The sequence below is a fragment of the Bradyrhizobium sp. BR 1432 genome (genome assembly GCF_051547705.1).
GTDB classification, from domain to species: domain Bacteria; phylum Pseudomonadota; class Alphaproteobacteria; order Rhizobiales; family Xanthobacteraceae; genus Bradyrhizobium; species Bradyrhizobium zhanjiangense.
Genome location: NZ_JBPUGF010000003.1, coordinates 2,472,094 through 2,528,177 on the forward strand (window position 1 = coordinate 2,472,094; position 56,084 = coordinate 2,528,177).

51 protein-coding genes and 4 pseudogenes (2 of these 55 only partly in view) are annotated in these 56,084 nt (G+C 64.6%); 31 read left to right on the forward strand and 24 right to left on the reverse strand.

The window, feature by feature from the left end; genetic code table 11:
• On the forward strand, positions 1–1,281 hold the 3' portion of the coding sequence (locus ACSKB8_RS11790) for a phosphoenolpyruvate carboxykinase (protein WP_370990988.1). 336 nt of this gene lie to the left of the window's left edge; 1,281 of the gene's 1,617 nt are visible here — the last part of the coding sequence; its start codon lies beyond the left edge, outside the window; its stop codon occupies positions 1,279–1,281.
• A gap of 168 nt (positions 1,282–1,449) precedes the next feature.
• Here the strand turns inward: ACSKB8_RS11790 and ACSKB8_RS11795 are convergent, their stop codons facing one another.
• Both ACSKB8_RS11795 and ACSKB8_RS11800 read right to left on the reverse strand, forming a co-directional pair.
• On the reverse strand, positions 1,450–2,265 hold the full coding sequence (locus ACSKB8_RS11795) for an acyl-CoA thioesterase (RefSeq protein ID WP_438104231.1): 816 nt from the start codon (positions 2,263–2,265) through the stop codon (positions 1,450–1,452).
• A gap of 226 nt (positions 2,266–2,491) precedes the next feature.
• Positions 2,492–5,007, reverse strand: a pseudogene (locus ACSKB8_RS11800) (glycogen/starch/alpha-glucan phosphorylase).
• Between the two features lie 203 nt (positions 5,008–5,210).
• On the opposite strand from ACSKB8_RS11800, the gene ACSKB8_RS11805 reads away from it, so the two are divergent.
• A complete protein-coding gene (locus ACSKB8_RS11805) occupies positions 5,211–5,456 on the forward strand; it encodes a hypothetical protein (protein ID WP_128955863.1) in 246 nt (81 codons plus the stop codon).
• 91 nt (positions 5,457–5,547) lie between these two features.
• Here ACSKB8_RS11805 and ACSKB8_RS11810 read toward each other — a convergent pair whose 3' ends face one another.
• The gene (locus ACSKB8_RS11810) at positions 5,548–5,829 is read right to left on the reverse strand and encodes a GIY-YIG nuclease family protein (protein ID WP_438104233.1); all 282 of its coding nucleotides are present in this window, start codon (positions 5,827–5,829) and stop codon (positions 5,548–5,550) included.
• A gap of 182 nt (positions 5,830–6,011) precedes the next feature.
• Between ACSKB8_RS11810 and ACSKB8_RS11815 the strand changes: the two genes are divergently transcribed.
• The gene (locus tag ACSKB8_RS11815) at positions 6,012–6,443 is read left to right on the forward strand and encodes a hypothetical protein (RefSeq protein ID WP_438104234.1); all 432 of its coding nucleotides are present in this window, start codon (positions 6,012–6,014) and stop codon (positions 6,441–6,443) included.
• A 122-nt stretch (positions 6,444–6,565) separates the two neighbouring features.
• On the opposite strand, the gene ACSKB8_RS11820 is transcribed toward ACSKB8_RS11815, so the two are convergent.
• Together ACSKB8_RS11820 and pyrE are read right to left on the reverse strand one after the other, a co-directional pair.
• A complete protein-coding gene (locus ACSKB8_RS11820) occupies positions 6,566–7,339 on the reverse strand; it encodes a DUF2865 domain-containing protein (RefSeq protein ID WP_370991139.1) in 774 nt (257 codons plus the stop codon).
• 248 nt (positions 7,340–7,587) lie between these two features.
• On the reverse strand, positions 7,588–8,151 hold the full coding sequence (gene pyrE, locus ACSKB8_RS11825; protein WP_091885388.1) for an orotate phosphoribosyltransferase: 564 nt from the start codon (positions 8,149–8,151) through the stop codon (positions 7,588–7,590).
• Positions 8,152–8,322: 171 nt separating this feature from the next.
• On the opposite strand from pyrE, the gene ACSKB8_RS11830 reads away from it, so the two are divergent.
• Positions 8,323–8,949: a glutathione S-transferase family protein gene (locus tag ACSKB8_RS11830; RefSeq protein ID WP_438104235.1), complete on the forward strand. Its 627-nt coding sequence runs from the start codon at positions 8,323–8,325 to the stop codon at positions 8,947–8,949.
• A gap of 257 nt (positions 8,950–9,206) precedes the next feature.
• Here ACSKB8_RS11830 and ACSKB8_RS11835 read toward each other — a convergent pair whose 3' ends face one another.
• Positions 9,207–9,713 carry a MarR family winged helix-turn-helix transcriptional regulator gene (locus ACSKB8_RS11835; RefSeq protein WP_128936925.1) on the reverse strand — a complete coding sequence of 169 codons (507 nt, stop codon included), beginning with the start codon at positions 9,711–9,713 and terminating at the stop codon, positions 9,207–9,209.
• 83 nt (positions 9,714–9,796) lie between these two features.
• On the opposite strand from ACSKB8_RS11835, the gene ACSKB8_RS11840 reads away from it, so the two are divergent.
• From ACSKB8_RS11840 to ACSKB8_RS11850, 3 genes are read left to right on the forward strand one after another with little or no spacing between them, the layout of a single operon-like run.
• Entirely contained in the window at positions 9,797–11,017 is a 1,221-nt protein-coding gene (locus tag ACSKB8_RS11840) for a cytochrome P450 (protein WP_438104237.1), read from the forward strand.
• 11 nt (positions 11,018–11,028) lie between these two features.
• A complete protein-coding gene (locus ACSKB8_RS11845) occupies positions 11,029–11,352 on the forward strand; it encodes a 2Fe-2S iron-sulfur cluster-binding protein (RefSeq protein ID WP_438104239.1) in 324 nt (107 codons plus the stop codon).
• A gap of 59 nt (positions 11,353–11,411) precedes the next feature.
• Positions 11,412–12,623, forward strand: a complete 1,212-nt coding sequence (locus tag ACSKB8_RS11850; RefSeq protein ID WP_438104241.1) for an ABC transporter substrate-binding protein — start codon at positions 11,412–11,414, stop codon at positions 12,621–12,623.
• Positions 12,624–12,922: 299 nt separating this feature from the next.
• Here the strand turns inward: ACSKB8_RS11850 and ACSKB8_RS11855 are convergent, their stop codons facing one another.
• A complete protein-coding gene (locus tag ACSKB8_RS11855; protein WP_438104243.1) occupies positions 12,923–14,188 on the reverse strand; it encodes an NAD(P)/FAD-dependent oxidoreductase in 1,266 nt (421 codons plus the stop codon).
• 312 nt (positions 14,189–14,500) lie between these two features.
• Here ACSKB8_RS11855 and ACSKB8_RS11860 point away from each other — a divergent pair, with 312 nt between their 5' ends.
• Positions 14,501–15,673 carry an ABC transporter substrate-binding protein gene (locus ACSKB8_RS11860; RefSeq protein ID WP_128936920.1) on the forward strand — a complete coding sequence of 391 codons (1,173 nt, stop codon included), beginning with the start codon at positions 14,501–14,503 and terminating at the stop codon, positions 15,671–15,673.
• A gap of 349 nt (positions 15,674–16,022) precedes the next feature.
• Here the strand turns inward: ACSKB8_RS11860 and ACSKB8_RS11865 are convergent, their stop codons facing one another.
• The 10 genes and pseudogenes from ACSKB8_RS11865 to ACSKB8_RS11910 form a co-directional block, all read right to left on the reverse strand.
• Positions 16,023–17,894, reverse strand: a complete 1,872-nt coding sequence (locus ACSKB8_RS11865) for a bifunctional sugar phosphate isomerase/epimerase/4-hydroxyphenylpyruvate dioxygenase family protein (RefSeq protein ID WP_438104245.1) — start codon at positions 17,892–17,894, stop codon at positions 16,023–16,025.
• Positions 17,891–18,949 (reverse strand): Gfo/Idh/MocA family protein, encoded by a 1,059-nt coding sequence (locus tag ACSKB8_RS11870; RefSeq protein WP_438104246.1) that lies wholly within the window; start codon positions 18,947–18,949, stop codon positions 17,891–17,893. Before ACSKB8_RS11870 ends, ACSKB8_RS11865 begins: the two co-directional genes overlap by 4 nt.
• On the reverse strand, positions 18,946–19,683 hold the full coding sequence (locus ACSKB8_RS11875; protein WP_438104247.1) for an ABC transporter ATP-binding protein: 738 nt from the start codon (positions 19,681–19,683) through the stop codon (positions 18,946–18,948). The genes ACSKB8_RS11870 and ACSKB8_RS11875 overlap by 4 nt, the downstream gene beginning before the upstream one ends.
• 10 nt (positions 19,684–19,693) lie before the next feature.
• The gene (locus tag ACSKB8_RS11880) at positions 19,694–20,437 is read right to left on the reverse strand and encodes an ABC transporter ATP-binding protein (protein WP_091884839.1); all 744 of its coding nucleotides are present in this window, start codon (positions 20,435–20,437) and stop codon (positions 19,694–19,696) included.
• Positions 20,434–21,432 carry a branched-chain amino acid ABC transporter permease gene (locus ACSKB8_RS11885; RefSeq protein ID WP_438104249.1) on the reverse strand — a complete coding sequence of 333 codons (999 nt, stop codon included), beginning with the start codon at positions 21,430–21,432 and terminating at the stop codon, positions 20,434–20,436. The genes ACSKB8_RS11880 and ACSKB8_RS11885 overlap by 4 nt, the downstream gene beginning before the upstream one ends.
• Positions 21,429–22,304 carry a branched-chain amino acid ABC transporter permease gene (locus ACSKB8_RS11890; RefSeq protein WP_438104251.1) on the reverse strand — a complete coding sequence of 292 codons (876 nt, stop codon included), beginning with the start codon at positions 22,302–22,304 and terminating at the stop codon, positions 21,429–21,431. Before ACSKB8_RS11890 ends, ACSKB8_RS11885 begins: the two co-directional genes overlap by 4 nt.
• A 232-nt stretch (positions 22,305–22,536) precedes the next feature.
• Positions 22,537–23,667 (reverse strand): ABC transporter substrate-binding protein, encoded by a 1,131-nt coding sequence (locus tag ACSKB8_RS11895; RefSeq protein WP_128936913.1) that lies wholly within the window; start codon positions 23,665–23,667, stop codon positions 22,537–22,539.
• A gap of 56 nt (positions 23,668–23,723) precedes the next feature.
• Positions 23,724–24,602 (reverse strand): annotated as a pseudogene (locus ACSKB8_RS11900) (shikimate dehydrogenase).
• Between the two features lie 132 nt (positions 24,603–24,734).
• Positions 24,735–25,673, reverse strand: a complete 939-nt coding sequence (locus ACSKB8_RS11905) for a LysR family transcriptional regulator (protein WP_438104253.1) — start codon at positions 25,671–25,673, stop codon at positions 24,735–24,737.
• 280 nt (positions 25,674–25,953) lie between these two features.
• Entirely contained in the window at positions 25,954–26,130 is a 177-nt protein-coding gene (locus ACSKB8_RS11910; RefSeq protein WP_091884862.1) for a hypothetical protein, read from the reverse strand.
• Between the two features lie 168 nt (positions 26,131–26,298).
• Between ACSKB8_RS11910 and ACSKB8_RS11915 the strand changes: the two genes are divergently transcribed.
• The 7 genes and pseudogenes from ACSKB8_RS11915 (at position 26,299) to ACSKB8_RS11945 (ending at position 31,618) form a co-directional block, all read left to right on the forward strand.
• Positions 26,299–27,027, forward strand: coding sequence for a helix-turn-helix transcriptional regulator (locus ACSKB8_RS11915; protein WP_128940226.1), 729 nt, complete (start codon positions 26,299–26,301; stop codon positions 27,025–27,027).
• An 86-nt stretch (positions 27,028–27,113) separates the two neighbouring features.
• The gene (locus tag ACSKB8_RS11920; protein WP_164934754.1) at positions 27,114–27,770 is read left to right on the forward strand and encodes an acyl-homoserine-lactone synthase; all 657 of its coding nucleotides are present in this window, start codon (positions 27,114–27,116) and stop codon (positions 27,768–27,770) included.
• A 1-nt stretch (position 27,771) separates the two neighbouring features.
• The gene (locus ACSKB8_RS11925) at positions 27,772–27,990 is read left to right on the forward strand and encodes a hypothetical protein (RefSeq protein WP_091884873.1); all 219 of its coding nucleotides are present in this window, start codon (positions 27,772–27,774) and stop codon (positions 27,988–27,990) included.
• Between the two features lie 302 nt (positions 27,991–28,292).
• Positions 28,293–29,198, forward strand: a pseudogene (locus tag ACSKB8_RS11930) (branched-chain amino acid ABC transporter permease); the annotation flags it as partial.
• Between the two features lie 9 nt (positions 29,199–29,207).
• Positions 29,208–30,152, forward strand: a complete 945-nt coding sequence (locus tag ACSKB8_RS11935; RefSeq protein ID WP_438110502.1) for a branched-chain amino acid ABC transporter permease — start codon at positions 29,208–29,210, stop codon at positions 30,150–30,152.
• Positions 30,145–30,912 (forward strand): ABC transporter ATP-binding protein, encoded by a 768-nt coding sequence (locus ACSKB8_RS11940; protein ID WP_438104256.1) that lies wholly within the window; start codon positions 30,145–30,147, stop codon positions 30,910–30,912. The genes ACSKB8_RS11935 and ACSKB8_RS11940 overlap by 8 nt, the downstream gene beginning before the upstream one ends.
• Complete coding sequence (locus ACSKB8_RS11945) at positions 30,905–31,618, forward strand: ABC transporter ATP-binding protein (protein WP_438104258.1); 714 nt, start codon at positions 30,905–30,907, stop codon at positions 31,616–31,618. Before ACSKB8_RS11940 ends, ACSKB8_RS11945 begins: the two co-directional genes overlap by 8 nt.
• Positions 31,619–31,741: 123 nt before the next feature.
• Here the strand turns inward: ACSKB8_RS11945 and ACSKB8_RS11950 are convergent, their stop codons facing one another.
• From ACSKB8_RS11950 to ACSKB8_RS11960, 3 genes are all read right to left on the reverse strand, one after another.
• On the reverse strand, positions 31,742–32,101 hold the full coding sequence (locus ACSKB8_RS11950) for a hypothetical protein (protein ID WP_438104260.1): 360 nt from the start codon (positions 32,099–32,101) through the stop codon (positions 31,742–31,744).
• A gap of 389 nt (positions 32,102–32,490) precedes the next feature.
• Positions 32,491–33,951 (reverse strand): glutamine synthetase family protein, encoded by a 1,461-nt coding sequence (locus ACSKB8_RS11955; RefSeq protein WP_438104262.1) that lies wholly within the window; start codon positions 33,949–33,951, stop codon positions 32,491–32,493.
• 272 nt (positions 33,952–34,223) lie between these two features.
• Positions 34,224–35,582, reverse strand: a complete 1,359-nt coding sequence (locus ACSKB8_RS11960) for an aromatic ring-hydroxylating dioxygenase subunit alpha (RefSeq protein WP_438104263.1) — start codon at positions 35,580–35,582, stop codon at positions 34,224–34,226.
• Between the two features lie 105 nt (positions 35,583–35,687).
• Between ACSKB8_RS11960 and ACSKB8_RS11965 the strand changes: the two genes are divergently transcribed.
• Together ACSKB8_RS11965 and ACSKB8_RS11970 are read left to right on the forward strand one after the other, a co-directional pair.
• A complete protein-coding gene (locus ACSKB8_RS11965) occupies positions 35,688–36,473 on the forward strand; it encodes an IclR family transcriptional regulator domain-containing protein (RefSeq protein ID WP_438104265.1) in 786 nt (261 codons plus the stop codon).
• Positions 36,474–36,573: 100 nt separating this feature from the next.
• A complete protein-coding gene (locus ACSKB8_RS11970) occupies positions 36,574–36,906 on the forward strand; it encodes a PRC-barrel domain-containing protein (RefSeq protein WP_128936903.1) in 333 nt (110 codons plus the stop codon).
• Positions 36,907–37,013: 107 nt separating this feature from the next.
• Here the strand turns inward: ACSKB8_RS11970 and ACSKB8_RS11975 are convergent, their stop codons facing one another.
• Positions 37,014–37,406 (reverse strand): group II truncated hemoglobin, encoded by a 393-nt coding sequence (locus ACSKB8_RS11975; protein ID WP_438104267.1) that lies wholly within the window; start codon positions 37,404–37,406, stop codon positions 37,014–37,016.
• Positions 37,407–37,408: 2 nt separating this feature from the next.
• The gene (locus ACSKB8_RS11980; RefSeq protein ID WP_438104269.1) at positions 37,409–38,317 is read right to left on the reverse strand and encodes a helix-turn-helix transcriptional regulator; all 909 of its coding nucleotides are present in this window, start codon (positions 38,315–38,317) and stop codon (positions 37,409–37,411) included.
• A gap of 121 nt (positions 38,318–38,438) precedes the next feature.
• On the opposite strand from ACSKB8_RS11980, the gene ACSKB8_RS11985 reads away from it, so the two are divergent.
• The 4 genes from ACSKB8_RS11985 to boxB all read left to right on the forward strand — a co-directional run bounded on the left by ACSKB8_RS11985 (position 38,439) and on the right by boxB (position 44,528).
• Positions 38,439–39,980: a benzoate-CoA ligase family protein gene (locus ACSKB8_RS11985; protein WP_370990951.1), complete on the forward strand. Its 1,542-nt coding sequence runs from the start codon at positions 38,439–38,441 to the stop codon at positions 39,978–39,980.
• A 242-nt stretch (positions 39,981–40,222) separates the two neighbouring features.
• Positions 40,223–41,041, forward strand: coding sequence for an alpha/beta fold hydrolase (locus ACSKB8_RS11990; protein WP_438104271.1), 819 nt, complete (start codon positions 40,223–40,225; stop codon positions 41,039–41,041).
• A 194-nt stretch (positions 41,042–41,235) separates the two neighbouring features.
• Positions 41,236–42,924, forward strand: coding sequence for a 2,3-epoxybenzoyl-CoA dihydrolase (gene boxC / locus ACSKB8_RS11995; RefSeq protein WP_438104273.1), 1,689 nt, complete (start codon positions 41,236–41,238; stop codon positions 42,922–42,924).
• 152 nt (positions 42,925–43,076) lie between these two features.
• Complete coding sequence (boxB, locus tag ACSKB8_RS12000; RefSeq protein WP_091884914.1) at positions 43,077–44,528, forward strand: benzoyl-CoA 2,3-epoxidase subunit BoxB; 1,452 nt, start codon at positions 43,077–43,079, stop codon at positions 44,526–44,528.
• A gap of 213 nt (positions 44,529–44,741) precedes the next feature.
• Here the strand turns inward: boxB and ACSKB8_RS12005 are convergent, their stop codons facing one another.
• Together ACSKB8_RS12005 and ACSKB8_RS12010 are read right to left on the reverse strand one after the other, a co-directional pair.
• A complete protein-coding gene (locus tag ACSKB8_RS12005) occupies positions 44,742–45,554 on the reverse strand; it encodes an SDR family oxidoreductase (RefSeq protein WP_091884917.1) in 813 nt (270 codons plus the stop codon).
• A gap of 222 nt (positions 45,555–45,776) precedes the next feature.
• Positions 45,777–46,835 carry a polysaccharide deacetylase family protein gene (locus ACSKB8_RS12010; protein WP_091884922.1) on the reverse strand — a complete coding sequence of 353 codons (1,059 nt, stop codon included), beginning with the start codon at positions 46,833–46,835 and terminating at the stop codon, positions 45,777–45,779.
• Between the two features lie 166 nt (positions 46,836–47,001).
• Between ACSKB8_RS12010 and ACSKB8_RS12015 the strand changes: the two genes are divergently transcribed.
• From ACSKB8_RS12015 to phoU, 10 genes and pseudogenes are all read left to right on the forward strand, one after another.
• Entirely contained in the window at positions 47,002–48,396 is a 1,395-nt protein-coding gene (locus ACSKB8_RS12015) for an OmpA family protein (RefSeq protein ID WP_438104274.1), read from the forward strand.
• 2 nt (positions 48,397–48,398) lie between these two features.
• Positions 48,399–48,701 carry a hypothetical protein gene (locus tag ACSKB8_RS12020; RefSeq protein ID WP_438104276.1) on the forward strand — a complete coding sequence of 101 codons (303 nt, stop codon included), beginning with the start codon at positions 48,399–48,401 and terminating at the stop codon, positions 48,699–48,701.
• 140 nt (positions 48,702–48,841) lie between these two features.
• Positions 48,842–49,153: a hypothetical protein gene (locus ACSKB8_RS12025; RefSeq protein WP_128955835.1), complete on the forward strand. Its 312-nt coding sequence runs from the start codon at positions 48,842–48,844 to the stop codon at positions 49,151–49,153.
• Positions 49,154–50,209 carry a lysylphosphatidylglycerol synthase domain-containing protein gene (locus ACSKB8_RS12030; RefSeq protein WP_091884934.1) on the forward strand — a complete coding sequence of 352 codons (1,056 nt, stop codon included), beginning with the start codon at positions 49,154–49,156 and terminating at the stop codon, positions 50,207–50,209. It abuts the gene before it with no gap.
• A gap of 33 nt (positions 50,210–50,242) precedes the next feature.
• A complete protein-coding gene (locus ACSKB8_RS12035) occupies positions 50,243–51,541 on the forward strand; it encodes an ATP-binding protein (protein ID WP_438104277.1) in 1,299 nt (432 codons plus the stop codon).
• A 144-nt stretch (positions 51,542–51,685) separates the two neighbouring features.
• On the forward strand, positions 51,686–52,699 hold the full coding sequence (gene pstS / locus ACSKB8_RS12040) for a phosphate ABC transporter substrate-binding protein PstS (RefSeq protein WP_091885397.1): 1,014 nt from the start codon (positions 51,686–51,688) through the stop codon (positions 52,697–52,699).
• A 171-nt stretch (positions 52,700–52,870) separates the two neighbouring features.
• On the forward strand, positions 52,871–53,860 hold the full coding sequence (gene pstC, locus ACSKB8_RS12045) for a phosphate ABC transporter permease subunit PstC (protein ID WP_164934782.1): 990 nt from the start codon (positions 52,871–52,873) through the stop codon (positions 53,858–53,860).
• 1 nt (position 53,861) lies between these two features.
• Complete coding sequence (gene pstA / locus ACSKB8_RS12050; RefSeq protein ID WP_128955834.1) at positions 53,862–54,707, forward strand: phosphate ABC transporter permease PstA; 846 nt, start codon at positions 53,862–53,864, stop codon at positions 54,705–54,707.
• Positions 54,704–55,522 carry a phosphate ABC transporter ATP-binding protein PstB gene (gene pstB / locus ACSKB8_RS12055; protein WP_091884952.1) on the forward strand — a complete coding sequence of 273 codons (819 nt, stop codon included), beginning with the start codon at positions 54,704–54,706 and terminating at the stop codon, positions 55,520–55,522. Before pstA ends, pstB begins: the two co-directional genes overlap by 4 nt.
• Positions 55,523–55,533: 11 nt before the next feature.
• Positions 55,534–56,084, forward strand: a pseudogene (gene phoU / locus ACSKB8_RS12060) (phosphate signaling complex protein PhoU) (it continues 167 nt past the right edge of the window).

Sequence of the window (56,084 nt, forward strand, 5' to 3'; positions counted from 1 at the left end):
TATGGCGGCGCCGATCCGGCCTACCGGATCAAAACGCGCGTCTTCACCGAGCTCGCCTGGCACTCGCTGTTCATCCGCACGCTGCTGATCCGCCCCGAGGCCGTCGAGCTGTCGAGCTTCACGCCCGAGCTCACCATCATCGACATGCCGAGCTTCCGCGCCGATCCGAAGCGCCATGGCGTGCGCTCGGAGAACGTCGTCGCGATTGATTTCGCCCGCAAGATCGTCCTGATCGGCGGCTCCTACTACGCAGGCGAGATGAAGAAGTCGGTGTTCACCACGCTGAACTACTATCTGCCCGAGCGCGGCGTGATGCCGATGCACTGCTCCGCCAATGTCGGCGCCAACGACGACACCGCGATCTTCTTCGGGCTATCAGGCACCGGCAAGACCACGCTGTCGGCCGATCCCAACCGCACCCTGATCGGTGACGACGAGCACGGCTGGGGCCCGAACGGCGTGTTCAATTTCGAAGGCGGCTGCTATGCCAAGTGCATCAAGCTGTCGAAGGAAGCCGAGCCCGAGATCTTTGCTGCATCGACGCGCTTCGGCGCGGTGCTCGAGAATTGCGTGCTCGACAAGGACACCCGCGTCGTCGATTTCGACGACGGCTCCAAGACCGAGAACACGCGCTCGGCGTACCCGCTCGACTTCATTCCGAACGCCTCGCGCACCGGCCGTGCGCCGCAGCCGAAGAACGTGGTGATGCTTGCCGCCGACGCGTTCGGCGTGCTGCCGCCGATCGCAAAGCTCTCGCCGGCGCAGGCGATGTACCACTTCCTGTCCGGCTACACCGCCAAGGTCGCCGGCACCGAGCGCGGTCTCGGCAACGAGCCGCAGCCGGAATTCTCGACCTGCTTCGGCTCGCCCTTCCTGCCGCTCGACCCCAGCGTCTACGGCAACATGCTGCGTGAGCTCATCGCCCGGCACAATGTCGACTGCTGGCTGGTCAACACCGGCTGGACCGGCGGCAAGTATGGTGTCGGCTCCCGCATGCCGATCAAGGTGACGCGCGCGCTGCTCACCGCCGCGCTCGACGGCTCGCTTCGCAACGTCGAATTCCGCACCGACAAATATTTCGGCTTCGCGGTCCCGACCGCCCTGCCGGGCGTACCGAGCGAAATCCTCAACCCGGTCAACACCTGGAAGGACAAGGACGAGTTCGACAAGACCGCGCGCGCGCTGATCGGCATGTTCCAGAAGAACTTCGCCAAGTTCGAAGCCCAGGTCGACGCCGAAGTGCGCGCAGCCGCGCCGGACGTGAAGCTCGCGGCGGAGTAGAGCTTGCGCTGTTTGAATTGCGAAAGGGCGGCCGCGAGGCCGCCCTTTTTCTTTGCGCGAGCTCTCTCCACCGTCATTGCGAGCGCAGCGAAGCAATCCAGAATCCCTCCGCGGAGACAGTCTGGATTGTTTCGCTCCGCTCGCAATGACGTGCCCTGCGGGAGCAGCTCACGCCTTGAAATACGCGATCTGCGTCGTCGTCGCGAGCAGTCGTCCGTTCGGTGACCACAGCTCGCCGTTCTGGTCGCCATAGCTCTTGTGGAAGATCTTCGCGTCGGCCGTCGCCAGCACGCGCGTGATGTCTTCAGCCGCCAGCTCTTCGGCATCGGTGTGGAAATACGTCGTCAGCGACACCGTGCCGAATGGCACCAGCTCGCGCCGCGCATGGAAGATGCGGCCGAAGAAGGCATCCGACATCGACATCAGCGACAGCATGTCGAGCTTGCGCGGCGTGCGGTCGCTGATCCAGATCTTCGAATAGGTGCTGGTGGGCTCGGTTTGCGGCGGGCCGATCCGCATCTCGCCCTCGACGAAGCGGAATTCATACTGGTTGGCCCAGGACGCCGCGATCTTCGGGAATGGCAGCGTCTGTTCGAACGGCTTGGCGTCCGGGCACTTCGCCACCCCGTGCTCCCAGGACGGCCGGCGCTCGGCGAACACGGCGGTGGCGAGCGTTGCGACCTCGCCGCCGCCTTGGCTGAGCTCGACGCTCCAATGCTGGCTGGAGCGGTTGGTCTTCACCAGCCGTACGTCGAGATCGAACGGCCCCTTGGCGATCGGTGCGCAGTAATTGACTGTGAGCGCGAGCGGATCGCCGGCGCGTTCGGGATGATCAATCAGCGCGCGCAAAATGGTCGCGGCGGTGGCGCCGCCGAACGGACCGACAAAGGCCCAGTAATCGTCGCTGGTGTGCCCCTGCCAGCTGGAGTCACCGGCGGTGATGCGGGTGGCGTCGTCGAAAGGATGCGGGAGCTTGGCGTGCATTGTGTTCCTCGGTGTCTCCCCGACGGTCATTGCGAGCGCAGCGAAGCAGTCCAGACCGTCCCCGCGGAAAGAATCTGGATTGCTTCGCTGCGCACGCAATGACGGTGTTTGAAGCTAGGGTGTCCGTATCACTGACGCCAGCTTGGGGATGACGACAATCATATCATCATCCGCCTTGCAAGGTGCAATAACCTCGCAGGTAAGGCCGATTTCACGCTGCGGAAAATCAGCCTGCGACGTCGCGCAGATCTGGCAGCAGCGGCGTGGTCGGATTGACCGGCACGTTCCAGATCTCCTCGGCGTATTCGCGGATGGTGCGGTCGGACGAGAACCACGCCATGCGCGCGACGTTGAGGATGGACGCGCGCGTCCAGGCCGGCGCCACCTGCCAGCGCGCATCGATCGCGCGCTGCGCCTCGTAATAGGAATCGAAATCGGCGCTGACCATGTAATGGTCGAGATAGCGCAGCGCATGCGCGATGGATTCGAAGCGGCCGGGATCGCCGTTCGAGAATTCGCCGGTCCCGATCGCATTGATGGCACGCTGGAGCTTCGGCGAATTACGGATGACGTCGGACGCATCCAGACCCTGCTTGCGCCGGATCATCACGTCGCCGGCCTCCAGGCCGAAGATCGCGATGTTCTCGGCGCCGACATGGTCGCGGATCTCGATATTGGCGCCGTCGAGCGTGCCGATGGTGATGGCGCCGTTCAGCGCCAGCTTCATGTTGCCGGTGCCGGAGGCTTCCATGCCGGCGGTCGAGATCTGCTCGGACAGGTCGGCTGCGGGAATGATCACTTCGGCCAGGCTGACATTGTAGTCGGGCAGGAAGGCGACCTTGAGCTTGCCGCCGATCGCAGGATCATTGTTGACGGCCTCGGCGACGTCGTTGATCAGCTTGATGATCAGCTTGGCGTAGCGGTAGCTCGCCGCGGCCTTGCCCGCGAAAATCTTCACCCGCGGCACCCAATTGCCGTTGGGATCGTCCTTGATCGCCTGGTACAGCGCGACCGTCTCGATGATGTTGAGGAGCTGGCGCTTGTACTCGTGGATGCGCTTGATCTGCACGTCGAACAGTGCGCCAGGATCGACCTTGATGCCGAGCCGCTCGCCGATCAGCCGCGCCAGCGCCGCCTTGTTGGCGTGCTTGACGGCGCGGAATTTCTTCTGGAATTCGACGTCGCTGGCGCGGGCTTCGATCAGGCTGAGCTGGGAGGGATCGTCGAGCACGGCATCGCCGCAGGTCTCGCGCAACAGATCGGTCAGCTTCGGGTTCGCCAGCATCAGCCAGCGGCGGAAGGTGATGCCGTTGGTCTTGTTGGTGATGCGGCCGGGATAGAGATGGTTGAGATCGTGGAACACGGTCTCGCGCATCAGGTCGGAATGCATCGCCGAGACGCCGTTGATGCGGTGCGAGCCGACGAAGGCGAGCTGGCCCATGCGCACGCGGCGGCCGCTCCTCTCGTCGATCAGCGAGACCGAAGCGCGGAAGTCGATGTCCCCGGGGCAGCGCGCCTCCGCCAGCGCCAGATGCTGCACGTTGATGCGGTAGATGATCTCCAGATGCCGCGGCAACAGCTGCTCGAACAGCTCGACCGGCCAGGTCTCGAGCGCTTCGGGCAGCAGCGTGTGATTGGTGTAGGAGAGCGTGGCGACCGTGATCTTCCAGGCCTCGTCCCAGCGGAAATTGTGGAGGTCGACGAGGATGCGCATCAGTTCGGTGACGGCGAGGCTCGGATGGGTATCGTTGAGCTGCACCGCGACCTTGCCGGCGAGGCTGCGGAGCTGGCCGTCAGAGGCGAGATGCCGTTTCACCAGATCCTGGAGCGAGGCGGAGACGAAGAAATATTCCTGGCGCAGCCGCAGCTCGCGGCCCGCCGGGCTCTCGTCGTTCGGATAGAGGAATTTGCAGATCGCTTCCGCGCGCGCCTGCTCGGCACTGGCGCTGACATAGTCGCCCTTGTTGAAGGCATCGAGCCTGAGCGGATCGGGCGAGCGCGCCGACCACAGGCGGAGCGCGTTGACGTGCTGGCCGCGCCAGCCGACGATCGGCGTGTCATAGGCGATCGCCTGCACGGTCTCGCCCGGGTGCCAGATGGCGCGGTCGCGGCCCTTGTCGTCGACATGCTCGACGCCGCCGCCGAAATTGACGTCGTAGATCACCTCTGGCCGCTGCAATTCCCAGGGGTTGCCGAAGCTCAGCCATTCGTCCGGATATTCCTGCTGCCAGCCCTGATTGATGATCTGGCGGAACAGGCCGTAATCGTACCGGATGCCATAGCCGATCGCGGGGATCGACAGCGTCGCCATGCTCTCCATGAAGCAGGCGGCGAGCCGCCCAAGCCGCCATTGCCGAGCGCCGCGTCCGGCTCGCATTTGCGCAGCTCGGGCAGCGACACGCCGAGATCGCCGAGCGCGAGCTCGAAGATCTTCAGGAGCCCCATGTTGTTGAGCGCGTCGGTGAAGAGGCGGCCGATCAGGAATTCGAGCGAGAGATAATAGACGCGCTTGCGCCCGGCGTCGTAGCTGCGCTTCTCGGCTGTGAGCCAGCGATGCACGATGCGGTCGCGCAGCGCGAGCGCGGCGGCCTGGTACCAGTCGTGCCTAGTCGCCATGCCCGCGTCTTTGCCGATCGCAAGGCGCAGCTTCGCCAGGATCGCACCCTTGATCTCAGCCAGCGCGAGCTCGTCGATGGGCTGGCCGGGGGCGGGAAAATTTGGCTGGAACGATTGATCTTGCAAGGCCGTCACTTCCTGGTCGAACGAACACCACTCACCCTACGCGTCATGCCCCTGCACCGGAACCATCACTGGCGCGGTCGTGCACTGCGTTGATGCAAATTTATGCAAGGAACGGGCCGATTTTGGAACCCGGACCAGCACGGAGAAACATGGATTTGCTGCTACAATGGCGGCCAATTCAGCCATCACTGTGGAGGAGACCCATGAGACCTCTGATGAGACTGCTGATCGAAATCGCCACTGCGACCCTGCTCATTGTCTGCATCAGCGTCTCCACCGCCGCCTCCGCCGCCGGAAAAATCGGCCGCAGCGCCGACGGCCTCAGCTGCGCCGTCTCGCTCCCGCAAAACGCAACGCCAGCAGCCCGCTGTGCCGCCATCAAGCGCCAATGCGGCGGCAAGTTTTATGCGAGCGCGTGCGGAGACAGGCTGATGTCGGCGGTGAATTGAGGGGATCGTGCGGCGGAAACAGCGCTCGTTTGGCCGAAGGCTTTCACTGGGTTGTCGTCCCGGCGAAGGCCGGGACCCATAACCACCGTTGTCAAATGAGATGCGATAGGTCGCGCCAATCCGGATTTTCCTGCTCGATCAAGCGAATCTTCCAGTCGCGGCGCCATTCCTTTAGCGCCTTCTCACGTGCGATCGCTTCGGATGGCGAAGTGTAGGTTTCGACGTAGACGAGCCGCGTCACGCCATATTTCGTGACGAACTTCGAACCGCGTCCAGAACGATGCAATGTCAGCCGATTGCTGAGATCGTTGCAAACGCCGATGTACAACGTGCCGTAGCGGCGGCTGACGTAGTACGCGGCTGGCGCATTCATTGGCGGCACCCATGTCCGAAAACGTCTGACAGCGGTGTTTATGGGTCCCGGCCTTCGCCGGGACGACATTGTGGAAGCAACAGAACAAATTAAGAACACTTTAGCAAGTCTTTGATATATCATTGTGATTCGGCATCTCGCCGACACAATATCTAGCGTCCTTCAGACTTCGCGAGGACTACATGTCCACCATTGCCTTCGATCAATTTGCCCTCACCCGGATCGCCGATTTCGCGCGGTCGCTGTCGCGACTGCATCGGGCGGCGCGGCGCCAGAGGATCGATGACGACCAGTTCGACCGCGAGTTCAACGCGGTGTGCCAGTCGATCTGGGGCTACACCATCGACGACATCAGCGACGAGCTGTTTTCGACCGACGACCATCTGTTCCTCGATACGCTGGATGAAGCGCATGCGCGCATCTTCGCCGCCGAGCAGGGTTATGACCTCGTCGATGACCAGGGCATGCTGACCGATTGGTGGGGCTTTTGCTGGATGATCCTGGCCGAGAAGCGCGGCCTCCTGACGCCGGAAAACCGTGCCGCTGCGCGCGCGGCGATCGAGGAGAAATATCTGGCAGCGCCGAACGTGATCGGGGTGATCATCGGACGGTAGACTCGTACCCCGGGCGCAGCGCAGCACGTCAGTGATGCGCTGCTGAACCGGGGCCCAGAAATTGCTGGGTCCCGGCTCAGCGTCGCATCGCTTTCGCGCTGCGCCGCGTCCGGGACACGAGATCAGTCCAATCCCGCCCGCTTCGCCGGCTTCTGCGTCTTCGGCACCGTCACATCGGGCAGTGCCTCGCGCACGATCTCCGCGGCCGGCGCATCCGCCGCCACGGTCTCGGCGCGCACCGGGGCCACCTTCATCTCGCCAAGACGCGCGCGGACCTGCGCGGTGAGGCCGGGATAGGAGGCAACCGGAGTGAAGTCCGCAGCTTGGTCGTTGCCGACACGGATGCCGGTATAGGCAACGAGGCCGTCGGCGGTCGCAATCACGTCGCCGGCCTTCAGCGATGAATCCAGCGCGAGGTCGACCGGGGCGAGGCCCACGGGTTCGCGCCCGTTACAGGTGCAGTCGGCGCGCAGCGCCTTGCGGTAGGCGAACGCGTTCTCACTGTCGGCGTAGCGCTCGCCGGTCTGCGACGCGGCGCCCTCGATCGAGGAGCCGAAATAGACCTTCGTCGCGCTGGCAGGGCAGAACGCCTGACACATCTGCGCCGGCGAGACGAGCCCGCGCATCAGCGGAAAATATTTGCCGTCGCAGCTGCGCACGCAGAAGGCCGGACCGGAGCCGCCGGCCGCCGCCGAACGGGTCGGCGGCGCATATTGCGGGGTTGCGGCATTCTGCTGGCCGGTGAAGGGATCGGTGTAGGAGCTCGCCTGCTGCGGCACCTCGCGCTGCGGGCGCTGCTGCTGCAGGCCACCGAAGAAGAAGTCGAACAGGCCTTCGGCCGAGACCGGAGCCGGGGCCACGAGCAGCGGTGCCGCAAGGATCGCGGCCACAAGCATCGCGCGACGCTGCCGGCGCGCATGGGACGAGATTGTACGCAACGCTCACTCCACGGACGCTACTGAACCTGGCCGAGACCAGCGAGGTCTTGGCACATGATTCACCATAAAGCGGGATGGTAAATGAGCAGTTGAGCGGAGGCGGTTTCAAGTCGGGGCCGTGACCTCTTTGAGGCCGGGCACAGCTTCCGACAGATCGTTGCTTCCGGGCCACGCCCGAATGTAACGGCCAGGGCTGTTTCGCGGCCTCAAGCCTTCAAGAACTCCGACGCCTTGTAGAGGGAGCGGAACGGCAGGCCGGCCGCGCCGAAAGTGTCCGTGGCGCCTTCCTCGCGGTCGACCATGGTCAGCACCAGCACCACATTGGCGCCGGTCTCGCGCACGGATTCTACCGCCTTCATCGCCGAGCCGCCTGTGGTGGTGACATCCTCGACGATCACGACGCGCTTGCCCGCCAAGGTCTCGCCCTTGGGCAAGCCCTCGATCGCGAGCTTGGCGCCGTGCTCCTTCGGTTTCTTGCGCACGAAGAACGCCGCGATCGGATGGCCCTTGATCCAGGAGATCTGCGCCAGCGCGCCGGCGAGCGGCACCGCGCCCATCTCGAGCCCGCCGATGAAATCGAGCTTGTCGTCTTTCAGCGCCTCGTAAGTGAGCTCGGCGAGCAGCGTCGCGCCCTCGGGGTCGAGCATGGTCGGCTTGAGGTTGAAGTAGAAATCGCTCTTGCGGCCCGACGCGAGCGTCACCTCGCCGCGGCCAAAGGAGCGCCGGCGGATGATTTCGAACAGGCGGGCGCGGGAGGCTGATTTCGACACGACGGTCCCTCGAACAGCGTTTTTGAAGGAGGCGGAATTTATCCGCGACCGCCGCGACATTCCAGAGGGGGCGTCTCCCGTCAACAGGGATCGGCCATTCCGCCCCGCCGGTTGTGGGGGTGCAACCTTCTGGAGTAGGTGAGGGCCGAACCTGGGGAAGGGAAGCAAGGCATGACCATCGAACTGCACACCTGGAACACGCCGAACGGCCGCAAGATCTCGGTCGCGCTGGAGGAGATGGGGCTGCCGTACAAGGTGATCCCGGTGAACATCACCAAGGGCGAGCAGATGGCCCCGGAGTTCCTCAAGCTTTCCCCCAATAACAAGATCCCCGCGATCGTCGACCCCGAGGGTCCCGACGGCAAGCCCGTCAGCATCTTCGAATCCGGCGCGATCCTGCTCTATCTCGGCGAAAAGACCGGCAAATTCCTGCCGAGATCGCTTGCCGCGCGCATCCCCGTCTATGAATGGCTGATGTGGCAGATGGGCGGCTTCGGCCCGATGCCCGGCCAGGTGCATCATTTCATCGCGCTCGAGAACGAGCACGACCGCGCTTACGGCCTGAAGCGCTTCATGGCGGAGACGCGCCGGCTCTATGGCGTGCTCGACCGCCGGCTGGAGGGCCGCGACTTCGTCGCCGGCGAGCTCTCGGTTGCCGATTTCGCCATCCTGGGTTGGGCCTGGCGCCATCCGCGCCACAAGGTCGATCTCGCCGACTTCCCCAACGTCAAGCGCTGGTACGAGGCGCTGATGGCGCGGCCCGCGGTGAAGCGGGGGATGGAGGCGAAGCTGGATTGAGGTTGCTCTTTAGCCTCTCCCATAAGGGAAACAGGAGATACCTCGCCCAATAGGCCAGCCGTCCTGCCGCATTATCCTGCCGATTCTTTTGTTGCCTAAGCAACTAATTTGTGCGAACCGTTTCCCAGACAAGGACGACGGCGGAGGAACCGCCGCGTCCGATCTCGGAGGAAACAATGCGCGGCCGGACTGGCGCCGTCGGCAAATGCTGGCGCACGTCTAGACATGAGGGGAGCGGACAGCCGGCGCGCGGCCTGTCAGGGCTCGGTGCCGCCGGTCACCGCGCCGAGATTTTCGTGCAGCCGGCGGAGCAGGTCGATCAGCACCTCGCGCTCGTCCTTGCTGAGGCAGGACAACAGGCGCCGCTCGCGTTCGAGCGCGGCGACGATGACCTTGTCGTGGGTGGCGCGGCCCTTCGCCGTGAGCGAGATCGAATGGGTGCGGCCATCGTTCGGGTCGGTGCGGATCGACACCAGCCCGCGCTTTTCGAGCCCGGCGAGCGTCCGGCTCACCGGCCCCTTGTCGAAGCCGATGACGTGGCAGATGCGCGAGGCTGGAATACCGGGCTCGATCGCCAGCAGCGACATGATCCGCCATTCCGTGACGTTGACGCCGAACTGGCGCTGATAGAACGCGGTCGCGCTGTTCGAGAGCTTGTTGGCGATGAAGGTGACGAACGCCGGGACGTAACGATCGAGATCGAGCGTCGGTCCCGCATCATTGGGCGCAGGCTTTTGGCGGACTCTGGTCGAAGACGGCGGCATATCGGGGTTCTGACTCGCGGCGGGCCGAGAGACCTAAGGGCATGCGCCGCCCTTTCACAAGATCAAAATGAGGGAGGTCTCCCATGACCGCATCCGGCTCCCAGGTATCACCGGGATCTGCGGCGGTGCCGCATCTCGACGTCGATCCCTTCGCGACGAATTTTTTCGCCGATCCCTATCCCACGCATGAATTGCTGCGGGAGGCAGGTCCGGTCGTCTATCTAGACAAATGGAGTGTGTACGGCGTGGCGCGCTATGCCGAGGTCCATGCCGTGCTGAACGATCCTGCGACCTTCTGCTCCAGCCGTGGCGTCGGCCTCAGTGATTTCAAGAAGGAGACGCCGTGGCGGCCGCCGAGCCTGATCCTGGAGGCCGATCCGCCCGCGCACACCCGGACCCGGGCCGTGCTGTCAAAAGTGCTGTCGCCGACCGTGATGAAGCAGGTGCGCGACCGCTTCGCCGCGGCGGCCGAGGCGCGGGTCGATGCGCTGCTGGAGAAGCGCAGCTTCGATGCGATCGCGGATCTTGCCGAGGCCTATCCGCTCTCGATCTTTCCGGATGCGCTCGGGCTGAAGCCGGAAGGACGCGAGCATCTGATCCCCTATGCGAGCGTGGTGTTCAATGCCTTCGGCCCGCCCAACCAGTTGCGCCAGGAGGCGATTCAACGCTCGGCGCCGCATCAGGCCTATGTCGCCGAGCAGTGCCAGCGCGAAAATCTGTCGCCCGGCGGATTCGGCGCATGCATCCATGCCCGCGTCGACGACGGCGAGATCACCGCGACCGAAGCGCCACTCTTGGTGCGTTCGCTGCTGTCGGCCGGCCTCGACACTACCGTCAACGGCATCGGCGCCGCGGTCTATTGCCTCGCGCGCTTCCCGGATCAATGGCAGCGCCTGCGCGAGGATCTCACGCTCGCGCGCGGCGCTTTCGAGGAGGCCGTGCGCTTCGAAAGCCCGGTGCAGACCTTCTTCCGCACCACGACGCGGGAGGTCGAGCTCTCCGGCGCGAAGATCGGCGAGGGTGAGAAAGTGCTGATGTTCCTCGCCGCCGCCAACCGCGATCCGCGGCGTTGGGACAAGCCCGACAGCTACGACATCACCCGCCGTACTTCCGGCCATGTCGGCTTTGGCTCCGGCATCCACATGTGCGTCGGTCAGCTCGTCGCCCGCCTCGAAGGCGAGGTGATGCTGACGGCGCTGGCCCGACGCATCGCGAAGATCGAGATCACGGGCGAACCAAAACGCCGCTTCAACAACACGCTGCGCGGGCTCGATAGCCTGCCTGTCACCATCACCCCGGCCTGACGAGGAGTTTTATGCCCGCCATCACCTTCATTCATCCGGACGGCAAGTCTGACCGCGTCGAGACCGGCGATGGCGAGAGCGCCATGCAGGCCGCGACCCGCCACGGCCTCGACGGCATTCTGGCCGAATGCGGCGGCAACGCCATGTGTGCGACCTGTCACGTCTATGTCGACGAGAGCTGGCTCGCGCGCCTGCCAGCAATCGCCGCCGACGAGGATGCGCTGCTCGACGGCACCGCGAGCGCGCGGCTGCCGAACAGCCGGCTGTCCTGCCAGATCCATGTCACGCCCGCGCTTGACGGGCTCATCGTGAAGCTGCCGGAGCGGCAGGTCTGAAATCTGAACCGCGCCGGCAACGATCGGCGTGGCACCAAATCCAACAGGGGAGGGAAACGATGAAGCATCTGAAGTGGGCACTCGCACTGGCTGCGAGCCTGGTGGCCGGCGCGGCAAGCGCCGAGATATCCGACAATGTCGTGCGCGTCGGCGTGCTCAACGACATCTCCGGCATCTTCCAGGACACCAACGGCATGGGCTCGGTCGAGGCCGCGCGCATGGCGGCGGAAGACTTCAACGGCGGCGGCAAAGGCATCAAGGTCGAGATCGTCTATGCCGATCATCAGAACAAGGCCGATGTCGGCAGCGCCATCGCGCGCAAATGGCTCGATGTCGAAGGCGTCGACGCCATTGTCGACGTGCCCAACTCGGCCGTCGGCCTCTCCATCAACACGCTCTTGCGCGACAGCCGCATGACGTTCCTGGCGTCCTCGACCGCAAGCTCCGATCTCACCGGCAAGGCCTGCTCGCCCAACACTATCCAGTGGGTCAACGACACCTGGGCGACCGGTAACACCACGGCAGCGGCGATGGTGTCGCGCGGCGGCAAGGAGTGGTATTTCCTCACGGTCGATTTCGCGCTGGGCAAGGGCATCGAGTCGGAAGCGCAGAAATACATCGATGCGCATGGCGGCAAGGTGATCGGCTCATCCAAGCATCCGCTCGGCACCTCCGATTTTGCGTCCTTCCTGTTGCAGGCGCAAAGCTCGAAAGCGCAGGTGATCGGCCTTGCTAATGCCGGTGGCGACACCATCAACGCTGTGAAGCAGGCCGCCGAGTTCGGCATCCAGCAGAGCGGCCAGAAGCTGGTCGCCTTCCTGCTCTTCATCAACGACGTTCACGGCATGGGCATCAAGGTCGCGCAAGGGCTCCAGCTCATGGAAGCTTTTTACTGGGACATGAACGATGACACCCGCGCGTTTGCAAAACGCTTCGCCGCGCGTCCGGGCATGAACGGCAAGATGCCGAGCGGCAACCAGGCCGGCGTTTATGCCTCCACGCTCGCTTATCTCAATGCGGTCGCAGCGACCGGCAGCGACAATGCGAAGAACGTCGTGCCCGAGATGAAGAAGTTCAGGGGCAAGGACAAGCTGTTCGGCGATACCATCATCCGCCAGGACGGCCGCGTGGTGCACCCGATGTACCTGTTCGAGGTGAAGAAGCCGGAGGAGTCGAAATATCCCTACGACTATTACAAGCTGGTCTCGACCATCCCAGCGGACCAGGCGTTCCGCCCGTTGGCGGAGGGCGGCTGCGAGCTGGTGAAGTAAATTGTTGCGGCGAGCGCGGTCTCCTTCGCCTCTCCCCGCGTGCGGGGAGAGGCCGACGCGCGCAGCGCGGCGGGTGAGGGGAGCCTCCGCGAGCCAGGTGCCTCTGGGAACGACGATCTTTCAGCACGTCATTGCGAGCGGAGCGAAGCAATCCAGAGTCTTCCCGCGGAGGGATGCTGGATTGCTTCGCTGCGCTCGCAATGACGATGGGGGAACATCGAAGGATTCGACTCTCACCGTCCCCGCGGAGACTCCCCCTCACCCCGACCCTCTCCCCGCAAGCGGGGAGAGGGAGAAGATCACCCAACGACCTTGCTACTTCCCTGCGTGATCAGCCGCGCCGCCCGCTGGTCGCGGGAGTAGATCCAGAGCCAGCTGAGCGCGACGCTGAGGCGGTGGCGGAGGCCGATCAGGAAGTAGATGTGGGCGATGCCCCAGATCCACCACGCGATGGTGCCGCGCAGCTTGATGCGACCGAAATCGATCACCGCGAGCCGCTTGCCGATCTGCGCGAGGCTGCCGGCGTGCTTGTAGCGGAAGGCGCCCTTCGTCTCGCCACGCAGCCGCGCTCTGATGGTCTCAGCGACATGGCGGCCTTGCTGCTTGGCCGCGGGCGCGATGCCGGGCACCGGCTTGCCCTCCCAGGCGTTGATGTTGACGGTGTCGCCGATCGCAAAGATCTCGGGATGGCCCGGAATCGTCAGGTCGCCCTCGACCTGCACGCGGCCGGCGCGATCGCTTGGTGCGCCCAGCCATTCGGCAGCGGGCGAAGCGCGCACGCCGGCGGCCCAGATCCTGGTCTTGGCGTTGAGCCGCGTGCCGCCGAACACCACGCCGTCGCGGTCGATCTCGGTCACGGGTTGCCCCAGCACCACCTCGACGCCGATTTTCTCCAGCGAGGCCTGCGCGTAAGCCGAGAGGTCGTCGGCAAAGCCCGCGAGCACGCGCGGGCCGGCCTCGATCAGCACGACGCGCGCCTTCGTCGTGTCGATGTTGCGGAAATCGCCGGGCAGAGTGTGGTGCGCCATCTCGGCGATGGTGCCGGCGAGCTCGACGCCGGTCGGGCCGGCGCCGACGATGACGAAGGTCAGCCGCGCCGCGCGCCTCTCCGGATCCGTCTCACGCTCGGCGCGCTCGAATGCCACCAGGATGTGCCGGCGCAGCGTGGTGGCGTCCTCCAGCGTCTTCAGGCCGGGCGCGAACTGCTCCCATTCGTCATGGCCGAAATAGGCGTGCCGTGCGCCGGTGGCGAGCACGAGGGTGTCGTAAGGCACCTCGCTGCCGTCGTCGATCAGCACGCAGCGCCTGTCGGTATCGACGCCGCTCACCGTCGCAAACAGCGTCGTCACCTCGCGCCGGCCCCGCATGAGATGACGGACTGGCCAGGCGATCTCGCTGGTCGCGAGCGAAGCGGTCGCGACCTGGTAGAGCAGCGGCTGGAACAGATGATGGTTGCGGCGGTCGATCAGCGTGATCTCGACCGGCGCGCCCGCGAGCCGGTAGGTCGTCTCCAGCCCGCCAAAGCCGGCTCCGACGATGACGACGCGGTGCGGTGTCGTGGTCATGATGTGCCCCTCGAATCTCGCTGCTCTACCTTCTCATTTAAGTGCGGATTGGCCGTCGCGGTCCAATAGCCGTCATCAATCGTCGCATAGGCCTGGTGTATCGATCCGCCGCGAAAAAGTGCCGCAGCCTTGACCATGCCTTGGCCGAAGTGAGTAGAATTATATTTCTTGCCATCCCCAATTCGGGCGAAATATGGTGCAGGGACGGGCGCTGAGCCGTTGGCGGCTCGACAGATTTTGCGTTCAATAAAGACTGACCCGGGCCGGCGATCACCCCGTTTCCGGGATCGATAATCAAGGAGGGGAGTGGTTATGAGGACGGCATTCTGGCTGGCGGGCGCAGCGGCGCTGGTGCTGGCAAATCCGGCATTCGCCGGCGACACCATCAAGATCGGCTTCGTCTCGACCTTCAGCGGCCCGACCGCCGTAATCGGCAATGACATGCGCAATTCCTTCGAGCTCGCGCTCGACCATCTCGGCCGCAAGATGGGCGGCAAGCCGGTCGAGGTGATCTACGAGGACGACGGGCAGAAGCCGGATGTCGGCAAGCAGAAGACCGAGAAGCTGGTGCAATCCGACAAGGTCGATTTCATCGTCGGCTACATCTGGTCGAACGTGCTGCTGGCCTCGCTCAAGACCGCGGTGGACTCACAGACCTTCCTGATCTCGGCCAATGCCGGTCCCTCGCAGCTCGCGGGCGAGCTGTGCTCGCCTTACGTGTTCTCGACCTCCTGGCAGAACGACCAGACCCCGCAGGCGGTCGGCACCTATATGAACCAGAAGGGCGTCAAGTCGGTGTTCCTGATCGGCCCGAACTACGCCGCCGGCAAGGACATGCTGGCCGGCGTGAAGAGCACCTTCAAGGGTCAGGTCGTGGGTGAGGAATACACGGTGTGGCCGAGCCAGCTCGACTTCTCCGCCGAGCTCACCAAGGCCAAGAACTCCAAGGCCGAATCGATCTTCGTGTTCTATCCGGGCGCGGCCGGCGTCCAGTTCCTCAATCAATACGCCCAGGCCGGCATCAAAGCGCAGATTCCGCTCTACACCGCCTTCACGATCGACGAATTGTCGCTGCCGCTGCAGAAGGACAACGCGCTCGGCGTGCCCGGCGCTCAGCAATGGGTCAACGATCTGCCCAACGACGAGAACAAGAAATTCGTCGCCGACTACCGCAAGAAGTATACCGGCCTGCGCCCGACCTTCTACGGCGCGCAGTCCTATGATGCCGCGAACCTGATCAACAGCGCGGTCGTCGCCGTGAAGGGCGACACCTCGAAGAAGGACGCGATGAAGGCCGAAATGGAGAAGGTGAACTTCAAATCGGTGCGCGGCCCGTTCAAATACGGCAACAACCACATCCCGATCCAGAACTTCTACCTGCAGGACGTGGTCAAGGACGCCGACGGCCAGCTCGCACTGAAGACCGTCGCCACCATCGTCGAGCACGACCAGGATCGTTTCCACGACAAGTGCAAGATGAAGTGAGCTGATCTGTTTCCTCTCCCCATCCCCGCTGCTTCTTTCCCTCTCCCCGCTTGCGGGGAGAGGGTAGGGTGAGGGGAGCCTCCGCGGGGACGGAGACAGTCGAATTCCCCGATGCTCCCCACACTGTCATTGCGAGCCAACGGTTCCGCGCGAAGCGCGGCCCGATGACAGGCTCCGCGAAGCAATCCAGAATCCCTCCGCGGAAAATCTCTGGATTGCTTCGCTGCGCTTGCAATGACGTGTTGGAAGAGCGCTGCCCCCGATTGTCAGGTGACTCGCGGAGAGTGCCCCTCACCCGCCGCGCTACGCGCGTCGGCTTCTCCCCGCAGGCGGGGAGAGGCGAAGACACCTACGCTCTTGGCACGCTCGCGGGGCGCACTTCGCGGGCCTGCGCTGCGAGCCTGATGCCGGCATTGGCCGCGCCAAAGCCCGGATAGTTCCGCCGCTCGACGATCTCGAAGAAGAAGCGCTCGTCGAAGATGTGGGTGTAGACCTGGAAGAATTCGCCGTCACCCTCACGGTCGTAGAGGATGTGGTTGGCGCGCAGTTGCGCCATCAGCTCGGGCGCGAGGTCGTACTTGGCTTCGATGTCGTCGTAGTAATTATCCGGAATGTCCAGGAAATCCGCGCCGCGCTTGCGCATCTCCGCGACCGTCGCAAAAATGTCCCGGCATGCGAACGCGACGTGCTGCACGCCGGAGCCGAAGAACTCCGAGATGAAGCGCGATGGCAGCGTGCGGTTGGCGGAGGAACCGTTGAGGACGAAGCGCAGGCTCTGGTCTGCGTTGATGATGGCCTGGCTCTGCACCAGGCCTCTGGGGTCGGCGATCTCCATCTGCGGCAGCCGCGTCAGGTCGAGAATGCCGGTGTAGAACAGCAGCCAGGACAGCATCTCGTCATAGGGCATCGATTGCGCGATGTGATCGACCGCCAAAAGTGCATCGGCGCTCGTCTCGCTCGCGACCGGTTCGAAATCGGTGTCCCAGTTCTTGCCGGCCTGATCCAGGAAATAGAGCAGGCTGCCTCCGACGCCGTGGATCGCCGGGATCTCCAGCTCGCCCGGTCCGACCGGCTGATAGAAGGTGCGCGCCTTCAGCGCTTCGGCGCGCTGCATGGCAAGGCCCGCATTGTCGACGTTGAGCGCGATCGCACAGACGCCGGGACCGTGGGTGACGTAATGCGAATGCGCGAAGCCGTCGGTCTCGCAATTGATCACGAGCTCGACCTTGCCCTGCGACCAGCGCTCCACCGCCTTGCTGCGGTGCTTGCCGGTCTTGCGGAAACCGAGCTGCGCGAACAGGCGGGCAAGCTCGCCCGCCTTGGTCTCGTTGACGGCGAATTCGACGAAGCCGGTACCGTAGCTCCTGGCCTTCGGCGCCAGCGGCTCGTGGACGAGCTTTGGCCAGTCCGCTGCGAGCTGGTCCTCGAGCAGGATCAGCGAGCGCAGTCCGTCGATCGCGGTCTGCGCCGCCGACCCGGCGCGGAACTGGTCGTTGAAGATCTCCAGCGACAGCGGCCCGGCATAGCCGGTCGCAGCGACCGCCGCCATGAACTCGCCGACCGGCAGGTCGCCCTGGCCGGGGAAGGAGCGGAAGTGCCGGCTCCAGGAGAGGATATCGAGCTCGAGCCTTGGCGCGTCCGCAAGCTGCACCAGAAAAATCTTGTCACCGGGGATCGAGGCCATCGCGCGCGTCGGAAATCCCGGAGCCAGCGCATGAAAACTGTCGAGGATGATGCCGATCGCGGCATGATCGGCGCGGCGCACGATCTCCCAGGCATCGCGATAGTCGTTGACATGGCGTCCCCAGGCCAGCGCCTCGTAGCCGACGCGCAAGCCACGCTTCGCCGCACGCTCGCCGAGCTCGCGAAAATCGTCGGCGGCGCGGTCGATGCCGCCGAGCGAGGCGGGCGAAATGTTGGAGCAGATCAGCAAGAGATCGGTGCCGAGCTCCTGCATCAGGTCGAACTTGCGCTCCGCGCGGGCAAAGTTGCGCGAACGCTGCGGCTCGGGCATGCCCTCGAAATCGCGGAACGGTTGGAACGCGCAGATCTCGAGATTGAGATCCTTGCAGAGGCGCGCGACCTCGCGCGGGCTGGCGCCGAACGACAGTAGATCGTTCTCGAAGATCTCGACCGCGTCGAACCCGGCGGCTGCGATGGCGCGGAGCTTCTCGTCCAGTGCGCCGGAGAGGGAAACCGTTGCGATCGAGCGCTTGTTCATGCTGCCTGCTCCATGATCCGGCCCGGCGATACCGTGCGTCCCGTGCGCGCGGCTTCGCTTACGGCTTCCACCACCGCGAGCGTGCCCATCGCATCTTCGACCGAGATCAGCGGCTGCTCGCGGCCCGCGATCACGGCTTGGAAATGCCGCAGCTGCTCGGCGAGCGGATCGTAAGCGGAGAGTGCGACGGGCTTGCGAACCAGGGGCGCGTGCCAGCCGGGATTTTCTGAATACGACCACAGCTCCATGGTCGGCACCGACAGCGAGCCGTTGGTGCCGGCGAAGACGTAACAGGGCTGGTCCTGCTTGGGATAGACGACGTTCTCTCCCGAAGTCAGCTCCCAGCTCCAGGGTGCCGGCGTTGCATCGGAGACCGTCACCGTTCCGAGCGCACCATTGGCAAAGCGCAGCAGCAGCGCGGCGGTATCCTCGACGGCAAAGCCGCGCACCTTGTTCGAGGTCAGCGCCTGCACTTCGGCGATCTCGCCGCAGACGAAGCGGAGATTGTCGATGTCGTGGATCAGGTTGATCAGCAGCGGCCCGCCGCCCTGTTCGCGCCGCCAGGCGACCTCGAAGTAATCGTCGGGTTTCTTCAGCAGCCACAGCCCGGCCACGGCGGTGAGCTGGCCGAGCTTGCCGGTCGCGACAGCCTCGCGTGCGGCCTTGATGATCGGATTGTGGCGGCGGTGATGACCGACCAGCATCGGCACGCCGCTGCACTTGACCGCCTCACGGAGGCGACGTGCCGCTGCGACGCTGTCGGTCACCGGCTTTTCGATCAGCGCCGGCACGCCCGCCGCGGCGCAGTCGAGCGCCATGGGCAGATGCAGCGTGTTCGGCGAGGCGATGATCAGCCCGTCCGGCTTCTCCTGCTCCAGCAATGCGCGATGATCGGCATAGCAGGGCGTGTTGCGCGCCCGCGCAAAATCGCCAGCGGCCGGCGAAGGATCGGCAATGCCGGCCAGCACGCAATCCGGCGATGCCTCGATCAGCTCGATATGGCGGCGGCCGATCAGGCCCGCGCCGGCAACGGCGATGCGCATCTTGGCGCTCATGCCGCGCTCTCCTCCATGGCACCGCCCAGGAAGAGCTGGCCGATGCGGGGATCGTTCAAAATGCGCTTGGCGTCGTCGACCATGCGGGTCTGGCCGAGCTCGAGCACGATGCCGATGTCGGAAATCTCCAGCGCCGAGCGTGCGTTCTGCTCGATCATCAGGATCGTGACGCCGCGGTCGCGCAAGCTCTTGAGGATGTCGAAGGTCTGTTGCACCATCAGCGGCGACAGGCCGATCGAGGGCTCGTCGATCAGCACCAGCTTCGGTTCGAGCAGCAGCGAGCGGGCGATCTCGAGCTGCTTCTGCTCGCCGCCGGACAGCGTGGAGGCCTGCTGCGTCGATTTCCGCCGCAGTGCCGGGAACAGGTCGAGTGCTGCCTCGATCCGCCTCTGCAGGTCGAGGCCCTTCCCGGCCGCGACGCCGCCGAGCTCGATATTGTGGCGCACGGACAGCTCGGGAAAGATGTTGCGGCCCTGCGGCACGTAGCAGATGCCGGCATTGAGCAGCGCACGCTGGCTCAAGTTCGTGACGTCGCTGCCAGCAAAGCTGATCTTGCCCTCGCGCAGCTTGAGCAGGCCGAAGATGGCCTTGAACACGGTCGACTTGCCGGCGCCGTTCGGGCCGATGATCGTCGTGATCGTGGCTTGAGGTACGGCGAAGGTCGTGCCGTTCAAAATCGTCATCTTGCCGTAGCCGCCGACGAGATTGTGAACCGAGAGGATCGGGTCGCTCATGGTCACCTCCTCAATGTCCGAGATAGGCTTCGATCACGGCGGGGTTTTTCCGCACCTCGTCCGGCCGTCCCATCGCCAGCACCTTGCCTTCTGCCATCACCATGACGCGCGAGCACAGCGACATCACGAATTCCATATTGTGCTCGATCACGACGAAGGTGGCGTTCTTCTCGCGGTTGATCGCGACCAGGCGGTCCTTGAGGTCCGCCAGCATCGACGGGTTGACGCCGCCGGCGGGCTCGTCGAGCAGCACGAGGCGCGGGCCGCCCATGAAGGCCATGGCGGCATCGAGCAGCTTCTGCTGGCCGTAGGAGAGACCACCGGCCGGCTCGTCGGCGAGATGGTCGAGCTTGAAAAAGCCGATCATCTGGTTGGCGCTATCAGTCAGCCCGGCATCGGAGCGGCCGACCAGGCGCGAGGCCATGTTGCCCTGGTGTTCCTGGCCGGCGAGGATCAGGTTCTCGCGCACCGAGAGCTTTGGGAAGACCTGCAGGAGCTGGAAGGTGCGGCTGACCCCAAGCTTGTTGAGCTCGGCGGGCCGCAGGCCCGTGACGAGCTTGCCGTCGAGCTTGACCTCGCCGCCTGATGGCGTGAGCTGGCCGAGGATGCAATTGAACAGGGTCGACTTGCCGCAGCCATTCGGCCCGATCAGGCCGAGGATCTCGCCCTCGCGCACGTCGAACGAGACGCCGTCGACGGCGCTGATGCCGCCAAAGTTCTTCTTGATATTGGTAACCTCGAGGACCGCGCTCATTGCACCGTCTCCAGGCGCGATTTGGCGACGGCGCGCAGCGCGGACGCTGCCTTGGTCCGCCGTGCCGCCATGGCGCGATCGAGGATCCCCAAAATGCCGGTCGGCGACCAGATCAGCAGCAGCATGACGGCGATTGCGTAGAGCATGAGATAATAGCCCTCCGTGAAGCGCAGCCATTCCGGCAGCAGCACCGCGATCATGGCGCCGAGGAAGGGGCCGAAATAGAAGCCGGCGCCGCCGACGATCACCATCATCAACAGATCAAGTGAGAGCGACAGGTCGAACGGCACGGGATCGATATATTGCGTCAGCGGCGCGTAGAGCGCGCCGGCGACGCCGCCAAGCGCCGAGCCGATCGCAAACGCCATCAGCGTGTAGCGGCGGGTGTCGACGCCGAGCGATTGCGCGCGCAGCGGGTTTTCGCGCAGCGCCATGAAGGCGCGGCCCCAGGGCGAGCGGATCAGCCACCACACTGCGAGCGACACGATCGCGAGCGAGCCGAGGCAGACATAGTAGAACGGCAGCGGCTTGTTGGTCGCTAGCCCGAAGACGTGCGGCCGCGGGATGTTGGAGATGCCGTAGATGCCGCCGGTGAGCCAGCTCTCGTTGCGGAACACCAGGAAGGCGAGGGTGGAGAAGGCGAGCGTGACGAAGGCGAGGTAGTGGTGCTGCACGCGCAACGCGGGATAGCCGAGCACCCAGCCGACCGCGAAGCTTAAGGTAATCGCGACCAGTATTGCCGCCGGCAGCGGCCAGCCATGGGTGGCCATGATCGCCGCCGCGTAGGCGCCGATGCCGACGAAGGCGCCCTGGGCGAGCGAGACCTGGCCGGCATAGCCGAGCGTGAGGTTGAGCCCCATCGCGGCGATGCTCATCACCGCCCATTGGCTCAGGATGAACAGGCCGTAGCGGTTGAAGTTCATGGGAACGATGATCAGCGCAGCGATGACAGCAAGGCCGAGCGCGATCTTCAGGGGTTTGGCGAAGCCGCTCATACGGTGCGCTCCTCGGCGCGGCCGAGCAAGCCCTGCGGCCGGAACAGGATGACGGCGATCAGGAAAATCATCGGAACGGCGGCGCGGTACTGCGTCGAGACATAGGCGGCCGCGAGATTGTCGAGCACGCCGATCAAAAGACCGCCGGCGATCGCGCCGCGCACCTGGTTGAAGCCGCCGACGATCGCGGCGATGAAGGCGGCCTGGCCCAGCACCTCGCCAGAGGAGAATTTGGCGAGATAGATCGGTGTGATCAACAGCGAGGCCAGCGCCACCAGGAAGGCGTTGATCAGGAAGGTCAGCAGGATCATGCGCTCGACCGGCACGCCGATGATGCGCGCCACCGTCGGGTTTTGGGCAGCCGCCTGCATCTGGTGGCCGAGTGAGGTGCGGTTGAGCAGCGTGGTCAGGCCGACCACGGCAAGGATCGCGACGGCGAGGACGCCGATGCTTTGTAGCGATACCGCATGGCCGAGAACGGAGATATCGCCGGTCGGCACGATCGACGGAAAGGGCGAGGCCTCGGCGCTGAAGAACTGCTTGACGGATTCCTTGATGCCGATGGCCAGCGCCATGGTCGCGATCGCCAGCGGCAGCACGCCATGGCGCATCATCGGATCGACCAGCAGCATCTTGAAGGCGAGGCCGAGCAGGATCATCGATAAGAGGATGCCGAGGATGATCGCGAGCCAGAACGGCGCGCCGGCATGCATCGCCGCCAGCATCAGGAATGCCGGCAGCATCACGAACTCTCCTTGCGCGAAATTGATGGTCTGCGAGGTCTGCCACAGCAGCGTGAAGCCGACCGCGACCAGCGCATAGATCGCGCCGGTGGCAAGTCCCGCGACCAGAAGATCGAACAGATTGGACATGGGTTCTCTTTGATCGTTAGAGCCCGAGGGAACTGGATCGACGCGAGTTCAGGTCTATCACTCCCTCTCCCCGTCCTTACGGGGAGAGGGTGGGGGTGAGGGCGCTTTCCGCGCGTCCAATCTTCACCGTTGGCGCAGAAGCACCCCTCACCCCAACCCTCTCCCCGCGAAGAGCGGGGCGAGGGAGAAGAAGAACTCCCCGCTTGCGGGGAGAAGTGAAGGACCGCGTCCCTCACTTCACTTTCGGCAGCACCTGCTTCACCACCTGCTTGCCTTCGACCACCTCGACCAGGAAGCTCTGGCGGTCGATGTCGCCGGTGTCGCTGAAGGTGACGTCCATCAGGATGCCCGGCTCGTCCGCGGCCTTGATGGTCAGGCCGTGCAGCGTGTCGGCAAACTTCTTCGGGTCGACCTTGCCCATCTTCTCGGTGGTGGCCTTCACCATGTAGACGGCGAGATAGCCCTTCAGGCCGTTGTGGTCGGGTACGTAATTGTACTTCTTGGAAAACTTCTCGCGGAACGCCTTGATGAGGTCGACCGGCGCGTCGGTGGTGAGGCCGACATGGCCGCGCGCGCCATTGGCGGCATCGCCGGCGAGTTCGATCACCTTCTGGCCGATCAGTGTGGTCTCGCCCATCAGCGGCGCGGTGACACCCTGGCGCTTCAGTTCTTTCAGGATGCGCGCGCTCTCTTCTTCGTTCAGGTAGACGAACACGGCATCGGGATTGGCAGCCTTGATCTTGCCGACGTCGGCGGCGAAATCGGCCTGGCCCGCTTCGGTCGAGAGGTCGGCGACCACCTTGGAGCCGAGCCGATCGAGCTCTTTCACGATGACGTCGCGGCCGCCGCGGCCGAAATCATTATTGACCCAGACCACCGCGACCGACTTCGCCTTCATCTCGTCGTGGATGTATTTGGCGACCTTCGGCATCGAGGATTGCTGGCCGAACGAGGTGCGGAACAGGAACTTGTTGCCTGCTTGCGTCAGCTCGGCGGCCTCGCCGCCCATGATCTGCGCGATGCCGGCTTCGGCGGCGAGCGGCGCGGTGACCTTGACCGAACCGGAATAGCCGGGCCCCAGCAGCACATAGGGCTCGGCGTCGAGCGCCTTCTGCACCTGGGCGCGCGCGACGCCCGGGTTGGATTGCGAGTCGGCGTGGGTGACCTCCAGCTTGCGGCCGAGCACGCCGCCCTTGGCGTTGATCTCCTCGATCGCGAGATCGATGCCGTTCTTCCAGTTGGTGCCGACGGTCGCGCCGCCGCCCGAGAGCTCGGCGACATCGGCGAGCTTGATCGCCTGGGCAAAGGCGCTCGTTGCCGTCATGGCGGTGAGCAGCGCGCCCACCAGTAGCGTTGATTTCATCGTCCTCTCCTCCCGTTTCAAATCTTGCAAGCGGCCTTGTCCCCGGCCGCTTCGTCTCAAGCTGCCCGATAGGCGGCGCTGCGCGCGGCCATCACGGTATCAAAAGCCTCTCCCATGATCTCGGTCGATGGGGCAAGGCCCGTGAACAGTTCGAAGGCGTCGGCGGCCTGGAAGATCGCGAGCTCGCGGCCGGTCATGATCCGAGCGCCTTCTCTCGCGCTGCGGCAAGCAGCGGCGTGATCAGCGGCGAATAGACGGCATCGGCGACCCACAGGTCTGCCCTGAGCAGCGCCGCCGGCACTGGCGTGTCGCGGTTCGGCAGCATGCCGACCGGCGTGCCGTTGACGAGGCCGGTTGCGCCATCGAGCGCATCCTCGACGCTTCCGGCCATCTTCGCGCCGCCCTGCCTGGCAAGCAGCGAGGCGAGTTTCTCGGCGCGCGCAGGTTCGCTGTCAAAAATGCGGATGTCGGTCACGTCCAGGCTCGCCAGCGCAAACGCGATCGCCTTGCCGACACCGCCGGCGCCGATCACGGCAACGGCGTTGGCGGACGGGGCCAGCAGCGGGGCCACCGCGCGCGCAAAGCCCGTGGTGTCGGTGTTGTGGCCGGTCAGCCGGCCGTCCCTGACGACGACGGTGTTGACCGCACCCATGGCGGCAGCGCCTGGCGCCAGCGCGTTCGAGCAGCGGGACCACGGCTTCCTTGTAAGGGTAAGTGACGTTGACGCCGGCAAAGCCGAGCCGTCGCACGCCTTCGAGCATCAAACTGAGCCCGGCCGCATCGGCGCCGGCCACTTCGATGAGCTGGTAGTGGCCGCGCAGGCCAAGCGCCTCGGCGGCGCGCTCATGCATGGCGGGGGACGCGGAATGCGCGATCGGCGCGCCGATCAGGCCGGTGAGAAGCTTCTTGCTGGCGGCGTATCCGCGCTTCGACATGGTTCGCTAACATCTCGTTGGGAGCGTCCGGTCCCGGCCATTAGCGGGGAAATCCGCGCAATTCCAGCTGCGACGATAGTCTTTCCCCTGCCTAACACAATTACCCTTTTATCCGGCAAACCTAACATAATGTTATTTCTTCCGCCCGCGTGCCGAGCCGGCCTTGCTGTTGCCGCGGGACGGCTCGACCGCGCGCATCTCGGCGCGCAGGGCCTCGATGAAGTACTCGGCATGGAGCGACAACGGCGCGCCGCGCTTCACGGCGATGTAGGTGTCGAACCGCGTCGGCTCGGTGATCTTCAAGAGCTCGATTCCGGGATAACCACCATGGGCCACCGTGAACTGGTCGATGATGGCGATGCCGAGCCCGGCCTTCACCAGCGCGCAGACCGTGGTGCCGAAGCGCGCGCGGATGGTGATGTTGTAGTCGAGCCGGTTGCGCGCGAAGATCTCGGCCATGATCCGCCCGTAGGGATCGTTGGGATCGATCCCGATCAGCGGATAGCGGGTGATCTCGGCGGCGGAGACCTGCTTGCGGCCGGCGAGCTCGTGACCCGGCGGCACGATGCAATAGAGCTCGCCCGAGGCGAGCGGCATGAAGTCGAGCCCGGAATGCTCCAGCCGGTAGCTCATCGCCACGCACTCGCCGCGGCCGAGCATCAGATAGTCGATGGCTTCCTCGAGCTTGAGGATGTTGATGTCGATGCCGAGATCGGGATAGCGGCGACGCACGCGCTCGATCGCGCGCGGCACCATCACCTGCGAGATGCTCGGCACCGAGCCGATGCGCAGCTCCGACAATCCACCGCGGCCGATCTTGGAGATGATCTCGGAGAGGTCGTCGACCTTCTTGTAGACGCCGTTGATCTGCTCGAAGATGTTCTCGGCTTCCGGCGTCGGGAAGTAGCGCCCGTTTTGGCGCTGGAAGAAGCGGATGCCGAGCGAGCGCTCGGTGTATTTGACGAGGCGGCTGATCCCCGGCGCCGAGACGTTGAGCAGCTTCGCCGCGCCGCCGATGGTGCCCGTCACCATCACGGCACGGATCACTTCAACCTGGCGCAGCGTCATCATGTCCTGGGCATCCGAAGCATGATCGTGGTGGCGGGGGGCCTTCCCTCTCCCCTTGTGGGAGAGGGTGGCTCGCCGCGAAGCGGCGAGACGGGTGAGGGGTTCTCTCCGCCTTGCGAGCTCTCGCATTTGAACGCGCGGAGACAACCCCTCATCCGGCGCTTCGCGCCACCTTCTCCCACAAGGGGAGAAGGGAAGGCAATGGTCAAACTGTTTCGACGAAAATCGGCACGTTCAAGGGCGTCGCTCGCGCTGGGCGTGTCGTTTGCTGCGGCTGCGTTGGCTAGCTCGCCGGGCCCTCGGGTAGGAGGCTGTCCGCCAGCTCCGCGCGCTCGCTTTGCAGCACCTCGCGCGCGAACTCGATGATCTTCTGTTTGTTTGCCGTTTGGCGGACGGCGAAAAACACGCGGTTCAATTCCAGGCCGAGCACGCTGTTGAGGGCGATGTCCTCGTCTTGCATCGTGGTTTTCCCGCTACGGACGCGTTCAGGTGTATCTTGACCTCACTTCTTCCACAAGTAGATTAAATCTTCGGTGCGGACGGAACACCGGCAAACTACGGGAGCAGCGAATTGAGGCAGCCCCCAAATACGTGCTATACGGCAGGGCGAGAGTCAGGAAATGCACTGATGTCCGCCGTAGACTATGGCCGGGAGGCGCTCGACTTCATCGAAGGCCTGGGAGCCTATACCAAGGTTCCGGACGCCATGGATGCGCTTGCTACCGCGTTCGGCCGATACGGTTTCGAACATATCATCGTAACGGGCTTGCCGAATCCCGATCAGCGCTTTTCCCAGATGGTGCTCGCCAAGAAGTGGCCGGCGGAGTGGTTCGACCTCTACATCCAAAAGAGCTACGACCGTGTCGACCCCGTGATCCGCAAATGCCGGCAGACGGTGAACCCTTTCGAGTGGTCTGAGGCGCCGTACGATCCGGAGCTGGAGCCGGGTGCGGTGGAGGTGATGCGGCGCGCCGCCGATTTCCGCATGTCGCGCGGCTTCGTCGTGCCGATCCACGGCTTGACCGGCTACGAGGCCGGCGTCTCGCTCGGTGGCGTCCACCTCGACCTCAATGCGCGCAGCAAGCCGGCGCTGCACCTGATCGGGATGTACGGCTTCGATCACATTCGCCGTCTGCTCGATCCGGCGCCGCATCCGTCGATGCGCCTGACCCCGCGCGAGCGCGAGGTGCTTGCCTGGGCGTCGCAAGGCAAGTCCGCCTGGGAGATCGGCGAGATCCTGCACATCACGCAACGCACGGCGGAAGAGCATCTTGCAACTGCCGCGCGCAAGCTCGGTGCCGTCAACCGGACGCATGCGGTCGCGATCGCGATCCGCCACAGAATCATCAATCCCTGAAATCCTCGCCTACTGGGAAATTTCCCAATAGTCGACTTTGCCTTTTTCGCTGAGGCTCCCCCTCATTTCGAGCCATGGGGGAGTTCATGATTCATGTGATTTCTGCCGTCAATCGGCACCTCTACGAGGACGTTCTCGAACAGTATTTTCGGGTTCGTCACGAGATTTTTGTCGAGGAGCGGAAATGGGAGGCGCTACGCAAGCCCGACGGCCGCGAGATCGATAGCTACGACAATGAGGACGCGGTCTACCTGCTGGCTCTCGAAAACCGCCGGGTGCTCGGCGGCTCCCGCCTGTATCCCACCACCAGACCGACGATGATGAGCGAAGTCTTTCCGCATCTCGCGGCGGTGCGTGGTTGCCCGTCGGACCCGCTGGTCTGGGAGTGGTCGCGCTTCTTCGTGTCGCGCGAGCGCCGCGACGGCGCGTTCAATCTACAATTGATGGCGGCTGCGCAGGAGTTCTGTCTCGATCAGGGCATCGAGCGTCTCTGCCTCGTCATGGAGACGTGGTGGTTGCCGCGCTTCAACGACATCGGATTCATCGTGACGCCGCTGGGATTGCCGGCGCTGGTGGAAAATTCCTGGACCATGGCGGCAACGATCGAGGTCCGTCAGGAGTCGCTCGATGTCGTGCGTGACCGTATCGGAATGACGAGCGTCGTCCAGCAGGACGGTCCCCGGATCGACTGCATTGCCCGTGCCAACCTCCGCGGCCTTGCCGCGCAACGAAAGAGCGCCTGAGATGTCGAACCTGATGCGGGACAGCCAGATCATGGCGCAGACCAAGGACGAGAACCTCGGCTACATGTCCGACATGGCGCTCGAGTTGGCGCAGATGGCGGACGATTCCGGATTGGCGACGCTGGCCTACCTGTTCCGGATGGCCGCGCTGGAGGCCTCGACGGCCAACAGCGTGCTCGCCGAACCGGACGACTTTCCCCAGCAGATGACGTCGCACTAAACGCATCTCTCGCCGAATTTCGACGACATTCGCACCCTCCCTCGGCCTGCCGGGGGAGGGTGATCGTTTGGGTGCGGCAGGTTGCCCCATGCCGCGCGGCAACCTTTTTGCATTGCCGAGCAGGTTTCGGCCGCGCACGCCGAGATGCAACAAAGTGCATGTTTGGTGTCAAATCGCTCTTGCCTCGGAACGATACTGCCATTACCCATTTTTCGGCCTTGAACAGGCAGGGGGAGCTCTTTCACTGATGGCGACTGTGTTCGAACATCGGCGCGACACCGCGTGCGCCTGAAAGAGTCTTGATGCTGCTCGTCGTCGAACAGTTCTTGAACGGATTGCAGTTCGGCCTGCTGCTGTTTCTGCTCGCCGCCGGCCTGACGCTGGTGTTCGGGATCATGGATCTCGTCAACCTCGCGCACGGCTCGCTCTACATGATGGGCGCCTATTTCGCCGCGACCTTCGCGGCCTGGACCGGCAGCTTCCTGCTCGGTGCGCTGCTGGCGCTGGGCGCGACGCTGGTGCTCGGCATCGTGCTCGAGATGAGCGCGCTGCGACATCTCTACGGGCGAGACCATCTCGACCACGTGCTCGCAACCTTCGGCCTGATCCTCTTCTTCAATGAAGCCGTGCGGCTGATCTGGGGCCCGGCCGGCCTTGCGCTGCCGCTGCCGGCCTGGCTCACCGTGCCGGTGCCGATCCTGCCCGGCATCCACTACCCCGCCTACCGCCTCGCCATCATCGTCGTCGCGCTGCTGGTGGCGCTGTTGCTCTATCTCGGCGTGATGCGCACCCGCATCGGCATGCTGATCCGGGCCGGCGCCTCCAACCGCGAGATGATCGGCGCGCTCGGCATCAACATCAAGCTGCTCTACACGCTGGTGTTCGGCTTAGGTGCCGCGCTCGCGGGCCTTGCCGGATTGATGCAAGCGCCGATCCTCACCGTGCAGATCGGCATGGGTGAGAACATCCTGATCCTCGCTTTCGTCATCATCGTGATCGGCGGCATCGGCTCGATCCGCGGCGCGTTCCTCGCCGCGATCTTCGTCGGCATGATCGACACGCTCGGCCGCGCCTTCCTGCCCAACCTGTTGCGGCAGGTGCTGAGTGGCGCCGCCGCCTCCACCGCCGCGCCCGCGCTGTCGTCCATGCTGATCTATCTCCTCATGGCGATCGTGCTGGTGGTGCGGCCGGAGGGGCTGTTTCCAGCCGAGTCGTCGATGAAGGCTTTCACTGTGAGCAAGGCCGTTACGGCCCTGATGCTGGCGGGCCTCGTGCTGCTGCCGCTCTATTCGCATCTGACCGGCAACATCTTCATCCTGACGCTGTTCACCCGCATCATCATCCTGGCGCTGGCAGCCGCGAGCCTCAACCTCATCATGGGTTTCGGCGGCATGATGAGCTTCGGCCACGCCGCCTATCTCGGCATCGGCGGCTACGCAGTCGGGATGCTGGCGCAGGAAGGTGTCGGCAGCGGCTTCATCCAGTTTCCGGTCGCGCTCGCGGCCTCCGCGGCTTACGCGCTGGTGATCGGCGCGCTCTCGCTTCGCACCCGCGGCGTCTACTTCATCATGATCACGCTGGCCTTCGCGCAGATGGCTTATTACGTCGCGTCGGGCCTGGCACGCTATGGCGGTGACGACGGCCTCACCGTCTACCAGCGCAGCGACTTCTCCGGGTTGATCAATCTCTCGAACCGTACGCAGTTCTATTATCTCTGCCTCGCCTGCCTCCTCAGTGTCATCTTCCTGATCTGGCGCATCGTCAATTCGCGCTTCGGCCTCGTCGTGCAGGGCCTGCGCTCCAACGAGCAGCGCATGCAGGCGATCGGCTTTCCCGCCAAGCGTTACCAGCTCGTTTGCTTCGTCATATCAGGCACCATGTGCGGCCTTGCCGGCGCGCTGCTCGCCAACAACACCGATTTCGTCAGCCCGGCCGTGATGTACTGGACCCGCTCCGGCGATCTCATGGTGATGGTGATCCTGGGCGGCATGGGCACGCTGTTCGGCCCGATCATGGGCGCGGTGGTGTTCCTGCTGCTGGAAGAGTTCCTGTCGCAGATCACCGAATACTGGGCGCTGATCATGGGCCCGCTCTTGCTGCTCATCGTCCTGTTCGGCCGCGGCGGCATCATGGGTGTGCTCGGGAGGGCTGGCCGTGGCTGAACCCCTGCTCCGCGTCGAAAAGCTGGTGCGCCGCTTCGGCGGCATCATCGCGACCGACAACGTCTCGCTCGACGTCGCTAGCGGCGAGCTGCACGCCATCATTGGCCCGAACGGTGCCGGCAAGACCACGCTGATCAGCCAGCTCACCGGGCATCTCGAACCGCATTCCGGAACAGTCTCACTGGCGGGGCGGGACATCACCTATCTGCCGGCCTATCGCCGCTGCGCGCTCGGCCTTGCCCGTTCGTTCCAGATCACCTCGCTGCTGCTCGATTTCACCGCCGCCGACAATGTCGCGCTGGCAGCCCAAGCGCATGCCGGCACGTCGTTCCGCTTCTTCGCCAACGCGCGCAAGGAGAATGGCCTGCGCGATGCCGCCCATGCCGCGCTCGATCGCGTCGGACTGTCGCATCGTGCCGATGTCGTGGTGTCCAGGCTCAGCCATGGCGAGCGCCGCGAGCTCGAGCTTGCGGTGGCGCTCGCGAGCAAGCCGAAGCTGCTGCTGCTCGACGAGCCGATGGCCGGCTTAGGGGTCACCGAATCCCAGCGCATGGTGAAGCTGCTCCAGGAGCTGCGCAAAGAGGTCTCGATCGTGCTGGTCGAGCACGACATGCCGGCGGTGTTCGCGCTCGCCGATCGCATTTCGGTGCTGGTCTACGGCCGTGTCATCGCCTCCGGCGATCCGGCCGCGATCCGCCAGAACGAGGACGTCAAGCGCGCCTATCTCGGCGATCAGCATGTGGTGACGCATCATGGCTGACACGCTGCTCGACGTCGACGGCATCGAAACCTGCTACGGCCTGTCCCAGGTGCTGTTCGGGCTGTCGCTGTCGATCAAGCCCGGCGAGATGGTCTCGCTGATGGGCCGCAACGGCATGGGCAAGACCACGACGATCCGCTCGATCATGGGCCTGACGCCGGCGCGATCAGGCGCGATCCGCTTTGCGGGCGCCGAGGTGCGACAGCTTGCGTCGTACAGAATTGCAAAACTCGGCGTCGGCCTCGTCCCTGAAGGACGCCAGATCTTCCCGAACCTCACCGTGCGCGAAAATCTCGTGGCCGCCGCCGCCGATCGCTTCGGCAGCCCCAATCCCTGGACGCTGGCCGCGATCTACGTGCTGTTTCCGCGCCTCGCCGAGCGTGCCGCCAACATGGGCAACCAGCTCTCCGGCGGCGAGCAGCAGATGCTCGCCATCGGCCGCGCGTTGATGACCAACCCGAAGCTCCTGATCCTGGATGAAGCGACCGAGGGCCTCGCGCCGCTGATCCGCGAAGAGATCTGGAATTGCCTGTCGCTGCTCAAGAGCCGCGGACAGTCGATTCTGGTGGTCGACAAGAATGTCGATCACCTCGCTCGCATCTGCGACCGCCACTACATCATCGAGCGCGGCAAGACGGTGTGGAGCGGCACCTCCGACGAGCTGATGGCCGCGCCGGATCTTCAGCACAAATATTTGGGAATCTGAGCCTCGCTCTCTCCCCGTCACTGCGAGCGCAGCGAAGCAATCCAGGAATGCGTCCGCGGAGGCAGTCTGGATTGCTTCGTCGCAAGGGCTCCTCGCAATGACGGTGGAGAAGGCGGGGTGCTCTCACCAATAAATCCCGTGCCGATGCAATTCGCGGATCACACGCGCTTCGACCGAGGGCTGGCGGCGCTTTGGCTTGGCCGCTTCGGTCGTGCTGGATACCGGCGCTGCGGCTGACTGTGCAGGTGCTGTGGCAACCGGCGCAGTCGCGGCCGGCGCGGTCGTAGTCGTCGGCGTGGTGATCGCGGTTTGGATATTTGTCGGCGGCGTTGCTGCCGGAGCCTGCGTTGCAGCCGTCGTGGCCGGCTGCTCGGCTGCCTGCTGGTTCGGATTTGTTGCCGCCAAGCTCAGGCTCCGCGACCCACCGGCATGCACTTGCGTCGCCAGCAGCGACATCGCGGCAATCAGGATCAGCTTGCGCATGGGAATCCCCGTCATCTGGTCAGTCCGTCTTACCTGATCGCGCCGGCCGGGGGCTAACGCGCCAGACGGTGGGTGCCGATTTCGATCAGAGTGGACCGGCAGGAGAGGCGATAGATCAGACTGAACAACTGACTCAACATGATCGAACTCCATTGTTCATCATTTGCAGTAGACTGCGCCCGCTTTCTTTCCGGCGATTTTCGCCGGAATCGGAAAATGGCTTCGTGGGGCGGGTTTGCGATGTCGTCGGAACCCGGCGGACGAAACGGCCTCACGCCGGTGTGAGCGCGACCTGCCGTCATTCAGGGGCGGTCCATAGAACCGAACCCGGAATCTCGCTGTTCCCGGCCTGGCGCTTCGCACTATGCCGGAACGACGGCGCCCACGGGTCAAAACACCTCGAAATACTCGCGGTGCTCCCAGTCGGTCACCTCGGCGAGGAAGCGATCGATCTCTGCGTTCTTGATGTGGGTGTAATAGTCGACGAATTCAGGCCCGAGCTTTTCGCGGAAGAACGGATCGTCCTTGAGTGCGGAAACCGCATCGCGCAGCGATTTCGGCAGGAGCGGCGCCTTGGTCTCGTAGGGGGTATCGGCGGAGGGGCCCGGATCGAGCTTGCGATCGACACCGTCGAGGCCCGACAGGATCTGCGAGGCCATGTAGAGATAGGGATTGGCGGCGGGCTCGCCGATGCGGTTTTCCAGGCGCGTCGCCGCATCGCCGGCTGCCCCGAGCACGCGGATCATCACGCCGCGATTGTCGCGGCCCCAGATCGCGCGGTCCGGCGCCAGCGAATAGGAGCGGTAGCGCTTGTATCCGTTGATGGTCGGGGTGGTGAACACGGTGGAGGCGCGGGCGTGGTCGAGCAGGCCGGCGAGGTACGCCTTGCCGAACGCGCTGAGCGGCTCGCCGTCGTCCTTTGCCGCTTCCTTTGCCGTTTCCTTGGTCATGAACTGGTTCTCGCCAGTCGCGCGCGAGACGATCGACTGGTGCAGGTGCCAGCCGCTCGCGAACACGTTCGGCAGTTTCGGCCGGCACATGAAGGTGGCGTGATAGCCATGCCGGCGTGCGATCTGCTTCGCGGCGGAGCGGAACAGCACCATGTTGTCGGCGGGCTCAAGCCCCTTCCTCGGCGCAAACGTGAACTCGCACTGGCTCGGCCCGAACTCGACCTCGACCGAGCGCAAGGGCAATCCGAGCGCGACGATGTCGCGGCGCAAAATCTCCAGCACCGGCTCCATCTGATCGAAGCGCTGCTCGGTGAGGTATTGATAGCCGTGGCTGAGCAGGCTCACCGAAGGCGGCGTGCCGGGCTGGCCTGCGTCTTCCGGGCGCATATGCGGGTCGTCGAGTCTAAAGATGTGGAATTCGACCTCGAGGCCCGCAACGAAATCGTAGCCGCGGCCAGCGAGCTCATCGAGCACCTTGCGATAGAGCCCGCGGGTTGCGAACGGCACCGGACGGCCGTCGCCAAAATAGAGATCGCACAGCACCCAGCCCGTCGCCGGCGCCCACGGCAACACGCGGAAGGTGGTGGGGTCGGCGACCATCAGCACGTCGGCCGCGCCCTCCATCTCCTTCATGCCGAAGCCGCCGCCTGACGTGAACACCGGAAACACCGTGCGGTGCGAGGTGTCCTTGGCGAGCATGGTGGTGGTGATGGAGCAGCCGCTCTCCAGCGAGGCGAGAGCTTCGGCGGCGATGATGGTCTTGCCGCGCAAGATGCCGTGCTGGTCGGGAAAGGCGAGGCGGATGACCTCGAGGTTCTTTTCCTCGACGATGCGGCGCATGCGCGTCGCCGCGTCCCTCTGCTCATCCGACCACAGCCCATGACGCGCGACGAAAGTCACTTCTCCACTCCTCTAGTCGTTCGACGCGAAGCTGCCGCAACATACTCCGTCATTGCGGAGCGTAGCGAAGCAATCCAGAATCTCTCTCCGCGGGTGCATTTTTGGATTGCGTCGCTGCGCTCGCAATGACGAGGATGGGCCATCACGTTGACTCCGCTACCGTAGGGTGGGCAAAGCGTAGCGTGCCCACCGCGTGCCTATCGTCTGAAAGAAAGCATGGTGGGCACGGCGCTTTGCGCCTTTGCCCACCCTACGGGTTCGGTGCACGAAGGTCACTCCGCCGCCGTCAGCCGATGCACGTTGTCGGCAATGTCCTTCGGCACCGGCGCGGTCCATGGCGCGCCGCGGCGGCGCTTGACATCGACCTCCATCCAATAGGTCTCCCAGCCCCGCGTCGGGCCGATGCCGTCCATGGTCGCCGGACCCTGGATGCTGCGCGCGTTGGCTTCGTCCAGGAACAGCATCGGCTTCTCGCCACCCGACACCTTCTCGATCTCCTGCCGCAGCAGGCGGCGATATTGCACGATCGCCTTGTCGCTCTGACCGAGATGCTCCTTGGTGCGGTCCTGGATCGCGCCCATCGATTCCACCGCCCACTGGTCGTGGACGTTGATATCGGTGCCCATGCCGGTGTAAGTCGCGGTCTGCTGTTCGTGCGGATCGAAGCCGTAGTCGTTGCTGCGGTTCTTGCGCGATTTGTAGTCGGGCAGCTCATAGAGCTCGAGCCGCTGCTCGCGCATCTTCGTCTTGTCCACCGGGTTGGTGTAGCTGGTGAAGATCGCGTACCAATAGCAGTTCTCGTCGTCGACCGGCACGTGCCACTGGGTGATCGTCATCTCCGTGCTCATGGGGATGACGAAGCCATGCGGGAAGAGCTGATTGGTGACGCGCACATGAGTGCGCTCCTCGTCGATCTCGCGCAGTGCGATCAGCCTGAGGCCGTATTCGGTATGCTCGACATTGATGATCGGGCGGTCGTATTCGCGCAGGATTTTGGTCATCGGCAGGTCCGAGCCGGCCGAGGCACCGCGGAATTGCTTGCCGTAGGCGGTGGAGGTGTCCTCATCCTCGAAGAAGCGGTGCAGATAGGAGGCGTGCGCGGGATCGATGCCGACCTCCAGCGCCTGCAGCCAGTTGCACGCCATGTGGCCCTTGAAGGCGAAGGTGTGCGTGCCGGGCGCGATGAAGCAGTCGATCTCGGGAAATGCCGGCGGCTCACCCGCGCCGAGATAGGCCCAGAGGATGCCGCTCTTCTCCACCACGGGATAGGAGCGCTGGCGGATGTTCTGGCAGAGCTTTGAGTCCTTCGGCTCGGCCGGCGTCTCGATGCACTGGCCGGTGGCGTCGAACAGCCAGCCATGGAAGGCGCAGCGCAGTCCGCCATGTTCGAGCCGACCGAAGGCGAGGTCGGCGCCGCGATGCGCGCAGTGGCGATCGATCAGGCCGTAACGCCCTTGCTCGTCGCGGAACAGCACCAGGCTCTCGCCGAGCAGTTTTACGGGACGGATCGGCCGCGCACCCTCCAGCTCGTCCACCAGCGCCGCCGGCTGCCAATAGCTCCGCATCAGCTTGCCGCAAGGATCCTTCGGACCGGTGCGGGTGATCAGGTCGTTCTGCTCCTGGCTCATCATGGCGCGTGCATCCTTGGGCGTTTGTTCGCCTATTGAACGAATGGGCGAATTATGACATGCCTTGGAGCGGCAGCAAGCACTATTTTGCAGGATTGTCCCGAAGCCATGCCCAAGCTGAAGCGCAGCGAGAGCGACGAGCGCGCGACCGATTTCGTCGAGAGCCTCGATCGCGGTCTGCGGCTGCTGCAGTGCTTCGGCGCCACGGCCGGCCCGATGACGCTGAGCGATCTCGCCCGTGCCGCCGATCTGCCGCGCGCCACGGCGCGGCGCATGCTGTTCACGCTCCAGCGCGGCGGCTACGTCGCCGGCGATGGCAAGCTGTTCTCGCTGACGCCGCATGTGCTGACATTGGCCGCATCATATTTGCGCTCGAGTCAGATCATTGCCGTGCTGCAGCCCGTGCTCGATCGCATCGCAATCGCGGCGCAGGAAATCTCTTCGCTGGCGGTGCTCGATGGCGATGACGTCGTGTTCATCGCCCGCGGCGGTCCGACGCGGGTGTTTTCCGGCGGATTGGAGATCGGTTACCGGCTGCCGGCCTTCTGCACCTCGGTTGGCCGCGCCATGCTCGGCCAGTTCGAAGATGCCGATCTCGCCGCGCGCCTGAATGCGATGAACCGCCAGGCGCTGACGCCGCAGACGGAAACCGATCCGAAGGCGCTGCTGGCGCGCATCAGCGCCGACCGCGCACAGGGCTACTCGCTGGTTGACCGCGAAGCGGAGCCGCATTTCCGCTCGATCTCAGTCCCCGTCCGCCGTTATGACGGCGTGATCGTTGCCGCCATCAACATGGGCGCCCATGTCGACCGCGTGCCCGCTCAGGAGCTGCTCGATCGCTTCCTGCCGCTGTTGCGCGACGGCGCGGAGGCGGTGCGCTCGCAACTTCTGTAGCTTTAGGTGCAACGCAAGAGCGGACTGGGCTGACACAGAGCCGTCCTACACGCCGCCGTCTGTGCTATAATGCTGTCCGGACAAGATCAGGGAGCACGCCATGCAACACACCATGGTTCCCAGTGATCGCGTCGAGCACGTCGCCGTCTATGGGAGTGACGGCAGCAAGCTCGGCACGATCGAGCGATTGATGCTCGACAAGGTGAGCGGAACCGTCGCCTACGCCGTGATCAAGACCGGCCGGCTGCTCGGCACTCATCACCACTATCCTCTGCAGTGGAGCGCGCTGAAATATGATCCGGGACGTCAGGCCTTCCAGGCCGAGGTGACGCTGGACCAGCTCAGCAGCGGCCCATGCGAATTCGACGGCGACGCGTTCGATTGGGGCGACCGCTCGCGGCCCTATCCGCATCCGCATTACTGGTCGATCTAGGTGGTGCTGCAGTCTTTGTAGCCCGCATGGAACGCAGCGGAATCCGGGAGCTCACGGCAGGCGAGACCTTCCCGGATTGCGCTTCGCTCCATCCGGGCTACGGGCCACTATCTGTTGCGCATCCAGTCGGCGAGGCCGGACAGCGCCTTGTCGAGATCCTGCCGCGCGGCACGATCTGCTACCGTCTCCTCCAGCGCGCCGCGCATGCACACCATCCACGCGTCGCGCTCGGCATCGCCGATGGAAAAACCGATGTGCCGCTGGCGCAGCCGCGGATGGCCTTTCTCGACCGAGTAAAGCCGCGGGCCGCCGGTCCATTCGGTGAGATAGCGCTTCAGCACGTCCCTGATCAGGCCGAGGTCGGCCGCATGCATCGCGCGGATGACTTGCGCCTCCGGCAGCGTATCCATGCGCTGGTAGAAGCAATCGACCAGAAGCTCGATCGTGGCACCGCCGCCGATCCGCTCGAACATGGAGGTGGTGACGGTGCTGTCGGTCATCTTTACAGCGCCACGCTGCGCAATCCAAAACTGCGCGCTTCGTTCTGCAGCACTGGGCGCACCGCATCGATCAGCCGTGCGGCCGCCGCGTCGACGGAGAGGCCCGCGGTATCCACCACCGCGGTCGCGCGCGAATACAGCGGCTCGCGGCTCAAGAGGATGTTGCGCAGCTCGGCCATCGCTGAGCGATCGTCCGCCATTGGGCGCAGATCGCCTTGGCGGCGGACGCGGGCCATGTGCTCTTCCGGCTCGGCCTTCAGCCAGATCGTGTAGAACGAGGTCAGGATCTGGTCGAAGGTCAGGGGCTCGGAGACGATGCCGCCGCCGGTCGCCAGCACCATCAGCTCGTTGCGCGCGAGCAGCTGCTGCAGCGCCGCCTGCTCCATGCGGCGAAAGCCTTCCTGGCCGTACAGCGCGATGATCTCGGCGACCGAGAGCCCGTTCTGCTGCTCGACCTCCTTGTCGAGCTCGACAAAACTCCAGCCGATCCTCTTCGCCAGCATCCGGCCGAGCGTGGATTTGCCGGCGCCGCGCAGGCCGATCAGCGCAATGCCGCAGAACGGCGCGCGCCGCGGCGCAGACGCGCTGCCGCCGGCGAGCAGATCCTTGGCCTGCGCGATCTGCGCTGGTGTCGCCTTGCGCAGGAGGTCGCGAAACATCTGCCAGTCCGGCGTCGGATCGGCGCTGGGGAGCAGGTCTTCGAGATGTGCGCCCATCGCATCGGAGACGCGGCGGAGCAGCACGATCGAGACATTGCCCTTGCCGCTCTCGAGCTGCGCGATGTAGCGCTCCGAAATTCCCGATACCTTGGCGAGCACTTTGCGCGACATGCCGCGCAGCGCGCGCATGGTGCGCACGCGCTGGCCGAGCTGTTCGAGAAATCGGGATTCGGCGTCGGGACTGTCGGTCATGAGGCTTCTTTAGCGGATGTCCTGCGGCGCGTTTTAATGAAACATAGTGCCTGCTGGCATTGACAGCAAGCCGCTGTGGTGTCTTTCTATGAATTATAATTCTAAATTCGGGGAGGCGTCCGTGAGCGAGGGATCCTACAACGCGGTGACCTGGCTGCTCGACCGTAACGTCGAGGAGGGCAGGGGCAACAAGCTCGTCTTCGACGATACCGTCTCGCGGCTCACCTATGGCGAGCTTCAGCGTGAGAGCCGCCGTGCCGCCAACATGCTGCGCCGGCTCGGCGTTCGCCGCGAGGAGCGCGTGGCGATGATCATGCTTGATACGGTCGATTTCCCGATCGTATTCCTCGGCGCGATCCGCGCCGGCATCGTGCCGGTGCCGCTTAACACGCTGCTGACCGCGGACCAATACGCCTACATCCTCGCCGACTGCCGCGCGCGCGTGTTGTTCGTGTCCGAGGCGCTCTATCCCGTCATCAAGGACGTCGTCGGCCGCATGCCCGATCTCGAGCATGTCGTGGTCTCCGGCGTCAAGCAGAATGGCCACAAGCAGCTCGCCGAGGAGATCGCCGGCGAGAGCGATCAGTTCACCACCGCCGCGACGCATCCCGACGAGCCGGCGTTCTGGCTCTATTCCTCGGGCTCGACCGGCATGCCCAAGGGCGTGCGCCATCTGCATTCGAACTTGCAGGCGACCGCGGACACCTACGCAAAACAGGTGCTCGGCATCCGCGAGAACGACGTCTGCCTGTCCGCCGCAAAGCTGTTCTTCGCCTATGGCCTCGGCAATGCGCTGACCTTCCCGATGTCGGTCGGCGCCACGGTGATCCTGAACAGCGAGCGGCCGACACCGGCGCGCATGTTCGACCTGATGAACCGTTACAACCCCTCGATCTTCTACGGCGTGCCGACATTGTTCGCGGCCATGCTCAACGACGAGACCATGAAGAATGAGCGCGGCGGCAAGGCGCTGCGCATCTGCACCTCGGCCGGCGAGGCGCTGCCGGAGTCCGTCGGCAACAGCTGGAAGGCACGCTTCGGTGTCGACATTCTCGACGGTGTCGGCTCGACGGAGCTGCTCCACATCTTCCTGTCGAATGCGCCCGGCGACATCAAGTATGGCTCCTCGGGCAAGCCGGTGCCCGGCTATGCGGTGCGGCTCGTCAACGAGGCCGGCCAGGATGTGGCTGATGGCGAGGTCGGTGAACTCCTGGTCGATGCACCCTCCGCCGGCGAGGGCTATTGGAATCAGCGCCACAAGAGCCGTCGCACCTTCGAGGGACCGTGGACGCGGACCGGCGACAAATATGTCAGGGATGCCGAAGGCCGCTACACCTTCTGTGGCCGCGCCGACGACATGTTCAAGGTCTCCGGCATCTGGGTCTCGCCCTTCGAGGTCGAGAGCGCGTTGATCACGCATCCCGCCGTGCTGGAAGCCGCCGTCGTGCCGGAAGCCGATCCCGAAGGCCTGCTGAAGCCGAAGGCCTTTGTCGTGCTGCGCCCCGGCGCAACGACGAACGATCTTCAGGAGATGCTGAAGGAGCACGTCAAGCAGAAGATCGGCCCGTGGAAATATCCGCGCTGGATCGATGTGGTGGACTCGCTGCCGAAGACGGCGACCGGGAAGATCCAGCGGTTCAAGCTGCGGGAAGGGGCGCATTGATGCTGGGTGCTGAGCGCACCGCACTCGCCGCGCCTTACCCTCCCCTGGAGGGGGAGGGTCGCTTCGCATGGAGCAAAGCGCAATGCGAAGCGGGTGGGGTGATCTCTCCACGCGGGCACCGCATCCGTTGACAGACTGTCACCCCACCCCGCTTCACATCTCGCTACGCTCGCTGTGAATCGACCCTCCCCCTCCAGGGGAGGGTGGGCATCTCGGCAGTGGCTAGGAATGGGAATTCGACAATGATCAACCTCACCTCCACCGGCATCCTCAGCATCGGCGACACCCGCCTCGAATACAAATGGCTCGCGCCGCAAGCTGCAGACGCGCCCACCATCGTCATGCTGCATGAAGGTCTCGGCTCGGTCGGGCAGTGGGGCGACTTCCCGGACAAGCTTCAGCAAGCCACAGGCGCTGGCATCTTCGTCTATTCGCGCGCAGGCTACGGCCAGTCGAGCAAGGTGACGCTGCCGCGACCGCTCGATTACATGCAGCGCGAGGCGCTGGACGTGCTGCCGAAGCTGCTCGACGCGATCTCCTTCAAGCGCGGCCTCCTGCTCGGCCATTCCGACGGCGCCTCGATCGCGACGATCTATGCCGGCGCGCATCAGGATCATCGGCTTAGCGGTCTCGTGCTGATCGCGCCGCATTTCATCGTCGAGGACATCTCGGTGAAATCGATCTCTGCGATCAAGACCGCCTACGAGTCCACGGACCTCAAGGCAAAGCTCGCGCGCTGGCATCAGGATGTCGACAATGCCTTCTACGGCTGGAACGGCGCCTGGCTCGATCCGAAATTCCGCGACTGGGACATCTCGGAATTTCTCGCCTACATCCGCGTTCCCGTCATGGTCCTGCAGGGCATGGACGACCAATATGGCACCCTGCGTCAGGTCGAGATTGCGCAGCAGGAGTGCTACTGCCCGGTCGATCTGAAAATCATTCCAGGCGCGGGCCATTCCCCGCATCGTGAGGCGCCGGCGGCGACGCTTGAGGCGATTGGGCAATTTGCGACAGCGGCCCTGCGCGACGATCAGGGACTGCAAGGACGCGCCGCATGATGGCGGCAGCGGCGTGACACGTCCAAGACCCGCCCAGCCCGGAGCGGGCCCGCAACATCAGCCGCGGTCTTGGATGGCCGCATGAAACAAAGTGCATGTGATGGCCGTTAGGGGCTAGACGCATCCAAAAAGATGCACTATTGTGCATCTAACGCTACGGCGAAAATGCATAATCAAGCTCAGGGGTGTGACCCATGGCCGGGGAAGATCGGCGCCTCGCAGGCGGCGCGACATTCATCGATTTCCAGACTGATCCGTCCCGCTACCGGCATTGGAAGCTCGCGGTCGATGGCGACGTCGCGACGCTGACCATGGACGTCGACGAGAATGGCGGCCTGTTCGAGGGCTATCTGCTCAAGCTCAATTCCTACGATCTCGGTGTCGACATCGAGCTCGCGGATGCGCTCCAGCGGCTGCGCTTCGAGCATCCTGAGGTGAAGGTCGTCGTGATGCGCTCGGCCAAGAACCGCGTGTTCTGCGCCGGCGCCAACATCCGCATGCTCGCCGGCTCCACCCACGCCCACAAGGTCAATTTCTGCAAGTTCACCAACGAGACCCGCAACGGCATGGAAGACTCCTCGGAGAATTCCGGCCAGCGCTTCATCACCGTGGTGAACGGCTCGGCGGCCGGCGGCGGCTATGAGCTCGCGCTTGCGACCGATCACATCATCCTCGCCGATGACGGCTCGTCCGCCGTAGCCCTGCCCGAAGTGCCGCTGCTCGCGGTGCTGCCCGGCACCGGCGGGCTGACCCGCGTCGTCGACAAGCGAAAAGTGCGCCGCGACCATGCCGATTTCTTCTGCACCATCGAGGAGGGCGTGAAGGGCAAGCGCGCCGTGCAATGGCGCCTCGTCGACGAGATCGCGCCGAACTCGAAGCTGGAGGCCAAGATCGCCGAGCGCGCCAAGGAATTCGCGGCCGCCTCGAAGCGCAAGGGCAGCGGCAAGGGCATCGCGCTGACGCCGCTCAAGCGCCTGATCGACGAGACCAGCATCCGCTACGGCTTCGTCACGGTCGATATCGATCGCACAGCGCGCATCGCCACCATCTCGATCAAGGCGCCGGAAGCGGCGCCGCCGGCCGACATCGACGGCATGATGGCGCAAGGAGCTTCGTTCTGGCCGCTTCAGCTCGCGCGCGAGCTCGACGACGCCATTCTGCACTTGCGCATCAACGAGCTCGAGATTGCCATGCTGGTATTCAAGAGCCATGGCGACCGCGCCCACGTGCTTGCCAGCGACGCCTTCCTCGAAGCCAACAAGGCGCACTGGCTGGTCAACGAAACCAGGCACTACTGGAAGCGAGTGCTCAAGCGCATCGACGTCACCTCGCGCACGCTGGTGACGCTGGTCGAGCCCGGCTCCTGTTTTGCCGGCACGCTCGCCGAGCTCGTGTTCGCCGCCGACCGCTCCTACATGCTGATCGGCACACGCCAGGGCGACAACCGCCCGCCGCCGTCGATCGAGCTCTCCGCGATGAATTTCGGCCCGTATCCGATGAGCCACGGCCTGACGCGGCTTCAATCGCGCTTCCAGGCCGATCCGTCCGATGTGGAGCGTGCCGAGGCGACGCTCGGCACCGCGCTCGACGCCGAGCAGGCGGAAGAGCTCGGCCTCGTCACCTTCGCGCTCGACGACATCGACTGGGATGATGAAGTCCGCGTCTTCCTGGAGGAGCGCGCCAGCTTCTCGCCCGACAGCCTCACCGGCATGGAAGCGAGCCTGCGCTTCGTCGGCCCCGAGACGATGGAATCGAAGATCTTCGCGCGCCTGACGGCCTGGCAGAACTGGATCTTCCAGCGCCCGAACGCGGTCGGCGAGGAAGGCGCACTGCGCCGTTACGGCAGCGGTCAGAAGCCGAAATTCGATATGACGCGGGTGTAACGACATTCACTGCGTCATGGCCGGGCAAAAGCGCGAAGCGCGTCTTCGCACAAATGTCCCGGCCATCCACGTCCCTGGCTCAAGGAAGCAAGAACGTGGATGCCCGGCACAAAGGCCGGGCATGACGGAACGAAATCGCAAGGAGCACGGCCATGAACATGAACATCATGAACGTCGACTACTCGACCAAGATTCCGAACAATGTGAATCTCGCCGAAGACCGCCAGGTGCTCAAGGCGCTGGAAGGCTGGCACCCCGGCTACATGGACTGGTGGAGCGACATGGGGCCGGAGGGCTTCCAGGAATCGCTGGTGTACTTGCGCACCGCCTACTCCGTCGATCCGCGCGGCTGGGCCAAGTTCGACTATGTCCGCATGCCCGAATATCGTTGGGGCATCCTCCTTGCTCCTCAGGAAGAAAATCGCGTCGTTCCTTTCGGCGAGCATTATGGTGAGCCGGCCTGGCAGGAAGTCCCGGGCGAGCACCGCGCCATGCTGCGCCGCCTCATCGTGATCCAGGGTGACACCGAGCCCGCCTCGGTCGAGCAGCAGCGCCATCTCGGCAAGACCGCGCCCTCGCTCTACGACATGCGCAATCTGTTCCAGGTCAATGTCGAGGAAGGCCGTCACCTCTGGGCGATGGTCTATCTGCTTCAGAAGTACTTTGGTCGCGACGGCCGCGAGGAAGCCGATGATCTCTTGCGCCGCCGCTCCGGCGATGCAGACGCGCCGCGCATGCTGGGCGCCTTCAACGAGGCGACGCCGGACTGGCTGTCCTTCTTCATGTTCACCTATTTCACCGACCGCGACGGCAAGATGCAGCTGCACTCACTCGCGCAGTCCGGCTTCGATCCGCTGTCGCGCACCTGCCGCTTCATGCTGACGGAAGAGGCGCACCACATGTTCGTCGGCGAGACGGGCATCACCCGCGTCGTGCAGCGCACTTGCGATGCGATGCGCGAAGCCGGCATCACCGACCCCACCGACATCGCAAAAGTCCGCGCGCTCGGGGTGATCGACCTGCCGACCATCCAGAAGAAGCTGAACCTGCACTACACGCTGTCGCTCGACCTGTTCGGCTCTGAGGTCTCGACCAACGCGGCCAATGCCTTCAATGCCGGCATCAAGGGCCGCTATCACGAGACCCAGATCGAGGACGATCACCAGCTCAAGAACGCCACCTATCCGGTGCTGAAGTTCATCAACGGCGAGATCAAGCTGGTCGACGAGCCGGCGCTGACCGCGCTCAACATGCGCCTGCGCGACGATTACAGCCAGGACTGTGTCAAGGGCATGCTGCGCTGGAACAAGGTGATTTCGACCGCGGGCTACGACTACAAGCTGACCCTGCCCAACGTCGCCTTCCACCGCCACATCGGCGAGTTCAAGGATATCCACGCCACGCCCGACGGCATTTTGATCGACGAGGCCACCTGGGCGAAGCGCAAGGACGAGTGGCTGCCGTCGACGAGCGACGGCGACTTCATCACCTCCCTGATGCAGCCCGTCACCGAAACCGGCAAGTTCGCCTCCTGGATCTCGCCGCCGAAAGTCGGCATCGACAACAAGCCCGGCGATTTCGAGTATGTGAAGATCGAGTCGTAGGGGCTGCTCGCGAGGCGCGACGACTGCGCCACACGAATGCTGTCATCACCCGCGAAAGCGGGTGATCCAGTACTCCGAGGCAACAGTGATTGAGCCGATCCGCCGCGGCGTACTGGATGCCCCGCCGGAGCCTGTCATCGGGCTCGCCAGAGGCGAGCCCCGGTGGCGGGGCATGACACTGAGTATGGGGTGAGAGCGGAGTACCAATCAATCCTACTCGCTATCCCATCCGCTCCCCTTGATCCCCGGATTCGCATAGACGATGCCGCCATCGACCGCGATGGTCGCGCCCACCACGTAATCCCCCGCGCGCGAGGCGAGATAGATCGCGGCGCCCGCCATGTCCTCGTCGGTGCCGATGCGCCCCGCGGGCACGCGCGTTGCGACCTCGTCGCCATGATCGCGCGCGGCGCGGTTCATGTCGGACTGGAACGGGCCCGGCGCGATCGCGGTGACCACGACATGGTCGGAGATCAACTTCACCGCCATGCGCCGGGTCAGGTGGATCAGCCCGGCCTTGCTCGCGGCATAGGAATAGGTCTCCATCGGATTGACGAAGATGCCGTCGATCGAGGCGATGTTGATCACCTTCGCCGGTCGCTCGGCGGAGGCTGCCGCGCGCAAGGGGCCGGCCAGTGCCTTGGTCAGGAAGAACGGCGCCTTCACATTCAGATTCATCACCTTGTCCCAGCCGCTTTCGGGGAATTCGTCGAACGCCGCGCCCCAGGCCGCGCCGGCATTGTTGACGAGGATGTCGAGCTTCGGCTCGCGCTTCCCAAATTCGCTGGCCAGCAGCTCGGCGCCGGCAACCGTCGAGATGTCGATCGGCAGTGCGATGCATTCGCCGTCATATCGCGCGGTGAGCTCCTTGGCGGTCTCCTCGCACGGCCCCGCCTTGCGCGCGGTGATGTAGACCTTTGCCGCGCCGGCGCTGAGAAATCCCGCCGCGATCATCTTGCCGATGCCACGCGAGCCGCCGGTCACGAGCGCAACGCGGCCTTTGAGCGAGAACAGATCGTTGAACATGGTGCCTCCCTTGGGTTGGAGGCTGTGTGAGCCGGTGCCAATTGAGAGTCAAGGAACGCGCCTCATCGTCGTCCTGGCGAAAGCCAGGACCCATTACCCCAGGGGACAGTGGCTGGATCGAGCTTTGGCCCGAGCGCGTCGCAAAATGAATGGCGGTGGCAATGGGTCCTGGCTTTCGCCAGGACGACGCCTGAGGTTTGCGACGACGGCGGAGTTTGACGGCTACGCCGCCGCAATCCTGCGAAAACCGTTCCACATCGCGGTCGCGGCGCCCGAGGTCAGCACGGGCAAGATTCGCGTGGCCTGGTAGTTGCCGTTGAGCGAGACGCGCGGCAGCGCGGTCATGTGGCCGGCGTTGTCGGCGAACAGCATGCCGGGCCGCGTCGTCACTGCGGTCTTGAACCCGGCTGCCGCAGCGAGCGCGAATTCGCGCTCGCCCGCCGCTTCGCGGTCGCCATAGGGATAGGCGAAATGCAGCACGGGGCGCTCCAGCGCCTGCTCGATCCGCGCGCGGCTCATCGCCATTTCCTGCGTGGCGATCTCCGCCGCCTGTTTGGCGAGATTGCTATGGCTGATGCTGTGCGCGCCGATCGTGACCAGGGGATCGGCGGCCAACCTCTTCACCTCGTCCCATGACAGGCAGAGGCTGCGGCACAGCGCTTCCATGTCGACGCCATAATTCGTGCACAGCGCTTCGATCTCGCGCTTGAGGTCGTGCTCGCCCGGTAGCGCGCGCAGCCAGTCGTGCAAGCGGTCGAACGCCGCCTGCTTGGCAGCGGGCGTCGTCGCATCGAGCCGCAGCTTGGAATGGCCGATTCTGACGTCAATGTGCTCGGCTTTGGCGATCACCGCCTCCAGTGCAATCCACCACAGACGTCCGTTGCCCTCGGCAAAATCGCTTGCGACATAGACCGCCAAAGGCGCGTCAAATTCGCGCAGCACCGGCAGCGCATAGTCCAGGTTGTCGCGATAGCCGTCGTCGAGCGTGAAGGCCGCGAACCGGCGGGCGAACCGGCCCTGCGCCAGCCGCTCATGCAGCTCGTCCATGCCGACGATGTCGATGTCGCGTGAGCGCAAATGGCACAGCGTGGCGCGAAGGAAATCGGGGGTGACTTCGAGATGCCGGTTCGGCTGGAACGCAGCCTTACGGGCCGGCCGCACGTGGTGCAGCATGAAAATGGCACCGACGCCCGACAGCAACGGGCGCAACAGATGGTGCGCCCCGCTGAAATAGAGCGCTTCCAGCCCGGCGCGGATGACGTTGTTGCGGAGTTGTTTCATTGCAGGCTGGCGGACCCCCGGGCATTCCGCCCACAACTTACGGAAGGACCCTTGAAGAAAAAGTTATTCCGGTTGTCCACGCAGGGCCTCCACAAGGGCACCATTTCCGGTTTGACAGCCCGCCAAGGGTTTGTTTTGTCTCCGGTTCCAGAGTTCGGGTCGTCGAATGCAGAAGCTTTTCAGGTGGGCCAGCAAATGGTGGCCGGGGCTGATTCCCCTGGCCGTCATGTGGGGATTTGCGGCCTGGAATAACACTTTGCCGGTCGAGGCGGACCTGGCGGCCCGCAGCTCGGCGGCGCTGAAGGATACCGTTCTGGACAAGACCCGGATCGCGGTCGACGGCCGCGACGTCAGCCTGGCCGCGGACGCCTTCTCCGAGGAGGGGCGCCGCGACGCCGTGATGGCGGTCGAAACCGTCCCCGGTGTGCGGCTGGTCGACGACCGGACCCGCCTTGTTCCCGAGGCCAAACCCTTCGTCTGGAATGCGGAACGTGACGTGGTGCGGGTGACCCTGTCGGGCTCCGCGCCGCTGCCCTCGATGCGGGCGCGGCTGACCGAGGCGGCGCGTAAGGAAGTCGCCGGCGTCGAGGTGACCGATCAGATGGGGCTGGCGCGCGGTGCGCCGCCACGATTCGAGGCCGCCGCGACGTTGCTGCTCGACCAGATCGGCAAGCTCAAGGACGGCAAGATCACGATCACAGATACCAAGGTCAATCTGTCGGGCATGGCGCGCGAGCTCGGCGGTCGCGAGGCGATTGCGGCCGCGCTGAAGAACCTGCCGGAGGGTTTTTCGATCGCCGCCAACGACGTCAAGGCACCGCCCTACATCTTCCAGGCCTACAAGGATCCGGTGGCCGCGACGGTGACGCTGACCGGCTACGTCCCCGACAACACCATCCACGCCGCGATCGCGACCAGCGCCTCGCGAAAGTTCTTCAACGAGAAGGTCGTCGACAATCTCAAGGCCAGCATCGGCGCGCCAGGCGCCTTCAACACCGCCGTGGTCGCAGCGCTCGGCGCGCTGTCGCGGCTGTCCACCGGCACACTCGTGGTTTCGGATCGCGAGGTGAAGCTGTCGGGCGATGCGCTCTACGAGGGCGCCGCCAATGACATCCGCGCAGGGCTCGGCAAGGACTTTCCGAAGAACTGGCAATACAAGCCGGAGATCACGGTGAAGCCTGCGGCAGGCCCCGTCGACGGCACGGTGTGCCAGCAATTGTTCTCGGACCTCCTGGCCAAGGGCAAGATCCGCTTCGCGGCGAAGCGCGCCGACATCGATCCGGACTCCGCCGGCATTCTCGACCATCTGATCGAGACGGCGTTGCGCTGCCCCACCACCAATATCGAGGTCGTCGGGCATACCGATGCCGACGGTGAGGACTCCTTCAATCAGGCTCTCTCGGAGAAGCGCGCGCAGGCGGTGATCGATTATCTGGTCAAGGCCGGCCTGCCCGCCAGCCGCTTCACTGCGGTTGGCCACGGCAGCACGCAGCCCCTCGCCGGCAACGACACCGATGAGGGCAAGGCGCAGAACCGCCGCATCGAATTTCTGGTGAGGTGACGATGCCCTACCTCGTCTCGTTCCATATGGGTTGGCTGATCGGCTCGCTGCTGCTGGGCTTTTGCATGGGCTGGATCTCGGTGGTCCAGCGCGGCAACGGCACCTCGAAGGTGACTGCGCGGTGGCTTGCCGCCCTTGCCGCGGGTCTGGTCGCAGCTTCGTTGTCACACGTGGTCCCCGGTCGTTTCGGCTACTGGCTCGACCTCGGCCTGATCATGTTCGCGTGCTATCTCGTGGGTTGCGCCATCGGTGCATGGCTACGCGACCGGGTGGTCTCGCGGAGCACACCGCCGGTTGCCCCGTGATGTTGCCGTGCACCCCACTCCCAGGGATGGGTGCGCGTCCGCCGCGGCCTTTCGGCGCATCAGAAATCCGTGACCGGCCGCTTCGATGCCCCCCTTTCAACAGGCCGGCGCGCCCCATAGATTGACGTCGGCTTAAAGCCGTGACGGAACATTGTGCGGTTGAAATCATCAAAACTTCATGGCGTCTGCGCAGGATTGCCAAGGAGATTCGCGTCAAGCCTTGCCGCCGAAAGCGCCAAACCGTGCATCAGGAGCCCGCAACCCTGCCTAAAATATTGAAGGCACGTGTTTTTGTTCGAATTGGCGAATTCCACTTCGCCCGAAAACGCGCTAGTGGAAGGGCAGGGGGCATGCGCGATGCCGAAGCCGGCGGCGAGGGGTCGTTGAGTGCCGGTGCGTCGTCCGCCTGTCTGCCGGCCAACCTGGCCGCTGAAGCGTTGTTCGAGGTCTAGATGCTGGAAGCCATACGCAGGGCGACGACGTTTCTGCGCCAGAAGCAAATCCTGCATAAGCTGGGAGTTGTGATCAGCGTCGCGGTCATCGGCATCGCTTGCTATGTGCTCTACCACATGCTCCGCGGCATCGATCGCAACGAGGTTCTGGAGGCGATCAAGAGCACCGAGCCGAGCCAGATTGCGATGGCGGCGCTGTTCGTGGCTGCGGGCTATTTCACCCTGACCTTCTACGACCTGTTCGCCACGCGCGCGATCGGGCATTCCCACGTGCCCTACCGGATCAACGCGCTCGCCGCCTTCACCAGCTATTCGATCGGCCACAATGTCGGCGCCAGCGTCTTCACCGGCGGCGCGGTGCGCTACCGCATCTATTCGGCCTATGGGCTGAATGCGATCGACGTCGCAAAAATCTGCTTTCTCGCCGGCCTGACCTTCTGGCTCGGCAATGCCGCCGTGCTCGGCCTCGGCATCTCCTACCATCCGGAGGCCGCCGCCGCGATCGACCAGCTGCCGCCCTGGCTGAACCGGGCGCTGGCGATGATGATCATCGTGGGGCTGGTCGCCTATGTGGTGTGGGTCTGGACCCAGCCGCGCGTGGTCGGACGCGGGCCCTGGACCGTGGTGCTGCCGGGCGGCCCGCTGACGCTGCTCCAGATCGCGATCGGCATCGTCGATCTCGGTTTCTGCGCGCTCGCGATGTACGTGCTGGTCCCGGACGAGCCCAACCTCGGCTTCGTCGTGGTCGCGGTGATCTTCGTCTCGGCGACACTGCTCGGCTTTGCCAGCCATTCGCCCGGAGGTCTTGGCGTGTTCGATGCCGCCATGCTGGTCGGCCTCTGGCAGATGGACCGCGAGGAGCTCCTGGGCGGGATGCTCCTGTTCCGCGTCCTCTATTATTTGTCCCCCTTCGTTCTATCTGTAATCTTGCTGACGTTTCGCGAAGTTATCATCGGCGCACGTTCGAAGCGCTTGCAGCAGGCGGCGCTCAAGCTCGATCCCGGCCCGGCGCATGAGGCCGCTTATGTGAGAGAGCGCAGCGACAGCGGCGCCTGACCGGCGCAAGCCTTTAAGGAGAAGCCCTCCCCGATGGCGATCGACGCCCCATCTTCTCCCAACACCCAGCCCTGGTCCGATCGGCTGCGGCACTCGACCATCATCCTGATCGCTGCGGCGCTGGCGCTGTCGGTGGTGGTCTCGCTCGGCGAATTGTCGGCGCTGCATGCCGCGATCGTTTTCCTCTGCATCGCAGCCGCGGCGCTGATCCCCTGGCGCCTGCACGATCCCACAGCCTCGCGCGACGATGTCAGGCGCATCAACCCGGTCGAGAGCGCGGCGGTGGCCGCCGTCGTCGCCGGCATGCCGGATCCTGCGGTACTGCTCGACCGCGCCGGCCGCGTCATCCATCTCAATGCCGCCGCCGCCCAGCTCGCGCCGGCGCTGCGCAGGAACGAGCTCGCCCAGTTCGCGCTACGCTCGCCGGAGATCATCACGGCGTTGCGCGAGGCGATCGCGACCACCGAGCCGCGGCGCGCGACCTATCTCGACCATGTTCCGGTCGATCGCTGGATGGAGCTCATGATCACGCCGGTGCCGGTGCCGACCACCTTCGGCGGCGCCGACAAATGCATGCTGATGACCTTCCACGACCAGACGCCGCTGCGCCGGGTCGAGGAGATGCGGGCCGACTTCGTTGCCAATGCCAGCCACGAGCTGCGCACGCCGCTCGCCGCGCTGTCGGGCTTCATCGATACGCTCCAGGGCCAGGCCAAGGACGATCCCAAGGCGCGCGAGCGCTTCCTCGGCATCATGCACAACCAGGCGACCCGTATGGCGCGCCTGATCGACGATCTGCTGTCGCTGTCGCGGGTCGAGCTGTCGGCCCATGTCCGCCCCGACACGCTGGTCGACCTCTTGCCGATCATCCTCCAGGTCGCCGACGGGCTCGAGCCGCTGGCGCGGGAACGCCAGGTCGATGTCGAGACCGATCTGCCGGAAGCCCCCGTGATGATCGCGGGAGACCGCGAGGAGCTGCTTCGCCTGTTCGAGAACCTGATCGAGAATGCGCTCAAATACGGCGCCTCGGGCGGACGCGTCATCGTGTCGCTGACGTCAAGCGCGGCCACTGATGGATCTCAGGAAATCCGGGCCATGGTCCGGGATTTCGGCCCGGGCATCGCGCCGGAGCACCTGCCCCGGCTGACCGAGCGCTTCTATCGGGTCGACGTCGGCGACAGCCGCTCGCAGGGTGGAACCGGGCTCGGATTATCGCTGGTGAAACATATTCTTAACCGTCATCGCGGCCGGCTCCTGATCGAAAGCGTACCCAAACAGGGCGCCACTTTTACCGCCTGTTTTCCCCAGGCCAGGCCTCCGACTTCGACCTGAAAATCAAGCGATTTCAATCGCTTGAAGGTGTCATCCAGCTGTCACGAAACCTTCGTAAAAGCACAGCCGACCGCTCCTAAAGGGGCGGCGCGGGGAGCGCGATCGGGCGCGGATGGCGCTTCGCTCCCCTGTATGGAGACCAGCATGAATTTCCTCAAAACTATCGTCGCTGCCGGCTTGGTCGCCGCATCGACGACGGCGGCGTTTGCAGCCGACATCACGGGTGCCGGTGCGACATTCCCGTTCCCGATCTATTCGAAGTGGGCTGATGCCTACAAGAAGGAGACCGGCAACGGTCTGAACTACCAGTCGATCGGCTCGGGCGGCGGCATCAAGCAGATCCAGGCGAAGACCGTGACCTTCGGCGCCAGCGACGCGCCGCTCAAGGCCGAGCAGCTCGAGAAGGACGGCCTCGTCCAGTGGCCGATGGTGATGGGCGCCATCGTCCCCGTCGTCAACCTCGAGGGCGTGAAGCCCGGCGAACTGGTGTTCGACGGCGAGACGCTGGCCAACATCTATCTCGGCAAGATCACCAAGTGGGACGATGCCGCGATCAAGAAGCTCAATCCGAACGTGAAGCTGCCCGCGGAGGCGATCACCGTGGTCCGCCGTTCGGACGGTTCGGGCACCACCTTCAACTTCACCAACTACCTCTCCAAGGCCAGCGCGGACTGGAAGAGCAAGGTCGGTGAGGGCACCGCGGTCGAGTGGCCGGTCGGCGTCGGCGCCAAGGGCAACGAAGGCGTGTCGGGCAACATCAGCCAGACCAAGAACTCGATCGGCTATGTCGAGTACGCCTATGCCAAGCAGAACAAGCTGACCTACACCGGTCTCGTCAACAAGGCCGGCAAGCCGGTGCAACCGACCGTCGAGGCCTTCCAGGCCGCCGCCTCCAACGCCGACTGGGCCAAGGCTCCTGGCTATTACGTCATCCTGACCGACCAGCCCGGCGACAAGTCCTGGCCGATCACGGCGGCGACCTTCATCCTGATGCACAAGTCTGCGACGGACAAGGCTGCCTCCCAGGAAGCCATCAAGTTCTTCCGCTGGGCCTTCAAGAACGGCGGCAAGGCGGCTGAAGAGCTCGACTACATCCCGATGCCGGACAGCGTCGTCCAGCTGATCGAGAAGACCTGGGCTGCCGAGATCAAGAGCTGAAGCGAATGTCCCGGACGCGCTGCAGCGTGAAACGCTGCTGCGCAGCCCCGGGACCCACAAGAACCGGGCCCCGGATCAGCGTCGCACCGCTTCGCAGCTCGCGCCGCATCCGGGGCACAACTCCGGCAACAAGCGTATAGAGAACGGGTACAGGGGATCGGCGTGGCAGAGATGGCCGTTCAGAGCGATGTAATCGACGACGCCGGACCGTATGACCGCGCCAAGGCCTTGAGCGCGTTCAAGCTCGGCGACGTCACCTTCTACTGGATCACGCGGCTTTCCGCGATCTCGGTGCTGCTGATCCTCGGCGGTATCATCATTTCGCTGATCGTCGGCGCCTTCCCGGCGATCAAGGAATACGGCCTGTCGTTCCTGTGGACGCAGCGCTGGGCGCCTTCGGCCGATCCGCCCGTGCTCGGCGCGCTCGGGCCGATGTACGGCACGCTCGTCACCTCCTTCATCGCGATGCTGATCGCCATTCCGGTCGGTCTCGGCATTGCGATCTTCCTTACCGAGCTCTGCCCGCAATGGCTGCGCCGCCCGATCGGCATGGCGATCGAGCTGCTCGCCGGCATTCCGTCGATCATCTACGGCATGTGGGGCTTCTTCGTGCTGGGCCCGTTCCTGGCCAACACCTTCCAGCCCTTCATGATCAGGGTCTTCGACGGCGTTCCCGTGCTGGGGGCGATCTTCGCAGGTCCCCCGTCCTATCTCAGTCTGTTCAACGCCGCGCTGATCCTCGCCATCATGGTGCTGCCCTTCATCACCTCGATCTCGGTCGACGTGTTCAAGACGGTGCCGCCGGTGCTGAAAGAGGCCGCCTACGGCGTCGGCTGCACCACCTGGGAAGTCGTCCGCAGCGTGGTGATCCCCTACACCCGTGTCGGCATCATCGGCGGTGTCATGCTGGCGCTGGGCCGCGCGCTCGGCGAGACTATGGCGGTGACTTTCATCATCGGCAACTCGTTCCGCATCTCCTCGTCGATCTTTGCACCGGGCACCACGATCTCGGCGGCGATCGCCTCCGAGTTTGCCGAGAGCGACGGCCTGCACCAGTCCGGCCTGATCCTGCTCGGTCTGCTCCTGTTCGTGCTGACGTTCTTCGTGCTCGCGGCCGCGCGGCTGATGCTGCTGCGTCTGGAACAGAAGGCGGGGAAGTGACATGAACCCGATTTACGCACGCCGTCGCCGCACCGACATCGTCATCCGCGGGCTCTGCATCGCCGCCGCCGCCTTCGGCGTCACCTGGCTCGCGCTGATCCTGATCACGCTGCTCTACAACGGCCTTAGCGGCCTGAACCTCCAGGTCTTCACCGAGAACACGCCGCCGCCCGGCGCGTCCGAAGGCGGCCTGCTCAACGCCATCGTCGGCTCGCTGATCATGACCGTGCTCGGTGTCGGCATCGGCGCGCCGCTCGGCCTGTTCGCCGGCACCTATCTCGCCGAGTACGGCCGCAACGACAAGCTGACCTCGGTGATCCGCTTCATCAACGACATCCTGTTGTCGGCGCCCTCGATCATCATCGGCCTGTTCATCTACGGCGCCGTGGTGGTGCCGATGCGCGGCTTCTCGGCGATCGCGGGTAGCCTCGCGCTCGCCGTGATCGTCATCCCCGTGGTGCTTCGCACCACCGAGGACATGCTGCTTCTGGTGCCGAACGCGCTGCGCGAGGCGGCCTCCGCGCTCGGCCTGCCGCGCTCGCTGGTGATCAAGCGCATCGCCTACCGCGCCGCGCGCTCCGGCCTCATCACCGGCGTGCTGCTCGCCACCGCCCGCGTCGCCGGCGAGACCGCGCCGCTACTGTTCACCGCGCTGTCGAACCAGTTCTTCAGCCTCGGCCTGAACAAGACGATGGCCAACCTGCCCGTGACCATCAACAATTTCGTGCAGAGCCCCTACGCCTATTGGAAGCAACTCGCCTGGAGCGGCGCGCTGCTGATCACGCTCACCGTGCTTGCCCTGAACATTGGCGCCCGCATCCTCGGTGCCGAGAGGACCGCAAAATGACCGACCTGTCCGTATCCGTGAGTTCCAACGGTCACCTGGCCTCGCATCCGCTGCCGGAAGCGCCCGCCAAGGTGACGGTGCGCAACCTCAACTTCTATTACGGCGAGCATCACGCGCTGAAGAACATCAACCTGACGCTCGGCACCAACCGCGTCACGGCGTTCATCGGCCCGTCGGGCTGCGGCAAGTCGACCCTGCTGCGCATCTTCAACCGGATGTACGACCTCTATCCGGGCCAGCGCGTCACCGGCCAGCTGATGCTGGACCAGACCAACATTCTCGACCCCAAGCTCGACCTCAATCTGCTGCGCGCCCGCGTCGGCATGGTGTTCCAGAAGCCGACGCCGTTCCCGATGACGATCTACGAGAACATCGCCTTCGGCATCCGCCTCTACGAGAAGATCTCGAAGTCGGAGATGGACGACCGGGTCGAGAAGGCGCTGCGCGGCGGCGCGCTGTGGAACGAGGTCAAGGACAAGCTCAACGCTTCGGGCCTGTCGCTCTCCGGCGGCCAGCAGCAGCGCCTCTGCATCGCCCGCACGGTCGCGGTGCGGCCTGAAGTGATCTTGTTCGACGAGCCCTGCTCGGCGCTCGATCCGATCTCGACCGCCAAGGTCGAGGAGCTGATCCAGGAACTGTCCGAGAACTACACGATCGCGATCGTCACCCACAACATGCAGCAGGCGGCGCGCGTCTCCGACAAGACCGCCTTCATGTATCTTGGCGAGCTGATCGAGTTCGACGACACCAGCAAGATCTTCACGTCGCCGAGCGACCGGCGTACGCAGGATTACATCACCGGCCGGTTCGGCTGAGGAGACGGGACATGGGTACTGAACATACCGCAAAGGCCTTCGACACCGACCTCCAGGAGCTCACCCGCCTGGTCGCCGAGATGGGCGGCATCGCCGAGCGCATGATCGTCGATTCCGTCGACGCGCTGATCCGCCGCGACGTCGCGCTCGGTCAGCGCGTTGTCACCACCGACGCCGAGCTCGATGCGCTGCAGAAGCGCATCGAGGAGCGCGCCGTGCTCACCATCGCCCGCCGCCAGCCGATGGCGGTGGATCTGCGCGAGATCGTCGGCGCCATGCGCGTCGCCACCGATCTCGAGCGCATCGGCGACCTCGCCAAGAACATGGGCAAGCGCGTTGCGGCGCTGGAGACGGACTTCCATCCGCTAAAACTGTTCCGCGGCCTGGAGCACATGACCGACCTCGTGCAGCAGCAGGTCAAGTCGGTACTGGACGCCTATGCCGCGCATGACCTGCCGGCGGCAATGGCGGTGTGGAAGGGCGACGAGGAAGTCGACGCCATCTGCACCTCGCTGTTCCGCGAGCTCCTCACCTACATGATGGAGGATCCGCGCAACATCTC

Bases quoted from the DNA above. Each gene is read 5' to 3' on its own strand.
- ACSKB8_RS12030 (WP_091884934.1), top strand. From the start codon at position 49,154: ATGCTGGAAGCCATACGCAGGGCGACGACGTTTCTGCGCCAGAAGCAA.
- ACSKB8_RS11980 (WP_438104269.1), bottom strand. From the start codon at position 38,317: ATGACCGACAGTCCCGACGCCGAATCCCGATTTCTCGAACAGCTCGGC.
- ACSKB8_RS11880 (WP_091884839.1), bottom strand. From the start codon at position 20,437: ATGAGCGCGGTCCTCGAGGTTACCAATATCAAGAAGAACTTTGGCGGC.
- ACSKB8_RS11925 (WP_091884873.1), top strand. From the start codon at position 27,772: ATGTCGAACCTGATGCGGGACAGCCAGATCATGGCGCAGACCAAGGAC.
- ACSKB8_RS11895 (WP_128936913.1), bottom strand. From the start codon at position 23,667: ATGAAATCAACGCTACTGGTGGGCGCGCTGCTCACCGCCATGACGGCA.
- ACSKB8_RS11870 (WP_438104246.1), bottom strand. From the start codon at position 18,949: ATGAGCGCCAAGATGCGCATCGCCGTTGCCGGCGCGGGCCTGATCGGC.
- pstB (WP_091884952.1), top strand. From the start codon at position 54,704: ATGACCGACCTGTCCGTATCCGTGAGTTCCAACGGTCACCTGGCCTCG.
- ACSKB8_RS11965 (WP_438104265.1), top strand. From the start codon at position 35,688: ATGCCCAAGCTGAAGCGCAGCGAGAGCGACGAGCGCGCGACCGATTTC.
- ACSKB8_RS11875 (WP_438104247.1), bottom strand. From the start codon at position 19,683: ATGAGCGACCCGATCCTCTCGGTTCACAATCTCGTCGGCGGCTACGGC.
- ACSKB8_RS11835 (WP_128936925.1), bottom strand. From the start codon at position 9,713: ATGCCGCCGTCTTCGACCAGAGTCCGCCAAAAGCCTGCGCCCAATGAT.
- ACSKB8_RS12020 (WP_438104276.1), top strand. From the start codon at position 48,399: ATGCCCTACCTCGTCTCGTTCCATATGGGTTGGCTGATCGGCTCGCTG.
- pstA (WP_128955834.1), top strand. From the start codon at position 53,862: ATGAACCCGATTTACGCACGCCGTCGCCGCACCGACATCGTCATCCGC.
- ACSKB8_RS12005 (WP_091884917.1), bottom strand. From the start codon at position 45,554: ATGTTCAACGATCTGTTCTCGCTCAAAGGCCGCGTTGCGCTCGTGACC.
- ACSKB8_RS11990 (WP_438104271.1), top strand. From the start codon at position 40,223: ATGATCAACCTCACCTCCACCGGCATCCTCAGCATCGGCGACACCCGC.
- ACSKB8_RS11795 (WP_438104231.1), bottom strand. From the start codon at position 2,265: ATGCACGCCAAGCTCCCGCATCCTTTCGACGACGCCACCCGCATCACC.
- ACSKB8_RS11850 (WP_438104241.1), top strand. From the start codon at position 11,412: ATGAAGCATCTGAAGTGGGCACTCGCACTGGCTGCGAGCCTGGTGGCC.
- ACSKB8_RS11830 (WP_438104235.1), top strand. From the start codon at position 8,323: ATGACCATCGAACTGCACACCTGGAACACGCCGAACGGCCGCAAGATC.
- ACSKB8_RS11890 (WP_438104251.1), bottom strand. From the start codon at position 22,304: ATGTCCAATCTGTTCGATCTTCTGGTCGCGGGACTTGCCACCGGCGCG.
- ACSKB8_RS11945 (WP_438104258.1), top strand. From the start codon at position 30,905: ATGGCTGACACGCTGCTCGACGTCGACGGCATCGAAACCTGCTACGGC.
- ACSKB8_RS11860 (WP_128936920.1), top strand. From the start codon at position 14,501: ATGAGGACGGCATTCTGGCTGGCGGGCGCAGCGGCGCTGGTGCTGGCA.
- ACSKB8_RS11910 (WP_091884862.1), bottom strand. From the start codon at position 26,130: ATGCAAGACGAGGACATCGCCCTCAACAGCGTGCTCGGCCTGGAATTG.
- ACSKB8_RS11920 (WP_164934754.1), top strand. From the start codon at position 27,114: ATGATTCATGTGATTTCTGCCGTCAATCGGCACCTCTACGAGGACGTT.
- ACSKB8_RS11865 (WP_438104245.1), bottom strand. From the start codon at position 17,894: ATGAACAAGCGCTCGATCGCAACGGTTTCCCTCTCCGGCGCACTGGAC.
- ACSKB8_RS11810 (WP_438104233.1), bottom strand. From the start codon at position 5,829: ATGAATGCGCCAGCCGCGTACTACGTCAGCCGCCGCTACGGCACGTTG.
- pstC (WP_164934782.1), top strand. From the start codon at position 52,871: ATGGCCGTTCAGAGCGATGTAATCGACGACGCCGGACCGTATGACCGC.
- ACSKB8_RS11905 (WP_438104253.1), bottom strand. From the start codon at position 25,673: ATGATGACGCTGCGCCAGGTTGAAGTGATCCGTGCCGTGATGGTGACG.
- ACSKB8_RS11840 (WP_438104237.1), top strand. From the start codon at position 9,797: ATGACCGCATCCGGCTCCCAGGTATCACCGGGATCTGCGGCGGTGCCG.
- ACSKB8_RS11975 (WP_438104267.1), bottom strand. From the start codon at position 37,406: ATGACCGACAGCACCGTCACCACCTCCATGTTCGAGCGGATCGGCGGC.
- ACSKB8_RS11915 (WP_128940226.1), top strand. From the start codon at position 26,299: ATGTCCGCCGTAGACTATGGCCGGGAGGCGCTCGACTTCATCGAAGGC.
- ACSKB8_RS11820 (WP_370991139.1), bottom strand. From the start codon at position 7,339: ATGCTTGTGGCCGCGATCCTTGCGGCACCGCTGCTCGTGGCCCCGGCT.
- ACSKB8_RS11845 (WP_438104239.1), top strand. From the start codon at position 11,029: ATGCCCGCCATCACCTTCATTCATCCGGACGGCAAGTCTGACCGCGTC.
- ACSKB8_RS11935 (WP_438110502.1), top strand. From the start codon at position 29,208: ATGAAGGCTTTCACTGTGAGCAAGGCCGTTACGGCCCTGATGCTGGCG.
- ACSKB8_RS11970 (WP_128936903.1), top strand. From the start codon at position 36,574: ATGCAACACACCATGGTTCCCAGTGATCGCGTCGAGCACGTCGCCGTC.
- boxC (WP_438104273.1), top strand. From the start codon at position 41,236: ATGGCCGGGGAAGATCGGCGCCTCGCAGGCGGCGCGACATTCATCGAT.
- ACSKB8_RS12010 (WP_091884922.1), bottom strand. From the start codon at position 46,835: ATGAAACAACTCCGCAACAACGTCATCCGCGCCGGGCTGGAAGCGCTC.
- ACSKB8_RS11815 (WP_438104234.1), top strand. From the start codon at position 6,012: ATGTCCACCATTGCCTTCGATCAATTTGCCCTCACCCGGATCGCCGAT.
- boxB (WP_091884914.1), top strand. From the start codon at position 43,077: ATGAACATGAACATCATGAACGTCGACTACTCGACCAAGATTCCGAAC.
- ACSKB8_RS11950 (WP_438104260.1), bottom strand. From the start codon at position 32,101: ATGCGCAAGCTGATCCTGATTGCCGCGATGTCGCTGCTGGCGACGCAA.
- ACSKB8_RS11960 (WP_438104263.1), bottom strand. From the start codon at position 35,582: ATGATGAGCCAGGAGCAGAACGACCTGATCACCCGCACCGGTCCGAAG.
- pstS (WP_091885397.1), top strand. From the start codon at position 51,686: ATGAATTTCCTCAAAACTATCGTCGCTGCCGGCTTGGTCGCCGCATCG.
- ACSKB8_RS12035 (WP_438104277.1), top strand. From the start codon at position 50,243: ATGGCGATCGACGCCCCATCTTCTCCCAACACCCAGCCCTGGTCCGAT.
- ACSKB8_RS11885 (WP_438104249.1), bottom strand. From the start codon at position 21,432: ATGAGCGGCTTCGCCAAACCCCTGAAGATCGCGCTCGGCCTTGCTGTC.
- ACSKB8_RS11855 (WP_438104243.1), bottom strand. From the start codon at position 14,188: ATGACCACGACACCGCACCGCGTCGTCATCGTCGGAGCCGGCTTTGGC.
- ACSKB8_RS12015 (WP_438104274.1), top strand. From the start codon at position 47,002: ATGCAGAAGCTTTTCAGGTGGGCCAGCAAATGGTGGCCGGGGCTGATT.
- ACSKB8_RS11805 (WP_128955863.1), top strand. From the start codon at position 5,211: ATGAGACCTCTGATGAGACTGCTGATCGAAATCGCCACTGCGACCCTG.